This window comes from Lacticaseibacillus yichunensis (genome assembly GCF_003946405.1).
In the GTDB taxonomy this organism is placed as follows: Bacteria; Bacillota; Bacilli; order Lactobacillales; family Lactobacillaceae; genus Lacticaseibacillus; species Lacticaseibacillus yichunensis.
The window spans coordinates 1-57671 of the sequence record NZ_RHOG01000007.1; the positions used below are offsets into that span (position 1 = coordinate 1).

Annotated in this window: 48 protein-coding genes and 1 other RNA gene (1 of these 49 running past the window's edge); 37 read left to right on the plus strand and 12 right to left on the minus strand. The window is 57.6% G+C overall.

Annotated elements, in window-relative coordinates:
- The first annotated feature begins 312 nt into the window (after positions 1-312).
- A complete protein-coding gene (locus EKM95_RS03410) occupies positions 313-1029 on the plus strand; it encodes a tRNA (adenine(22)-N(1))-methyltransferase (protein WP_125696438.1) in 717 nt (238 codons plus the stop codon).
- Positions 1004-1798, plus strand: a complete 795-nt coding sequence (locus tag EKM95_RS03415) for a Nif3-like dinuclear metal center hexameric protein (RefSeq protein ID WP_125696439.1) — start codon at positions 1004-1006, stop codon at positions 1796-1798. Before EKM95_RS03410 ends, EKM95_RS03415 begins: the two co-directional genes overlap by 26 nt.
- Before the next feature lie 71 nt (positions 1799-1869).
- Here the strand turns inward: EKM95_RS03415 and EKM95_RS03420 are convergent, their stop codons facing one another.
- On the minus strand, positions 1870-3282 hold the full coding sequence (locus EKM95_RS03420) for a C69 family dipeptidase (RefSeq protein ID WP_125696440.1): 1413 nt from the start codon (positions 3280-3282) through the stop codon (positions 1870-1872).
- A 192-nt stretch (positions 3283-3474) separates the two neighbouring features.
- Between EKM95_RS03420 and EKM95_RS03425 the strand changes: the two genes are divergently transcribed.
- The 6 genes from EKM95_RS03425 (at position 3475) to EKM95_RS03450 (ending at position 8245) form a co-directional block, all read left to right on the plus strand.
- Entirely contained in the window at positions 3475-4425 is a 951-nt protein-coding gene (locus tag EKM95_RS03425; RefSeq protein ID WP_125696441.1) for a YitT family protein, read from the plus strand.
- 184 nt (positions 4426-4609) lie between these two features.
- A complete protein-coding gene (locus tag EKM95_RS03430) occupies positions 4610-4795 on the plus strand; it encodes a 2-hydroxymuconate tautomerase (protein ID WP_125696442.1) in 186 nt (61 codons plus the stop codon).
- Between the two features lie 18 nt (positions 4796-4813).
- Positions 4814-5170 (plus strand): metal-sulfur cluster assembly factor, encoded by a 357-nt coding sequence (locus EKM95_RS03435; protein WP_125696443.1) that lies wholly within the window; start codon positions 4814-4816, stop codon positions 5168-5170.
- Positions 5171-5216: 46 nt separating this feature from the next.
- Positions 5217-5951 (plus strand): SAM-dependent methyltransferase, encoded by a 735-nt coding sequence (locus EKM95_RS03440; protein WP_125696444.1) that lies wholly within the window; start codon positions 5217-5219, stop codon positions 5949-5951.
- A gap of 10 nt (positions 5952-5961) precedes the next feature.
- Positions 5962-6924, plus strand: coding sequence for a hypothetical protein (locus EKM95_RS03445; protein WP_125696445.1), 963 nt, complete (start codon positions 5962-5964; stop codon positions 6922-6924).
- The gene (locus tag EKM95_RS03450; RefSeq protein ID WP_125696446.1) at positions 6911-8245 is read left to right on the plus strand and encodes an RsmF rRNA methyltransferase first C-terminal domain-containing protein; all 1335 of its coding nucleotides are present in this window, start codon (positions 6911-6913) and stop codon (positions 8243-8245) included. Before EKM95_RS03445 ends, EKM95_RS03450 begins: the two co-directional genes overlap by 14 nt.
- A 102-nt stretch (positions 8246-8347) precedes the next feature.
- On the opposite strand, the gene fni is transcribed toward EKM95_RS03450, so the two are convergent.
- The 3 genes from fni to mvk are packed head-to-tail and all read right to left on the minus strand — an operon-like array spanning position 8348 to position 11293.
- Positions 8348-9376, minus strand: a complete 1029-nt coding sequence (gene fni / locus EKM95_RS03455; RefSeq protein WP_125696447.1) for a type 2 isopentenyl-diphosphate Delta-isomerase — start codon at positions 9374-9376, stop codon at positions 8348-8350.
- Positions 9366-10346 carry a diphosphomevalonate decarboxylase gene (gene mvaD / locus EKM95_RS03460; protein WP_125696448.1) on the minus strand — a complete coding sequence of 327 codons (981 nt, stop codon included), beginning with the start codon at positions 10344-10346 and terminating at the stop codon, positions 9366-9368. Before mvaD ends, fni begins: the two co-directional genes overlap by 11 nt.
- Complete coding sequence (gene mvk / locus EKM95_RS03465; RefSeq protein ID WP_125696449.1) at positions 10343-11293, minus strand: mevalonate kinase; 951 nt, start codon at positions 11291-11293, stop codon at positions 10343-10345. Before mvk ends, mvaD begins: the two co-directional genes overlap by 4 nt.
- 151 nt (positions 11294-11444) lie before the next feature.
- On the opposite strand from mvk, the gene EKM95_RS03470 reads away from it, so the two are divergent.
- The 9 genes from EKM95_RS03470 to EKM95_RS03510 all read left to right on the plus strand — a co-directional run bounded on the left by EKM95_RS03470 (position 11445) and on the right by EKM95_RS03510 (position 27348).
- Positions 11445-15248 (plus strand): PD-(D/E)XK nuclease family protein, encoded by a 3804-nt coding sequence (locus tag EKM95_RS03470; protein ID WP_125696450.1) that lies wholly within the window; start codon positions 11445-11447, stop codon positions 15246-15248.
- Positions 15238-19170: a helicase-exonuclease AddAB subunit AddA gene (addA, locus tag EKM95_RS03475; RefSeq protein WP_125696451.1), complete on the plus strand. Its 3933-nt coding sequence runs from the start codon at positions 15238-15240 to the stop codon at positions 19168-19170. The genes EKM95_RS03470 and addA overlap by 11 nt, the downstream gene beginning before the upstream one ends.
- A gap of 494 nt (positions 19171-19664) precedes the next feature.
- Positions 19665-22496: a helicase C-terminal domain-containing protein gene (locus EKM95_RS03480; protein ID WP_125696452.1), complete on the plus strand. Its 2832-nt coding sequence runs from the start codon at positions 19665-19667 to the stop codon at positions 22494-22496.
- Positions 22465-22956: a cell wall elongation regulator TseB-like domain-containing protein gene (locus tag EKM95_RS03485; RefSeq protein ID WP_125696453.1), complete on the plus strand. Its 492-nt coding sequence runs from the start codon at positions 22465-22467 to the stop codon at positions 22954-22956. Before EKM95_RS03480 ends, EKM95_RS03485 begins: the two co-directional genes overlap by 32 nt.
- Before the next feature lie 27 nt (positions 22957-22983).
- Positions 22984-24165, plus strand: a complete 1182-nt coding sequence (locus EKM95_RS03490) for a pyridoxal phosphate-dependent aminotransferase (RefSeq protein ID WP_125696454.1) — start codon at positions 22984-22986, stop codon at positions 24163-24165.
- Between the two features lie 14 nt (positions 24166-24179).
- A complete protein-coding gene (gene asnS / locus EKM95_RS03495; RefSeq protein ID WP_125696455.1) occupies positions 24180-25478 on the plus strand; it encodes an asparagine--tRNA ligase in 1299 nt (432 codons plus the stop codon).
- 111 nt (positions 25479-25589) lie between these two features.
- Complete coding sequence (locus EKM95_RS03500; RefSeq protein WP_125696456.1) at positions 25590-26210, plus strand: DnaD domain-containing protein; 621 nt, start codon at positions 25590-25592, stop codon at positions 26208-26210.
- 21 nt (positions 26211-26231) lie between these two features.
- The gene (locus EKM95_RS03505) at positions 26232-26888 is read left to right on the plus strand and encodes an endonuclease III domain-containing protein (protein ID WP_125696513.1); all 657 of its coding nucleotides are present in this window, start codon (positions 26232-26234) and stop codon (positions 26886-26888) included.
- Positions 26881-27348, plus strand: coding sequence for a deoxycytidylate deaminase (locus EKM95_RS03510; RefSeq protein WP_125696457.1), 468 nt, complete (start codon positions 26881-26883; stop codon positions 27346-27348). Before EKM95_RS03505 ends, EKM95_RS03510 begins: the two co-directional genes overlap by 8 nt.
- Before the next feature lie 174 nt (positions 27349-27522).
- On the opposite strand, the gene EKM95_RS03515 is transcribed toward EKM95_RS03510, so the two are convergent.
- Together EKM95_RS03515 and recU are read right to left on the minus strand one after the other, a co-directional pair.
- A complete protein-coding gene (locus EKM95_RS03515; protein ID WP_125696458.1) occupies positions 27523-29910 on the minus strand; it encodes a PBP1A family penicillin-binding protein in 2388 nt (795 codons plus the stop codon).
- Positions 29903-30517 carry a Holliday junction resolvase RecU gene (gene recU, locus EKM95_RS03520; protein ID WP_125696459.1) on the minus strand — a complete coding sequence of 205 codons (615 nt, stop codon included), beginning with the start codon at positions 30515-30517 and terminating at the stop codon, positions 29903-29905. Before recU ends, EKM95_RS03515 begins: the two co-directional genes overlap by 8 nt.
- A 92-nt stretch (positions 30518-30609) precedes the next feature.
- Here recU and EKM95_RS03525 point away from each other — a divergent pair, with 92 nt between their 5' ends.
- From EKM95_RS03525 to EKM95_RS03550, 6 genes are all read left to right on the plus strand, one after another.
- Positions 30610-31179, plus strand: coding sequence for a DUF1273 domain-containing protein (locus EKM95_RS03525; RefSeq protein ID WP_125696460.1), 570 nt, complete (start codon positions 30610-30612; stop codon positions 31177-31179).
- Positions 31180-31573: 394 nt separating this feature from the next.
- Positions 31574-31984, plus strand: a complete 411-nt coding sequence (gene gpsB, locus EKM95_RS03530) for a cell division regulator GpsB (protein ID WP_125696461.1) — start codon at positions 31574-31576, stop codon at positions 31982-31984.
- 11 nt (positions 31985-31995) lie between these two features.
- Positions 31996-32358, plus strand: an RNA gene (gene rnpB, locus EKM95_RS03535) — RNase P RNA component class B.
- Between the two features lie 199 nt (positions 32359-32557).
- A complete protein-coding gene (locus tag EKM95_RS03540) occupies positions 32558-33682 on the plus strand; it encodes a THUMP domain-containing class I SAM-dependent RNA methyltransferase (protein ID WP_125696462.1) in 1125 nt (374 codons plus the stop codon).
- A gap of 86 nt (positions 33683-33768) precedes the next feature.
- Positions 33769-34695 (plus strand): NAD(P)-dependent oxidoreductase, encoded by a 927-nt coding sequence (locus EKM95_RS03545; RefSeq protein ID WP_125696463.1) that lies wholly within the window; start codon positions 33769-33771, stop codon positions 34693-34695.
- A 70-nt stretch (positions 34696-34765) separates the two neighbouring features.
- Positions 34766-34993 carry a hypothetical protein gene (locus EKM95_RS03550; protein ID WP_125696464.1) on the plus strand — a complete coding sequence of 76 codons (228 nt, stop codon included), beginning with the start codon at positions 34766-34768 and terminating at the stop codon, positions 34991-34993.
- 717 nt (positions 34994-35710) lie between these two features.
- On the opposite strand, the gene EKM95_RS03555 is transcribed toward EKM95_RS03550, so the two are convergent.
- On the minus strand, positions 35711-36727 hold the full coding sequence (locus tag EKM95_RS03555) for a lipoate--protein ligase (protein ID WP_125696465.1): 1017 nt from the start codon (positions 36725-36727) through the stop codon (positions 35711-35713).
- 590 nt (positions 36728-37317) lie between these two features.
- On the opposite strand from EKM95_RS03555, the gene EKM95_RS03560 reads away from it, so the two are divergent.
- Positions 37318-39222 (plus strand): M13 family metallopeptidase, encoded by a 1905-nt coding sequence (locus EKM95_RS03560; protein WP_125696466.1) that lies wholly within the window; start codon positions 37318-37320, stop codon positions 39220-39222.
- A gap of 142 nt (positions 39223-39364) precedes the next feature.
- Here the strand turns inward: EKM95_RS03560 and nrdF are convergent, their stop codons facing one another.
- The 3 genes from nrdF to nrdH form a co-directional block, all read right to left on the minus strand.
- On the minus strand, positions 39365-40321 hold the full coding sequence (gene nrdF, locus EKM95_RS03565) for a class 1b ribonucleoside-diphosphate reductase subunit beta (RefSeq protein WP_125696467.1): 957 nt from the start codon (positions 40319-40321) through the stop codon (positions 39365-39367).
- A gap of 221 nt (positions 40322-40542) precedes the next feature.
- Positions 40543-42732, minus strand: coding sequence for a class 1b ribonucleoside-diphosphate reductase subunit alpha (gene nrdE / locus EKM95_RS03570; RefSeq protein ID WP_125696468.1), 2190 nt, complete (start codon positions 42730-42732; stop codon positions 40543-40545).
- Between the two features lie 42 nt (positions 42733-42774).
- Entirely contained in the window at positions 42775-43005 is a 231-nt protein-coding gene (gene nrdH, locus EKM95_RS03575; RefSeq protein ID WP_125696469.1) for a glutaredoxin-like protein NrdH, read from the minus strand.
- A 260-nt stretch (positions 43006-43265) separates the two neighbouring features.
- On the opposite strand from nrdH, the gene EKM95_RS03580 reads away from it, so the two are divergent.
- The gene (locus EKM95_RS03580) at positions 43266-43592 is read left to right on the plus strand and encodes a hypothetical protein (protein ID WP_125696470.1); all 327 of its coding nucleotides are present in this window, start codon (positions 43266-43268) and stop codon (positions 43590-43592) included.
- A gap of 118 nt (positions 43593-43710) precedes the next feature.
- On the opposite strand, the gene cls is transcribed toward EKM95_RS03580, so the two are convergent.
- A complete protein-coding gene (cls, locus tag EKM95_RS03585) occupies positions 43711-45168 on the minus strand; it encodes a cardiolipin synthase (RefSeq protein WP_125696471.1) in 1458 nt (485 codons plus the stop codon).
- Between the two features lie 84 nt (positions 45169-45252).
- Between cls and EKM95_RS03590 the strand changes: the two genes are divergently transcribed.
- Both EKM95_RS03590 and EKM95_RS03595 read left to right on the plus strand, forming a co-directional pair.
- Positions 45253-45855 (plus strand): nitroreductase family protein, encoded by a 603-nt coding sequence (locus EKM95_RS03590; protein ID WP_125696472.1) that lies wholly within the window; start codon positions 45253-45255, stop codon positions 45853-45855.
- 210 nt (positions 45856-46065) lie between these two features.
- Entirely contained in the window at positions 46066-46860 is a 795-nt protein-coding gene (locus EKM95_RS03595) for an alpha/beta hydrolase (RefSeq protein ID WP_125696473.1), read from the plus strand.
- Between the two features lie 319 nt (positions 46861-47179).
- Here the strand turns inward: EKM95_RS03595 and EKM95_RS03600 are convergent, their stop codons facing one another.
- Positions 47180-47557, minus strand: a complete 378-nt coding sequence (locus EKM95_RS03600; RefSeq protein WP_125696474.1) for a ribonuclease HI family protein — start codon at positions 47555-47557, stop codon at positions 47180-47182.
- 24 nt (positions 47558-47581) lie between these two features.
- On the opposite strand from EKM95_RS03600, the gene EKM95_RS03605 reads away from it, so the two are divergent.
- From EKM95_RS03605 to carB, 10 genes are all read left to right on the plus strand, one after another.
- Positions 47582-48001, plus strand: coding sequence for an EbsA family protein (locus tag EKM95_RS03605; RefSeq protein WP_125696475.1), 420 nt, complete (start codon positions 47582-47584; stop codon positions 47999-48001).
- Positions 48002-48006: 5 nt separating this feature from the next.
- Positions 48007-49680 (plus strand): formate--tetrahydrofolate ligase, encoded by a 1674-nt coding sequence (locus EKM95_RS03610; protein WP_125696476.1) that lies wholly within the window; start codon positions 48007-48009, stop codon positions 49678-49680.
- Positions 49681-49764: 84 nt separating this feature from the next.
- Positions 49765-50226 (plus strand): signal peptidase II, encoded by a 462-nt coding sequence (lspA, locus tag EKM95_RS03615; RefSeq protein WP_125696477.1) that lies wholly within the window; start codon positions 49765-49767, stop codon positions 50224-50226.
- Positions 50223-51137 (plus strand): RluA family pseudouridine synthase, encoded by a 915-nt coding sequence (locus EKM95_RS03620; RefSeq protein WP_125696478.1) that lies wholly within the window; start codon positions 50223-50225, stop codon positions 51135-51137. The genes lspA and EKM95_RS03620 overlap by 4 nt, the downstream gene beginning before the upstream one ends.
- Before the next feature lie 172 nt (positions 51138-51309).
- The gene (pyrR, locus tag EKM95_RS03625; protein ID WP_318530892.1) at positions 51310-51852 is read left to right on the plus strand and encodes a bifunctional pyr operon transcriptional regulator/uracil phosphoribosyltransferase PyrR; all 543 of its coding nucleotides are present in this window, start codon (positions 51310-51312) and stop codon (positions 51850-51852) included.
- 1 nt (position 51853) lies between these two features.
- A complete protein-coding gene (locus EKM95_RS03630; RefSeq protein ID WP_125696480.1) occupies positions 51854-53161 on the plus strand; it encodes a solute carrier family 23 protein in 1308 nt (435 codons plus the stop codon).
- A complete protein-coding gene (locus tag EKM95_RS03635; RefSeq protein ID WP_125696481.1) occupies positions 53145-54101 on the plus strand; it encodes an aspartate carbamoyltransferase catalytic subunit in 957 nt (318 codons plus the stop codon). The genes EKM95_RS03630 and EKM95_RS03635 overlap by 17 nt, the downstream gene beginning before the upstream one ends.
- Positions 54076-55341 carry a dihydroorotase gene (locus EKM95_RS03640; protein WP_125696482.1) on the plus strand — a complete coding sequence of 422 codons (1266 nt, stop codon included), beginning with the start codon at positions 54076-54078 and terminating at the stop codon, positions 55339-55341. The genes EKM95_RS03635 and EKM95_RS03640 overlap by 26 nt, the downstream gene beginning before the upstream one ends.
- A 120-nt stretch (positions 55342-55461) precedes the next feature.
- A complete protein-coding gene (locus tag EKM95_RS03645; RefSeq protein WP_125696483.1) occupies positions 55462-56553 on the plus strand; it encodes a carbamoyl phosphate synthase small subunit in 1092 nt (363 codons plus the stop codon).
- Positions 56546-57671, plus strand: the start of a protein-coding gene (carB, locus tag EKM95_RS03650; RefSeq protein ID WP_125696484.1) for a carbamoyl-phosphate synthase large subunit. 2054 nt of this gene lie beyond the right edge of the window; 1126 of the gene's 3180 nt are visible here — the first part of the coding sequence; the start codon lies at positions 56546-56548; its stop codon lies beyond the right edge, outside the window. Before EKM95_RS03645 ends, carB begins: the two co-directional genes overlap by 8 nt.

A 57671-nucleotide genomic window follows, 5' to 3' on the forward strand; every position in this document is an offset into this window, starting at 1 on the left:
CTCGACGGCCCTCTGCTTCTCTTTTAGTGAGTACATTTAATATCATACCTGAAGTCCAACTTTTTGTCCGCACGCCCCCGAGAATCAAGAATAATGTGACGGCGTGACACGACCTTCCATGAGCGTCCGGAGCGGGCCACCGTTGCCTTTTTAATATAGAAGGAAAAATCGAAAAATTTAGCGTCTAAGTCGTCGAAAGCCTTGTCCTATCTACGTTTACAGACCGCTCACTGTGACATTTTTCTGTGCAATTGCGGTGGTGCGCTGCCGATTTTTGCTATAATAAAGCCAAACGACCACGAAGGAGCAACTATGAGCAACGTACATTTATCTAAACGGCTTCAAGCAATTGCCGATCTCGTCGACGGACAGCGCATCGCCGATATTGGCACGGACCACGCGTACATTCCCATCGCGTTGGCGCAGGCGGGGCGGATCGATTTCGCGATTGCCAGCGATGTCGGTGAAGGCCCAGTCACGATCGCCGAAGAGAATGTTCGCGAGGCCGGCTTGACCGCAAAGATCGATGTGCGGTTGGCGGATGGGCTGACCGGCATCACCGCAGACGACGCGATCGACACGGTGGTGATCGCCGGGATGGGTGGCCTCCTGATCTCACGTCTTTTGACGGAAGGAAAAAATCATTTGGATGGCACCGAAACATTGTTGCTCGCGCCAAATCGCGATGTGCTCTTATTGCGGCAATATCTGGCGGCTAACGAGTTCGGTATTTTGGATGAAAAATTGGTAGAGGACGCCGGTCATGTGTATCCGGTGATCGTCGCCGGACAAACGAAACCGGAAGTGCCGTATTCACGCGCAGATCTCCTGCTTGGACCGGTATTGCGACGCGACCGAAGCAGTCTTTTCCTCAAAGAGACCGAACTGGCGCGGCAAAAGACGATGCTGGTGATTCAGGCGCTTCAGGAAGCTGCAACGCCTGACACGGCCAAGTTGCAGGAAGAACAGGCGGATCTCGCGATCATCAAGGAGGTGTTGGCAGATGGTGACGGGCAAGACTCTCATTGATCGATTTGAACGATTCGCGCCCCAGTCGTTAGCAGTGCCGGGCGATCCAATCGGCATTCAGATCGGGGATGCGACGCGCCAGGTGCACACGATGCTGGTGACGCTGGATGTGCGGCCGGAAGTGGTCGAAGAGGCGATCAGGGTCAACGCGGACATGATCTTCGCGCATCATCCCGCGGTTTTTCGACCGGCACATAACTTAAATTATGATGACCCACAAAATCGCATGTATGGCGACCTCATGAAACATGATATTTTGGTCTACGCGGCGCACACGAACCTCGATCGCGTTTCCGGCGGGATGAACGACTGGTTGAGCGCGGCGCTAGGCCTCGATGAGGTGCAGCCGTTCATCGAAAGCGGCGAAGAGGCGAACATGGGCCGCATCGGGACACTGCCAGCGCCGGTTTCGCTCGCGGATTTTGTCCAGCAGGTGAAAGACACCTTTGCCGTGCGCGGCCTGCGCGTGATCGCCCGTGACCTCGATCGGCCCGTTCAAAAAGTGGCGGTGCTGGGCGGCGACGGTGGCAAATTTTTCCGCGACGCCAAACTGGCTGGGGCCGATGTTTACGTGACCGGGGACGTGTATTATCACACCGGCCACGACATGTTGGCGGCGGACATGCCGGTGATCGATCCGGGGCACCACATTGAATCGATTATGAAGGATAATGTGCGCGCGCTGTTCATCACATGGGCGCAGGCCGAAGATTGGCCGCTACATGTGCTCGCCTCGCAACTGAACACCGATCCGTTCACATTCATGTGAGGTGAGAAAAAAATACGCCGACTCGCGTTTTTTCATGCGAGTCGGCGTATTTTATATTGTCTGGGAAAAAACTAAAGCGCGTCGTCCGTCTTGAAGTTCAGGGGACTCATGTCGGTCTCTTTTTGGACCAGTTCCATGGTGAACGCTTGCCAAGCCGTTTTCGCGATCTCGGCATTTTCGGCCGTGGCCTTTGTGGCGAGGTCCGCCAGCGCCGCTTTATCCACGCCGCGACTGGCGACGTCGGTCTTGTCAATATTTGCGCGCAGTTTTGCCTGGGTGCTCATCTGCACATTTTCGAGGTCATGGGCAAAAAGGCCAAAGTGGGCGTCAAGCAAGACGCTCGCCAATTTGTATTGCCAATACGCCGAATCCATGGTCGCAGGGAGGCCGCCGCGCTGGTAGTCGGCCGGCGTGGTCGTGGTGCCGGCGAAAAATGGCACAAATTGGCTCTGCGCGGAAACGCCCATTGCGACCCAGTGTAGATCCGCGATCTCAAACGGCAGATTCTGCCGCATCTGAAGCACGTGGCTCTCCTGCGTGCGCGCCAAGCTGATTGGGCGGAAGCGGTGGGCCTGCGCGGAGTGGCGGTCGGCCGGATCGAATTCCGTTTCATTGAAGTGACTCGCAAGCACGGCGAACGCATCCTCGACAAACAGGGGCCGGTCCGGCTGAAGTGCAAACGGCAGATCGGAATCCAGCGGGGTGCTGGTGCGGCTCGGCGTCAGGCGGCGCTGGCCATCCCAGACCCGAGGCGTGTTGTAGATGCGATCGAAGTTGCTGTCGGTGCCAAAAATCTGGCGAAAATTGAAACTGGTTCCAGGCGTCCAAAAATGGTGCTCGGCCGCAAAGTCGAACAGATCTGGCGAGAACAAAAAGTCTGGGCTATCCGGCCGCACCTTTTGAATGGCGAGCTGGTTGGCGACAACCGCATAGCAATCGTCCGGAATGCGCTGGGCGACCCAGCGATGCCCCGTCGCAACTTCCATGTACCAGGCCTCGTCGTGATCCGCAAACAGAATCCCGTTGGCTTCACCGGTGCCGTGCTCGGTCACAATTTTCCCCAGCCGCTCAACGCCTTCCTTGGCTGAATGGATGAATGGCAAAACCACCGTCACCATCGCTTCTTCGATGATGCCGTCGTCGACAAACGGGTCATATCCCAGCACCCGTGCGTTGGCGTACGCACTTTCGGTGGCACTCATGCTGACGCCGGCCGCATTGATCCCGGCCTCTTCGAAGAGCCCGTATTGATCGGTCCATTCGGGGGTGGCGGTGTATTTGAGTGCATGCGCCGGCAGGGTCAGGGAAAACCCGTTTGCCTTTGACTTGAAGAGTGGGGCGTCTGCCGCATCCGTGGCGGGATGGACCACCACGTGTTTTGGCCAGGCCGCGCGTGAATCCTCATTGCGGCCGATCATAACGCTGCCGTCTGCGCTGGCTTCTTTGCCGATCAAAATACTGGTACATGATGTGCGAGTCTGCATGTGACTGCCTCCATTTGTTTACGCACGATGAACACATTGCTATCGTCTGCGGAATTATCTCCTATTATACAAAATATTTACCGGGAAGGGTGGCATTTCCTGCAAGGGCGTGTATTCTGGAAAAGATGACGCGTGCGGGCGCTATTTGGCGCGCAAACGGCTGTCTACATTTTATAAACAACGGTGACGAACATGGCAAAAATCACAGGCTATCATTATCACGACACATTAGAGAAGATCGGGGTCGCGGCGGCCAGCGGCTTGATCACGGCGATCGCGCTGAATTTCTTTTTGACGCCGGCAAAGGTCTTTCAATCCGGTGCCACTGGGATCGCCCAGTTGCTCTCCCTATTTTTGCAAAGCCAAGGCATTGCGCACACAGACCTCACCGGCTGGTTCAATTTACTGTTGAACATCCCGCTGGCGATCTTGGGCTGGAAAACGCTGGGCAAAACTTTTACCGCCTTCAGTTTTTTAAATAGCGTGCTGATCTCGGCACTGGCGATCATCCTGCCGGTTCATGCACTGTCGACCAATCCCTTGATGAATGCGATCTTCGGCGGGGTCCTCACCGGCGCCGGCGTCGGCATCGCGCTGCGTTACGGCTTTTCCACCGGCGGCATGGACATCCTCTCCATGTATCTCTCCAAGCACACGCGGCGAACCGTTGGCGTCTTGATGTTCGTCATCAATTTTGGCATCATCATGGTCGCCGGTTTTGGCATCGGCTGGGAAAGCGCGCTGTACACGATCATTTCGATCTACTGCATGACGCGCGTGGTCGACACGATTCACACCTCTAATCAGAAGGTCACCGCAATGATCGTCACTACCGATCCGGACGGCGTCATTGCCGCAATCACGGAGAAAATGGTGCGCGGCATCACCGCATTGCCGAGTCGCGGCGGCTTTTTGGGCAAGCCAAACACGACGCTGATGATCGTGATCACGCGCTATGAGCTCTACGACCTGACGCAGGCCACGCTCGGCGTGGACAAGGGCGCGTTCATCGACATTCTCAACACGGTCGACGTCGCAGGCGAGTTCCTGACGTCCGACCAGCAGACCACCAAGCGCGCGTTAGGTCTGAAGCCATCCTTCAACAAAGAACAGCACGACGCGGGCCAGCTACCGCACGAGTGACATACAATTCTTTTGTTGAGTAAACGTCCGGGTGGGCTCCGGCCAGAAACTGGCCGGAGCCCACCCGGCAGCACCCCTGCGTGATCCAGTTTGCCTTTTCTATAGAGCTAGGCGTGCCTTTTCTTGCCCCGGCTTTTCTAGTATAATCAAGGCAGTTGATTGAAGATTGAAGGAGGGGACAGCAATGCCACTGGTCCATATTGATTTGATCGAAGGGCGCAGCCGCGACCAGCTGCGGCAAATGTGCCTCGACGTCACCGAGGCGATCGCCAAAAACACTGGCGCGCCCAAAGAACATATCCACATCGTCTTGAACGAAATGGCAAAAGAGCATTACGCAGTCGGCGGGGTCCTCAAAGCCGACGAATGATTGCAAGGAGGCGCGCCCATGGCAGACAAAGTCGAACAACCAGCCAGCAGCCCGGAAGAGCAGGCCTATTTTGACCAAATGCGCAATAAGTTGGTCAAGGCGCTGGAGACCGTGATCGATCCTGAGCTGGGTATCGACCTCATCAATCTGGGGCTGATCTACGGCGTTGACTTGGACGAAAATGGCCACTGCGACGTTGAAATGACGCTCACCACGATGGGCTGCCCGCTGACCGATGTGCTGGATGATGAGATTCACCGTGCGTTGATGGCGGTGCCCGGCATCAAGAGTGTCGACATCCATTTGGTCTGGTACCCGCAGTGGGGGCCGGAGCGGTTGAGCCGATACGCGAAGATGGCGCTGGGTATTCATTAAAGACCGCCGCAAGTGGGCGGTCTTTTTATTTGAAAGGGGGCGGCGAATGACTTACTGGGAAAAATTAACAGCGTTAGCCGCGCCCTATCCAGCTCTGAAGCCGCAACTGGCGGCGATGGCCGCGGTGCGTGACGCGCTGGCCGAACCGGGCCTGCCCAAAAACGCGTTGCCACCACTTGGCCTGACGCCGGATCTGTTTGCCGACTTGCTTGAGGATCACCCGGATGATTATAGCCAGTTGGTCGCGGTGGATCATTTGCTTCGAAATTTTCGCCGAGCCTGCGCGTTTGAGTTTGGCATGTGGGCGTTTGTGCATGAGGATATGTTCGCGCAATGGCAGGCGTTGTTTGGCCCGCTTCGGTATCTGGAATTGGCCGCGGGCAACGGCTATGTGTCGGCGGGGCTGGCGGCGCAGGGCAATCGGGTGATTGCCACGGACTCGTTTGCCTGGAAACAGGCAAGTGAGACGGGCCGGACGCCGCTTTTGCCTGTTGAGGCGTTGCCGGCTGCGGCGGCGTTGCATCGGTACGGTGATCAAGTCGATGCGGTGGTGATGGCCTGGAGCCCCGATCGTGATCCCAATGACGTGCATGTGCTGCAGGTGTTGCGGACCTATTTTCCCCACCTGAAGTTCTTTGTGATCGGTGAGCGCTTTGGGGCTACCGACAGCCGGCTGTTTTGGCAACTGGCGAAATTTGTGCCGGATAAACGGCTGCTGGCGCTGAACCGGGCGCTGGGCCGCTTTGATGCGGTGAATGAACGACTCTATTTGATGCGCTGAAGGAGGGCCTATGAAACGCTTTTTCGTGATCGATCTCTTGTGGGTCGTGATGATCGTTCTTGCCGGCTGGACATGGTCTTGGCATGATCAAAATGAATATGCGGATCGCCTGGCCCATTTTGGCTTGAGCGAGGACGGCCAGGTCTTCAAGACGGATTCAGCCGAAACGCTTCAAGCCGTCGCGGAAAAATTGACGCAAAGCGATGTGCAAAATGTGCAGGTTCAGTTTCAAGATGGCAAGCGTATCTACGTCTGGGGCAATACCAGCAATCTGCCACTTCAAGATGGCCAGTGGTTCACCCAGGCGGATCTGACCTCGGCGCTGCCGGTCGCGGTGGTCGGCCAAAATCAGACCGCAACGCTGGTGCAGGGCAATAATCAGCAATACCTCAAGCAGGCCGGGCGTTTTATTCCGGTAATCGGCACAGTTGGGACCCACGGCAATAATGCGCTCAATGACGTCACGTTTTTCAATGCCAGCGCGACCGATGAGGCGGCCCCGCGACTCAATGCGGTGACGATCATCGCGGATGGTAGTGGGCTGGCAAAGGCAAAGTCAAAATTGCAGGCCATTTTTTCCGCCACCTCCGACCGTGGGTATTCGTATCAGCTGACTTCTGGCAATAGCTGGTGGGCGGATAATGGGCCGACCATTTTGCGCTGTGCCGGCATTGGCGTGCTGGCCTTGATCATTGCCGGCCTGACGATCTGGCTCATGGTGCCATCGTCGCTGTTGGGCATGGACCGGCAGCTGCACGCCCAACTGCGCCGCGGGCTGTGGACGCAGACGGTGACGCACACGCTTTTTGCCACCGTGATCGGCGTGACGATCGACTGGTGGTGGCTCTACTTGACTAACCGCGTCCGCCTGGTGATCTTCGCCGCCGGACTGTGGCTGGGTTATCTCTTGATCGTGCGGGCCGGCGTGTCGCTGCGCTACCGCAAAGGAGGCACGTTTGATGACATTTCCTGATGGCTTTGAGGAAAAATACCGCGCGCTCCTTGGCAATGAGGCGGACGCCTTTTTTGCCAGCTTCGCGCAACCGGCGCAAAGTGGCTTTCGGGTCTCGCCATTGCGGCCGCCGCTTGCGATGAATGAAAATGGGCCGGCGATTCCCTGGAGCCCAACCGGCGAATATGGGAAGGTCGATGGCAATGGCATCGATCATGTCAGTGGCTATGTTTACAGCCAGGAACCCAGCGCGCAATTCGTGGCGGCCGTCTGTGCGGCCACGCCCGGCCAGCGGGTGCTGGACCTCTGCGCGGCACCTGGGGGCAAGACCACCCAGCTCGCCGGTCAGCTTCAAGGAGCGGGCTTGTTGGTCGCAAACGAGATCAATGCCGGCCGGGCCAAGATTCTGGCAAGCAATTTGGAGCGCTTCGGCGTGCAAAATGCGGTGGTGACAAACAACGCGCCAGCTGAATTGGCGGCGCAACTGCCGGAGAGCTTTGACCTGATTTTGGTAGATGCGCCTTGTTCCGGGGAAGGCATGTTTCGCAAGGATCCCGACGCCATGCAATATTGGTCGCCGGACCTGGTGGCGCAGTGCGCGACCCGCCAGCGCGAAATCGTGACCGAGGCAGTGAAAATGCTGCGCCCGGGTGGGACATTGGTTTATTCCACCTGCACCTTTGCGCCGGAAGAGGATGAGCAGCTCGCATTTTGGGCGGCTCAGACCTTGCCGCTGACCCTCCAGCCCATCGTAAAAGTCGGCGGGATTCAAGATGGTCGGGCGGCTTTTGCAGGCGGTGACGAAGCCGTGTTGGCAACGGCGCGGCTGTGGCCCCATGCCCTTGCAGGGGAAGGCCATTTTGTCGCCAAGTTCATCAAAGACGGCGACGCGCCGGCTCAATCTGGCAAGCGACTGGCGGCCAGCAAGTTGACCGCCCCGCAGCAACAGGACTTGCGCGCCGGCCTCACTGCGTTGACGGATGCGACCTGGCCGCAAAGCCGGCTGGTGCTTCGCCGCGATCAATTGTTCGCGATGCCGGAAGCCACGCCGCAATTGGCCGGGCTGCATGTCGTGCGCCCGGGACTTCATCTGGGCACCTTCAAGATCCATCGCTTCGAGCCGAGCCACAGTTTAGCGACGGCCTTGTCGCCCGCGAGTTTTCATCAGGTGATCGAGGTCACCGAGGCGGATTACGCGCGCTATCGCCATGGGGAGACCCTGACGGTGCCAACAAGCGGCCGTGGCTGGGTGCTTTTGACGCATCAAGGCAAGGGTTTTGCGCTGGGCAAGCAGGTCGATCACGTGATCAAAAATGCGTATCCGAAAGGGCTGCGCGTGTAGGTGTGCATGGGCGGTCGGCTGACGCGCCAGTTGTCGCCATTCAAAAAGGCGGGCTAGGACATTTTTGTCCCGGCTCGCCTATTTATTTGCAGTCAATTCGAATCAGATCGTGAGCCCGCGCGCCTCGGCGTAGTGGGTCAAGTCCGGCCCAAGCACGATCGGCACCTGGCGCAAGGCGCAGAGGTCTTTTGCCCCTAGCATCGCCATGAGCAGAGCGAGTTGGTCTTGCCAGGCCTGAAGATGAGCGATGGCGGCGGCTTCGCCTTCCTGGACCAGCCAGTGCAGGACCTGTCCGGCGATGCCGACCGCACTGGCGCCGAGCCGCAGCGCCTTGAGAATATCCAGCGGGGACCGCACGCCCCCGGTTGCCAGGATGGTGAGGCCGTCAACAGCCGTGGCTTCAAGCAGCGATTCGCAGGTGGTCTGGCCGAAGTCTTGCAGATACGCGAAGTCGCGAGCCGGCCGCCGCAGATTCTCAACTTGGGCAAAATTGGTCCCGCCGCGCCCGCCGATGTCGACATACCGGACACCAAGCGCTTGCAGCTTCGCGAGGCCGTCGCGGGTCATGCCAAAGCCGACTTCCTTGGCGATAACGGGCACGGAACTGGCATCCACAATTGCCGCAAGTTGCGCCGCCCAGTGAAAATCGCGTTCGCCCTCGGGCATCACCGTTTCCTGCACGGCATTGAGATGGACTTCCAGCGCGTTGGCCTGCAGCATCGCCACCGCCGCCGCCCCGGCATCGACCCCATGGCTGGTGCCGATGTTCGCCAGCAGAAAGCCGTCTGGGTCATTTTCGCGCAAGGTCGAGAAGGTGGGCGCCAGCGCTGGTTCCGCTAATGCGACGGTTTGAGAGCCGCTGGCCAGCGCCAGGCCGGTCGCGCGCGCGATGCGGCCGAGCTTCGCGTTCAGCTGCCCAGTCTGTGCAGAGCCGCCGGTCATCGCGTTGATGAAAAATGGCCAGCGCCAGCCAAACAGGTCCGGCTTCAGATCGACTTCTGCCACCGCCGTTTCCGGCAGTGGATCATGGCAGAAGCGAACCTGATCGAACCCCGCCGTCGCCGTTTGCTGGAAAGTTTTTTCCGCGAGAAAGACATGTTCGTCCTTGCGGTGTGAGCGTTCAGATTGCATCGCTTGCCTCCTTGAGAATGCGGGCAGCTGGCCCTGGCCCCGTGGTCAACAGGCGGCCGGCAAAGGAATCGGCCAGCGCGGTCACCACTGCGTCGACATAAGGCGCCAGGGTCAAGATCTTGACGTTCGGGCCGGCATCCATCGTCGCATACGCCGGCACGCCGCTTGCCCGCAGCGCTTGCACCTTTTGCCAGGCGACCAGGGTCTCCGGTTCAAAATAAGTGAAGGAGGGCTCACTGGCCATGATCGCGGCGTGCATCTGCATGCTGCTGGCCTCGGTCAAGGCGCCGACTTGGGCAAAATCGTTGGCGGCCAAGGCGCGGACCATTTTTTCCGCAGCCGCTTCATTGTGCTGGACCCAGGCCGGAAAATACGGGCTGGTGGCGATGGTCGCGGTCATCATTTGGCGGGAGCTGATTGCCTTGCGTCCCTGATCGACCAGCACCACGACCATTTTCAGCGGAAGCGTGGTCGCCGGCAGGGGTTCGGCAAAAGAGGTCGTGTCATCGCTGCCGCGGTGCCAGATCGCCAGCCCGCCGAAAATCGAGCGAGAGGCAGACCCAGACCCCCGGCGTGCCAACCGCGACAGGTCCGTCGGCGTCAAGGCCAGGCCGGCTGCGCGGCTGGCGGCCAGGGCCAAGGCGGCAAAGGCCGAGGCGGAACTGGCGAGTCCGGCGGCGGTCGGGACGTGGTTGAGTGAGCGGACATGGGCATGAGCAGTTGTCCCGCTTTGGGCGCGGACGAGATCCAAAAACGCGCTGATCTTGCCGGCTGGTCGCACCTCGCCGTTCAGTGAAAACGTGTCTGCAGCAAGGGTCGGGTCGAATTCGACGGTCGTATCGGTGTACAGGTCAGCCAGGGTCAACGAGACAGAGCTGGTGTAAGGCAAGATCAGTTTCGCATCCCGTTTGCCCCAGTATTTGATCAAGGCGATATTGGTGTGGGCGCGAGCCGTTACGGCGTGGGTCATGACGGATCCTCACTTTCTACAAGGTCGTATTGCCAGGTGGTGGTTGCCCCGGCGGCTTCAAGGGCGCGGCGCAAGTGGACGGCTTGGGCAGGCGCTTTGGTTAAGGCAATCATGCAGCCGCCTTGTCCGCTGCCGGTGAGCTTGGCCCCAAGCGCCCCGGCATTGAGGGCGGCCGCCACCAGTTGATTGAGGGCGGGAGAGCTGACGCCGAGCTGACGCAATGCGTTTTGGCTGATTGTCAGCTGCCGGCCAAGCAGCGGCAAGTCATCCTGGGCAAGCGCAAGCGCCGCCTGGCTGGTCGCCTGACCAATCGCCTCGATCAGTGGCTGATAGTGCGCTGGGTCCTGAGTCAATTTGGCGGCGACACTGGCGACGGCAGTTTTGGTTTGGCCGGGCACGCCGGTATCGGCGATCACCAGGCTCCCTGTTGTAGGAAAATCGATCGGCGTTGGCGCCTGGCCGCGCACAAACCATTGCGGGGCTGTGGCGCTGGCCGTGGCGGCGTCCAGCCCGCTGGGATTGCCGTGGATGATGCGCTCGGAGACGTTGGCCCAGTTGAGCAGGCTGTCGTGGGGCAACGGGGCATCGAAGGCCTGATACACGGCGCGGATAATGGCGACGGCGGTGGCTGCGGACGACCCCATCCCGCGTTCGGGCGGGAGCATACTGCTGATGGCCAGGTCAAACCCTTGCGCCGGCGCCTCAAAAAAGGTCAACAGGCGCCTGATCAGCGTCGCGATACCCGCAAATGGGGTCTGCGCGGCGTCGGCTAAACTGCCTTGATAAAAGATCGAGGCGATCTGCTGGCGGTCGTCCGTTCGTGGGATCAGCGTTGCGGTGACCGTCAGTGAGCGAATCGGCAGGGCGATCGCGGGTTGTTGATAGACCACCGCGTGTTCGCCGATCAATATGATTTTTGCATACGAGATACCTTGGCTTTTTCTCATCAGCTGCTCCTTATTTGTCGCTTTAAATGATACCCCAAAGGCCGCGTAGACTCTAGCAAGTTATGCTACACTTAAACCAAACTCAACCTACTGCGGCGCAATTTATGGACGACCGACGCGGCCGCAGCGAGGCCGAAACGAGGGTGGCAAAATGACGGAACCAAATGCCTTACAATTGATCATTGGCACCGCGGCGGCGGATCATGAACGGGCGATCGCCGATGACGTGGCCAACGTACTGGCGGCGCATCCCCATGCACGGATTTTTTACCTGGTGCCCAATCATGTGAAATATGAGGCGGAGATCGCGCTGCTAAAGCGCTTGCGCGGAAACAACACCGGGGTCTTTGCCTCCGACGCAGTGCAGACGCTGTCGTTTTCGCGCCTGGCGTGGTTTTTTCTCAAGGACAGTCCGGCGTATCGCCAGCCCCGGCTGGATGCCACCGCAAACACGATGATCGTGGCCGACATTTTGGCCAGCCACAAGCAGGCGCTGCAGGTCTATCCAAGTGAGATCAGCAAACCCGGCTTTGTCGCGCAGCTGGCCCAGCAATTGGGTGAGCTGCAAATGGGCCGCATCACCGCCGATGTGCTCACCGCAGTCGAAGCCGGCGTCGACACGCAGCATCAGGCGAAAATTCATGACCTTGCGCTACTGCTCCGCGCCTATGAACAGCAAACGGCGACCTACACGACCAATGCGGGGCTTTTGAATGTATTGATCGCGGATCTGCGCAAGCGCGATCTGTCGCAGACCTATTTTTACCTGGATCACTTTAATGAGCTGGCGGCAAGCGAATTGCAACTGGTGCAGACGCTGATCGCCCGTGCGGCCAAGGTGACCGTGGCGCTGACAATGGCGGATGGCCAGTTGACGGCCGCCCAACAGAGCCTGTTTCGGCCGGCGCTGACGCTGCGCCGGCGCCTAGTCGCGGGGCTGCCAGACGGAATGGGCGTCGCCACCACTGTTGCGCCACTGCGCGATGATCTGAGCGCTGGTATCCTGCAGCTGGATCAGTTCTGGCAGGCACCGGGGCAACGGGCGACCCAGCCGGCCCATGACAACATTCAGGTGGTCAAGGCAACGGATGCCTATCAGGAACTGCGGACAGTCGCGCGCAAGATTCAGCAGGCGGTGCATGGCGGCAAGCGGTACCGGGACTTTTTGATCATCGCGCGGCGGCTGGCCCCATACCGCGATATCATTGCGCCAATCATGCAGGATTATCAGATTCCTTATTTTGCCGACCGTGAGCACCCGATGACAGACCATCCCCTGGTTGCACTGATCGACAGTGTGTGTGACCTCTTTTTGAATGGCTTTCAGTATCAAGATGTGATGCGCTTTTTGCGGACGGAGCTTGTGCGCCCGGGTGACTTGTCTCTGGCGGCCTATCGCGAGGCGGTCGACATCACGGATAATCACCTGCTGCGCACGGGCATCAGCGGCCGGCGCGCCTGGTTTGACGACAAGCCTTGGCGCTATTTCAACCGCCCACCGAAGGACGAAGATGAGGCGGCGGAGCAGGCAGACCCTGAGGCGGAAAAAACGGCGCAGCTGGCGGCCATCCATCAGCATCTTCGCACAGTGCTCACCCCGCTGGCAGACTTGTTGAAGCAGCCTGAGTTGACCGGGCTTCAGCTGGCTCAGGGACTGATGAATTGGCTCGTGGATGTTGGCGTCACCGAGCGGCTGGCGGAATGGGCCGGTGCGGCCGAGGAACGCCTGGATCCAGCGTCGGCTGCGGCGGGGCAGCAGGCCTGGCAGACCTTCACCGGCATCGTGGATGCGTATGCGGCAATCGCCCAGACCTCAGCGGATGTGGCGGCGCTGACGGCAGGCGACGCGCCTGGCGAGACCGGTGATGCGGCTGTCGGCACCTCTGGCAAGGCGACGGCGCTGCTGGCCAGTTTTCAGACGTTGCTTGACGCCGGCTTCAGTGGCGCCAGTTTCACCCAGATTCCGGCGACGCTTGATCAGGTGACGATCTCTGAGACCGCCATGGCCCGGCGCGCCAAATTTGACACGGTGTTCGTGATCGGCGCCACGGATGCGGCCATGCCCGAGGTGCCAAGCGACACCGCGGTGCTCAACGCCGCCGATCGTCAGGCCCTTCAGCAGGGACTGGATGCGCTGCAGGCCAGTGATGCGGAGAATAGCCAGCTCCAGTCCGTCTTTTTGCCCGAGACCGGCGCCAGCAAAGCCCTTGGCGATCCGTTCATCAACTATGTGGCGGAAATGGCGGCGACCCGCAACTTGATCATGTCCTACTCGACCAACGGGGAAGAGGCCAACAACGCCTCGCCATATCTACTGCAGCTGGCGGCCAGCCAAGGCATCGATGTGAAAAAGGGCCTGCCGGTTTGGGGCGAGCTCACGCCAGCCACCGGCGTCGCAGAGGCGGCGGGGACCGCGCGGAGTTTGCTCAGCGACTGGGTCGTGATCGCACGGCAGGCCCCACATGCGATTCCACAGGCATGGGAAACGGCCTACCATGCGATCGCCGCGTGGTTGGCCCAAGCTGGCGCGCGTCAGACGGCAGAGCTGCCTGTGTCATTGCCGGGGCAGCTGCGCGAGGCGATCGCGTATCAAAACGCGGTCCAGAATCTCCGTCCGGAAACGGCGCGGGCCCTTTATTCCACCGAACTGAACGCCTCGATCTCGCAACTTCAGTCGTTTTACAGCAATCCGTATGAATACTTTTTGACGTATGGCTTGCGGCTTCAGGAGCGGCCTGAGTTTGAATTGACGCCGGCGGATTATGGCAGTTTTTATCATGCCGTGATGGATGGTGTGATGAAGGCGTTGGCGGATAAAAAAATGCTGCTGACACTGGACGACGCTGCGCTGAAACAGGCGATCGCCGTGCAGATCACCCAGATCATTCAGGATTTTCCCGTGTATCGTATTTTCACCGATGAGGGCTTCACGAACAGCCGGCACATGGCTTATTTAAAGGCGCACATCGCCGAGATGTTGCTGCGGGAATTTAAGGTGATTCAATTCCAGCTGGCCAGCTCTGGCTTCACCAATTGGAACACGGAGATTCTGTTTGCCCCTCGAGGCCGGCAGCCGCTTCTGCCGCCGGTCACGTTGACCACGGAAAAAGGCCGGCGCGTCGCCGTGCGCGGCAAAATCGACCGACTCGACACGAAAGTTTTTGATGATGGCACCGGGGCGGCCCGTTATTTGGTGCTGGATTACAAGAGTTCGACCCACGATTTCACGCCTTACGAAGCGTATTACGGGCTGAATCTGCAGCTGTTGACGTATCTGGATGCTGTCGAGTCGGCAGTCGCCAAGGGAAAACTGCCAGCGCTGGCTGATAGCCGACCCGGCGGCGCCTTTTACCTGATGTTCGACCAGCCGCTGATCAAATACGCGGATCTTAAGGACCTTGCGCCGCTCAGCGAACAGGCCCAGCGCCAGACGCAATTGCTTGAGGCCGCGGCCCCGCAGACGCAAAAGCAATACCGGTTGAAGGGGTTTGTGGTCCTGCCAGATGAGATCGCGAATCAAGACGAGGCGCTGGCTAGTTACCTCAGCAATTTTGCCGATGATCTCGTGCCTGGCAGTACCTCGCTGGTCGTGCCGCTTTCGCTCAATCAAGACAAGACGATCAAGGGGGCCACGGTCAAGGATGGGTCGCGTGGGGCGAAGATTCACACCTTTTTCACCCAACGCGAGCTCGACCGCTGGATCCAGCACGATCGCAAGCTGATCACCCAGGCCGCCGACAACATCCTGGACGGCGTCATCACGCTGGCGCCGCTGGACATCAATGGCTCCGGCGCCCGGTTTATCGCGCGCAGCCCGTATCAAGCGGTCATGCGCTTTGATGCCGCGACCGGGGCGGACCATTACAACACCCAGCCGGCGAAAAATACGGTGCAGATCCTCGAGTTACTGAAGCAAGAAAGCGCTGGAAAGGACGGCGAAGACGATGGCCAATAATATTTCACCAGAAAAGATTCCCGCGATCTTGCATGGGACCTTCAAACCAGGAGACCCGCAGCACCGTCATGACGTGCTCGTCTCGGCATCGGCTGGCAGTGGGAAAACGTTTGTGCTTGTGCAGCGTATTTTGCGGCAGCTGATCGATGGGGCGGAGCTGGACCGTATGCTGATTGTGACGTTCACCAAGGCCGCTGCCGCGGAAATGCGCACGCGTATCGAAAAGGAGCTAAAGGCCACGCTGCGGGCATCGGATGAAACCGCTCGGGCTGGCAAGGTCGTGCCGGAAACAGAGACGCAGGTCGGCCTGCCGCTGACTGAGGCGCAAAAGAGCCACATCCAGGCGCAAATCGACAAAATGACCAGCAGCTGGATCATGACCATCGACGCCTTTTCACAGCGCGTGGTGCAAAGCTACTATTATGTGATCGGGCTGGACCCGAGTTTTCGTATTCTCAGCGACGAAACGGAAGAGGCGATGCTCAAGCAGCGTGTTTGGGAACAGACTCGCGACCATTTTTATGAGGCAGATGGCGTTGCGGCGCATCCATTCGCGGATCTTGAGGCCAATTTTTACAGCAAAGGCGACGCGGGGCACGATGGGCTGGGCGGCATCGTTGATCAGCTTCTGACGTTTGCGATGAGCACCCAGCAGCCGACCAACTGGCTGGCGCATCTCGCGGATGGCTATCAGCCGGAAAAAGTCGCGGCGCAGTTTCAAAATGAACTGTGGCCTGCGATTCACGAGATCCTGACCGGCGCGGTCGCCAAGCTCAATGTGTTGCGCACGGAACTGGCAGACGCTTTTGCGGACCGTAAGCCGACCGACACGATGAAAGCCGCGGTTGAAGGAATCCAGCGCTTTGCGGGGATGGTCGCGGGGCTGCCGGATCAGCCGGATTACGCGACGGTGTGGACCGCGCTGCATCCGGCCGCTACGTATTTTTCCACTTGGCCCTATGGCACGAAAAAGGATGAGACCCGCAAAGCGTTGCTCGCGGGGCAAAAAGCGCGACGCGACGCGATCGCGGCGGAACTCAAGACCATCACGGATGGCCCGCTTCAATTGGCGCCGGCCGACCGCGATTACGTGGCCGGGCCTGCCGCCGCGCTGATGACCACCCTGGCGGATGTCGCGTTGTGGTACGCCGATGCCTTACTCAAGGAAAAAGAGCGCCAGCATCTCGCCGGGTTTGGCGACATTGAGCAATATGCGCTGCAGATTTTAACGGTCAGTGACACGGTCGCGCAAAATTACCAGGCGCAATTTGACCTCGTCATGATCGACGAATATCAGGACACCAATGGCCTCCAGGAAGCGCTGCTCAGCCGGGTGGCGGCCCAGAAGCCGGGCAATCGCTTCATGGTCGGGGATGTGAAGCAGAGCATTTATGGGTTCCGGTTGGCGGATCCGAGCCTGTTTATGACCAAGTATCAGTCGTATCCCAAACTTGCCGCGGATCAGCCTGCTGACAATGAACTGATCTTGCTGCCGAGCAATTTTCGCTCGACAAATAACGTGCTGACCTTCATCAACATGCTGTTTGCCCAGATCATGGATCAGGAAGTCGGCGAGCTGGATTACGACCAGGACGCTGAGCTGAAATTCGGGAGCAGTGACTCGCTGCCGACCGATCTGGCAGGGGATGCCCAGGCGAAGGCCACGTTGCTGTTGGTCGCCCAGGAGGATTCGGCCGAAGACGACCCGAACGCTTCGACGGCTGCGGGTTCCGAGGATGCCGCGAGCGCCGAGACTGCCGATGCGGATGCGGCGGACGACAACGCCGAAGATGCGGCGGCCATCGCCAAGGATCAGGCGCAGGCTCAGGCGGTGATCGCAAAGATCCTGACGATCGTCCACAACCCGGAATATCAATTGTATGACCGTGTGGATGACCCAGCCGCAGAGCTGACGGCGCAGAATTGGCCACATCGGGAGGTCGACTACAAAGACATCGCTATTTTGGCCTCGACGCGTGGCAACAATATCACCCTGCAAAGCGAATTTGCGAAGGCAGGGGTGCCGATTTTGATTCCGGATGCGAAGAACTACTTTAAGACCACCGAGCTGATGGTGATGCTGTCGCTGTTGCGCATCATCGACAACCCGAAACAGGACATCCCGCTGGCTGCGGTGTTGCGCTCGCCGCTTGTCGCGCTGTCGGCCGATGAAATGGCCACGATTCGCTTGGCAGCCAAGGCGCGCCCGTATTATTACGACGCGCTGGCTGTTTTCCAAGCGGATCCGGCCACGCAGGAGACACCGCTGGGCAAAAAGTTGACTCGGTTCTTTGCGCTACTCGCGGATCTTCGCGATTATGCGCGGGAACATGCGCTGGTCGACCTGATCTGGCACATTTATTCACTGACCGGCTTCCTCGATTACGTCGGGGGTATGCCGGGCGGTAATCAGCGCCAGGTCAATCTCCGCGCACTGGCCAGCCGCGCCGCCGCCTATGAAGCAAATGGCTTCAAGGGCTTGTTCGCGTTTGTCCGGTTCATCGAGCAGATGCAGAAAAAGGACAAGGACCTCGACACCCCGGTCAGCTTAGCAGACGGTGAAGACGCAGTGCGCCTGATGACCATTCATGGGTCAAAAGGGCTGGAATTTCCGATCGTCTTTTTGCTAGATGCCGACCACGGCTTCAACATGCGCGACACCACGGCGCCAATCATCGCGACGAAAAATGCGGTCGGGTTGAAATTCAATGATCCCGCGACCCAGATCACCTTCACGACACCGCAATATGCGCAGGCCGCCGAAGCCAAACGCAAGCAGCTGTTGGCTGAGGAAATGCGCAAGCTCTACGTCGCGTTGACGCGGGCGGGCCAGCGCCTGTTCATCGTCGCGATGGGCAAGAAGGAAAAATTGTTGCCCAAATGGCGGGCTGCGGCAGAGGCCAGTGAGGAGAGCTTGCTGCCAAGCCTGCAACGCGGCACCGCCAAAAACTTCATGGATTGGATCGGCCCGGCCTTGGCGCGCTGTGCGGACAGTGAGGACGGCGCCAAAACGCTGCCGGCTTTGACCCCGTATTTTCCAGCGGCTGGCTTCACCATTGAAGAAGTCGTGCCAAAGCCAAGCCAAGCCGGCACGACCGCCGATGAAAAGCTGGTCGTCGATGAGGCAGCCCCGATGCCAGGGCTCACGGACTGGCTGAATTTCCGCTATCCGTTTGCGCAGATGACGACCACGTCCGGCTTCCGCAGCGTGACGGAGATCAAGCGCGCAGTCGAGGATCCGGACCTGGAAGAAGCCGCGGCTGCCAGCGGCATCCTCACTTTGGAAAATCGTGCGCCGGCTGAGGCCACCGCGCAGGTCGTCAAGCAGTGGACCGCGGACGATTTTCACCTGCCTGCGTTCATGGCGGCGGAAGGCCAGCCCCACGTCTCCGCCACAGATGTCGGGACCGCCACGCACTTGGTCCTTCAGCGCATCGATCTGAACGGGCCGGTGGATGAAAAGGCGATTCGCGCCTTCATCCAGCAACTGGTTCAAGCCGGCCTCCTGACCGCCCCGGTCGCCCAGCGCATTCGTGTTGGCCAACTGGCAGCCTTTTTCCAGACCATCCTGGGCCAACAGCTCCAAGCCGCCGCCCATGTCGAACGCGAAGCCGCCTTTTCCATGCTGCTGCCAGCCAGCCGCATCGCTGGCAGCCAAGTCGAAGACGACCAGGCCGACGTATTGGTGCACGGCATCATCGACGGCTATTTCGAGGAAAATGGCGCACTGACCCTGTTCGACTACAAAACGGACCGCATCGGCGACTCAGTGGCCCCGATTCTGGCACGCTACCGCGGTCAGCTGAACAGCTACGCCGAAGCCCTCAACGCCATGCACCCAACCGGCCCCAAAGTGGCGCACGCCTGGCTGATTCTCCTAAACCAAAACGGCGACGCCCACGACGTCCTGGACACCCACTAAATAATTGCTAAATCAAAAGAGCCGCAAGCCGCGAGCGTAGTTTATCAACTACAATGGAGGCAAGCGGTTCTTTTGCTTACGCGGCGTCTGATGTGGTGAAGGCAGAGGGTAGTGACGAACCATTTTGATGCAGTCCCGTATCTGTGCTGCCAATTCGACTGTGAACAACTCAACGCAGGATGTGAGGGTGGGCTCCGGCCGAAAATGGCTCGCTTCGCATGTCTGGGCGTAAGGCATAAATGTCTAACGCCCAGAGCAAGCCCCCTCGTCGGCGTTGGCGGCAAAGCCGCTTACGCCGAAAGCAAGCTTGGAGACCGCGAACTTTGCGGGCTCAAAGTTGCTTGTCCGCTCTACTACGGTCGCCAGCCAATTTTCGGCCGGAGCCCACCCGGGGGCCAACACCTCCAGGCACCGTTGATTTTCCAGCAAAATTGGCGCAACGGGCGGATACATAGTAAACTGGAACCAACTACAACGGAATTTTGGTGAGTAAAATGGGATCTGACACCATCTATGCGGTGATCGATCTAGAAACAACTGGCACGTCGATCGAAGACGGCGACCGCATCATTCAATTTGGCTGTGCGCTCCTGCAGCACGGCAAGATCATCCAGACTGTCTCGCAGCTGATCAACCCCGAGCGTTCCGTACCCGAGGCGATTCAGCAACTGACCGGCATCCGGCCCGCAGACCTGACCGCGGCGCCGTATTTTGATGACGTCGCCAGCACGATCAGCGGCCTGCTCGAAGGCACCGTGATCGTCGCACACAACATTAATTTCGATTATCCATTCCTCAGCGCTTCTCTGGCCGAGGTGGGGGAGCCCGTGCTGATCCAGCCAGGCATCGACACCGTTGAATTGGCGCAGATTCTCCTGCCAACGCAGGCGAGTTTTCGGCTCAGCGACCTGACCACCGTGCTTGCAATTCGCCATGACAATCCGCACCGCGCAGATAGTGATGCAATCAGCACGGCGAAATTATTGCTGGCGCTGGCCGACCGCTTTCGGGCGTTGCCGACTGTCACCCAGCGGCATTTGGCGCAGCTGGGGAAAAATCTACTGCGCGACACCGGCGACTTTCTGGCTGGCTTGGTGCAGCCGCTGCGTCCGCTGGCTCATGATCAACGCCAGGTCGGCCCGTTTATTTTGCGCCAGTCTGCCCAGCCGGTTGCGACGGGTGTTTCTGCGACCGATTTTCCGTTGACGGATCGCGCGAAAAAAGCGTTGCTCACGCCGACATTGCGGTTTCGCAAGGGGCAGGCGGAGATGATGGATGCCATCTATCAAAATGCTTGCGGCCCGCGCCAGCCGCTGATGATCGAAGCCGGCACGGGCTTGGGCAAGTCACTGGGCTATCTGCTCCCGTATGCGTTTTTGACGGATGCCGCGCAGCAGGTCGTCGTCGCCACATCCACCAATGTGCTGCAGGCGCAGTTGGTGAACGAAACAATTCCGCTTTTGGGCCAGCTGCTGCAGCATCCGGTATCTGCTGTGTTGCTCAAAAGTCCGCGCCATTATCTGGACCTTGCGAAGTTTGATGCGACGCTTGCCGTGCGCGAGCCCAATCGGTTGACGCGGCTACTTCAAATGAAATTGATCGTTTGGCTGACTGAGACCACGACCGGCGATCTGGATGAGCTGCATCTGACAAATTATCGCGCCCCGCTGTTTGCGCAGGTGCGCTCGACAGGCGAGCCGCTGCCGGCCAATGATCCGTATCGCAGTGTTGATTTTTACGGCCAGGTCCAGCACGCCCTGGCGTCTGCGCAGGTGATCGTCACCAACCATGCTTATTTGGCGCGACACAGCGATCTGCTCGCCAGCCACGGCCGGCCATATCTGGTGGTGGATGAGGCGCAACATTTTGCCGATCAAACGGCGGCGGCTTTTTCGCAGAAGATCGATCTGCGCCGGTTGCACCAACTGCTGGGCAGCGTGTTGGCCACGATCGATCATGGCGGCACCCGGCGGGATCTGACGCAGATCTTTGCCGATGACGCGCTGATGCGGTATCAGCTGAGCAGTTTTCAGACACTAGTTCGCGCGGCAAGCGAGTTGGTGGAAGACCTTCAGCAAACCTTGTATCACCATTTCGACCTCGGGCGGAGTCAAACGCCCGGCTTCATTCAGGTGCCGCTTCGTCCGGACCAAGTCTCCTGGTTGCTGGATCACGTTAAGCAACCACTGGGCAAACTGAAAAATCAGCTTGCTGGCATCGTCGCAGGTGGCGCGGCGCTTGGGGCTGGGTTTCAGGCCGAGCCAGACCGGTTTTTGGTCGGTGATGCGCCGGCGTTTCAGGTACTGGATGGGTTGCTGGAACGGCTGAGTGAGCAGGCTGGCGCGATCAATGAACTGGATCCTGCGGCGATGCAGGCCGGAGAAGACGGCGTGGTGTGCCTGACTTTGCTCAATCGCAGTGATGTGTCCAGCCTGCAGATCACCTGGGACCTATTTTTCGCGGGGCATCAGATTCAAGCGCTGCTGAGTCATTTCAGGGCGCCGGTCTTTGTGGGGGCGACGTTGCGCGTCGACCGCAATTTCCAGTATTTGACGGCCCAGCTCGGCTATTCGCAACTTGACGGCTCACAGGAATTTGTTTTCCGCAGTCCGTTTCATTATCACCAGCAGGCACAGTTGTTTGTCGCCGATGATGCGCCGCAGCCCCAGCCGACCGTGCAAAATGAGTTGGCGGATTATTACGCCAAGGCCATCAGCCAGCTCGCGGATGACGACCACCAGACGATCGTGTTGTTCACGTCGCTTGCGATGATCAAAAGCGTGTACATCCGGCTGTTACATCAGCCAGTTGCCAGGCGCAAGGAACTGCTGGCCCAAGGCGTCACAGGCTCCGCGGAAAAGATTGCCAAGCGGTTTGCCATCGCGGATAATAGTTTGCTGCTGGGGGCGGCGAGTTTCTTTGAAGGCATCGATTATCCGGATCGTCGGCTGGAACGCGTGATCTTGACCCACTTGCCATTTGATGCGCCGGATGATCCGGTGGTCAAGGCGCGTGGGGCGCAGCTTCAAGCAGCGGGCCGCTCGCCATTTGAGGCGGACAGCCTGCCGCGCGCGACACTCAGGCTGCGCCAAAGTTTTGGCCGGCTCATTCGTACGGAAACGGATCGCGGTGTTTTCATCGTGTTGGATCCGCGGTTGTTGTCGACTGCCTATGGGGCACGCATGTTGAAGGCACTGCCGGCGGTGCGACCGCTGACATTACCGACCGCCCAGATCGGGGCCTATGCGCGCTCCTGGCTGGAACATCGCCCCATGACAAAAAAGGAGGCATCTCATGCGTCAAGCACGTCGTCCGACCTGGCATAAAACCGCCTGGATCGCGGGCATCATCGTCTTCGTCGCGATCATCTTCGCCATATTCTATCGCGCAACTTCCCCGATACGCCAAGTCCGCAGCGAAGCGGAATCCATTGCCGCCAAGCAGGCAGGCGTTGCCGACCCCACGGCCTTTTACTGGGACCGCCAGCGCGAGTCCTATCTGACGGTCGGCGGCAAGCAAAAAGATGGCCAAGCGGTCTATGTCGTCATTCGGCAAAAAACTGGCAAGGTCACTGTTTTGCCGACCAACACCGGCATCTCGGCGGCGAAGGCCAAGGCACAAGCCACCGCGACTTTTTCACCGAAAAAGATCGTCAACGTGGGGCTGTCAAAAAGAGGAAAGAAATTTGTTTGGGATGTTGGCTACCAGCTGAAGTCTGGTAAACTGGGGTACGTGACCTATGCCTTCAGCGATGGCGAGCAATTGCAATCCATCCGCGGGCTGTAGTCAACAGAGCGTGAAGAAGGCATGCGTGTGCAGGTAGCAAAAAAGATCGCGGCGATCACGCCAAGCGCAACACTGGCTGTTGCGGCGCAGACCAAGGCCATGAAGGCCCAGGGGCAGACCGTTTCTGACTTGTCGATTGGCCAACCGGATTTTGCCACTCCGGCGTTCATCGATGCGGCGGCAAAAGCGGCCATCGATGCAAACCAGGCCAGTTTTTACTTGCCTGCAACGGGCTTGCCGGCCTTGAAGAAGGCAATCGCGACGCATCTTGCCGCGCGCGGTGGGGCGACGTATGACCCAGATCAGATCGTCGTGACGACCGGGGCTAAGTTTGCGCTTTACAGCCTGTTTTCGGTGTTGCTTGAGCCGGGAGACGAGGTGCTGGTGCCGATACCAGCCTGGGTCTCTTACATCGAGCAGATCAAATTGGCAGGCGGGCGGCCGGTTTTGGTGCCGAGCACGACGACGTTCAAGGTGACGCCGGCGCAACTGGAAGCCCAGCGCGGGCCGGCCACCAAGGCAGTGATCATCAACTCGCCGCAAAATCCGACCGGGGCCGTTTATTCGCGGGCCGAGCTTGAGGCGATCGGCGACTGGGCCGTGGCCCATGGGGTGCTGCTGATCGCGGATGACATTTACCGCGACCTGATCTATCACGGCGTGGCGTTCACCTCACTGACTGAGTTGACACCGGCCATTTTCGCCAATACCGTGTTGATCTCGGGGGTCTCGAAGTCTTATGCGATGACCGGCTGGCGCATTGGATTTGCGGCGGGGCCGCGCTCGTTGATCCAGGCGATGGCGACCTTCATCGGCCACACTACCGGCAACGCAACGGCGGTGGCCCAATATGCAGCGCTGGCCGCGTATACAGGCGATGATCGAACCGTTTTTCAAATGCGCGATGCCTTTGAAAAACGGCTGGATCTTGTCTGGCCACGGCTCGGTCAGCTGCCAGGCTTTCACCTAGAGGAGAAACCACAAGGTGCATTTTACCTGTTTCCGCGCGCTATCGAAGCGGCGCAGATGACCGGATCTTCCACGGTGGATGACTTTGCGGCGGCGCTGTTGGCGAAAACAGGGGTGGCAGTGGTGCCGGGCCGCGCGTTTGGTATGCCGGACCACCTGCGCATCAGCTATGCGGCAAGCGAGGCGACGCTCATGGCCGCGCTTGATCGCATGCAAGCATTTATTGAAAAATATAGGTAAGGGGATCAGATCCAATGACAGAAATCATTCGCATCAAAGACGCAAAAGACCATGTTGACGAGGTCGTCCAGATCAATGGCTGGCTGACTGACAAACGGTCTTCTGGCAAGATCGCATTTTTACAGCTGCGTGATGGCTCGGCCTATTTCCAAGGCGTGGTCGTCAAAAGTGCCGTCAGCGAGGAAGTCTTTGAGACCGCCAAAACGCTGCGCCAGGAAACAAGCCTGAGCATCACCGGGACCATTCATGAGGACACGCGCAGCCACTTCGGTTATGAGATCGAAGTACAGGATCTGAAAGTGGTCGGCGATTCCGGCGACTACCCGATCACCCCGAAGGAACACGGCATCGAATTTTTGCTCGATCATCGTCATCTTTGGTTGCGGTCCAGCCGGCAGTTTGCCATCCAGCAGATTCGCAACGAAATGATCCGGACGACGTATGAATTCTTCAACCAGGAAGGCTTCATCAAGATGGACAGCCCGATTCTGACGGGCTCCGCTCCGGAAGGCACCACCGAGTTGTTCCAGACCAAGTATTTTGATGAAAAGGCGTATCTGAGCCAATCCGGCCAGCTGTATGCTGAAGCCGGCGCCATGGCTTATGGCAAGGTCTTCACATTTGGCCCAGTCTTTCGCGCGGAGAAGTCGAAAACACGCCGCCATCTGACCGAATTTTGGATGATCGAGCCCGAAATGGCCTTCACCCATCAGGAAGAGAGCCTGCAGGTCCAAGAGCGCTACATCGCCACGCTGGTCCAAAATGTGATCGACAACTGTGCCTATGAGCTGACGCTGCTGGATCGCGATATCGACCAGTTGCGCAAATACACCCAGCTGCCATATCCGCGCATTCGCTATGACAAGGCGATTGAAATGCTTCAGGCGGCGGATTTTGACGTCAAATGGGGCGATGATTTTGGCTCGCCGGAAGAGACCTATCTGTCCGATCAATTCGAGCAGCCGGTCTTTGTCCTGAACTATCCAAAGGCCATCAAGCCGTTTTACATGTTGCCAGAAGAAGGCCGCGACGATACTTATGTCTGCGCCGACATGCTGGCCCCAGAAGGCTACGGTGAGATCATCGGCGGGTCCGAGCGTGAATGGGACTATGACAAGCTTCAGGCAGCAATCGAAGCGAAGGGCCTGGATATGAATGAATACGGCTGGTATCTGGATCTGCGCAAGTATGGCAGTGTGCCGCATACCGGTTTTGGCCTTGGCCTTGAGCGCGCGATCACGTGGATCTGCCACCTCGATCATTTGCGCGAAGCGATTCCGTTCCCGCGGATGCTCAACCGCCTCAAGCCGTGATCGCATCACGCACGAAAGGGGACTGGGGCGAAGTGTTTTGTCCCACTTCCTACAGCAAAAGCTGGGCGCAGGCTCAGCTTTTTTGTCAAAATAAAGTCAGGAGGACTGGTCATGAACAATGAGTTGAATGCCTACTTGGCAGCCGGTCAGGTATCGCTGTCAAATGCGCTTTTCAGCGGCTTTGCGGCCAGTGATCTGACCCAACATGAGCTGATCGTCTACCTGTTTTTGACGCAATGGGCCAGCCAGCATGATGAGGCGCCGGCACTCGATACGTTTGCGCAAAGCATGAAGCTGGCAAAAAATGAGACGTATAACGTGATTGCCAGCTTGATCAAAAAAGGGGCGGTGCAATTGGTCAGCCGGCAAGATGAAGCAGGCCGTGCCGTCGATCAGTACGACGTGACCCCGCTACTGGCAAAGTTGTTGACCGCGCCGACCGTGCAGCCAGCCAACATCCAGGCCCTCAATGCCGGACAGCAGATCTTCAATGAGATCGAGGTCGAATTCGGCCGGCCGCTGTCGCCGATCGAGCAACAGACGATCGGCGATTGGCTGAACGTGGATCATTACGAGCCGGCCGTGATCAGTTTGGCGCTGCGCGAGGCCGTGCTCAATCAGGCGTATTCGCTGCGCTACATGGATCGCATTTTGATCAACTGGGAGCGCCGCCACCTGACGACGGCCGCGCAGGTCCAAGCAGATTTGAAGCGGCAAAAAAACGGACTCTAACGGAGGCATGCAATGGCAAAAATGACGGTGGCGCAGGCCCGCACATTGATGGGGCTGGTGTTGAAGCTGTATCCAGAGGCGCAACCCACGCTGAATGCCGAGTCGCCATTTCAGATTCTGGTTGCGGTGATGCTCTCGGCCCAAACGACGGATGTGGCGGTCAACGCCTGCACGCCGGCGCTGTTTCGCGCGTATCCGACCCCGGCGGCCATGGCAACCGCCACCCCGGCTGAGCTGGAACCCTACATCGACCGCCTCGGACTGTACCACAACAAGGCCAAGTACCTGCAGGCATTGAGTGCCGCGCTTGTGGCTCAATTTGGCGGCGTGGTGCCGCAGACCTATGCGGAATTGACCCAATTGCCAGGGGTCGGGCGGAAAACAGCGACCGTGGTGCGCACCGATGCATTCGGCGTGCCGGGCATCGCCGTCGATACCCATGTCAGCCGCATCATCAAAGGCTTTGGGCTGGTGCCTCAGCGCGCCACACCCACGCAGATTCAGGCCTATTTGGAACATTTGATGCCACCTGACACCTGGATCAATTTGCATCGGGCGCTGATCAGACTCGGCCGCGAGTGGCTGTCCGCGCGCCGTCCTGAGTTGCCACCGGGTGCGGATTGGCAAGCGTTTGCCGGTTATTATCGACCGCTACAAAGGAGACCAACCAATGAGTGATGAGATCGTTCCTTCTGCACGTCACGCGGCCCGCGAAAGTTGGGCGCAGTACTTCATGAAATTGGCGACCACCGTGGCTGCCCGGTCCACTTGTGAACGGGCAACGGTCGGCGCTGTTTTGGTCCAGGACCATCGCATTATCGCGACCGGCTACAACGGCAGCATCTCGGGTGACCCGCACTGCGATGAGGCCGGTCATTTGATGCGCGACGGGCACTGCATTCGCACGCTGCACGCGGAAATGAATGCGATCTTGCAGTGCGCCTTGAACGGGGTATCCACCCGCGGGGCAAGTGTCTATGTCACGTATTATCCTTGCCTGAATTGCACCAAGGCGCTGATTCAATCCGGCGTGAAGGCGATCTATTACGCGCATGACTACAACAACGACCCATACGCCGTGGCGCTGCTCAACAGCCACGCCATCAAGGTCGTCAAGGTGGCATTGCCGGAAGACTGATCGCGGGTTGGTTGGGCTTCTCTGGTAGACGACGAGAACGGGAGGTCGGCGTCAGTGCCGGCCTTTTTGCGTGACATTGAAAACGTGGGCGGGCGGACGCAAAAAGATCCGGCAAGCATTGCATATCGTGCTTGCCGGATCTTTTGATTGGCGCAAAACTATTTTGACGCGAGGTCAGTCGCCGGGTGGGGTGCCTTCGTCGGTGTTTTGGCCCTCGTTGTTCCCACTGCTACTGCTCGAACTGGTACTGGAACTGCTGCTTTCCGTCTCTGTGCCACCGCCTTCGTCTGTTCCTGGTGCGGTCTCGTTGTCAGTCCCAGAGGAACTCGATGAGGAACTATCCTCCGTTTCGGAATCGGACGTTTCATCGGGCTTTTCGCTACTGCTCGAGGAACTGGACTTTTCAGAAGACGACGAGGAAGCGGAAGAGGAGCTGCTGCTTTCCTTTTCGGTCTTGACCGTGGTCTGGGTGGTTGGGCCGTAGCCGCGCACATACAGCTCGCGGGTCGTGTTGGCCGTGTTACCGGTGACGGCGGTGCCGGGGTTGGAGCCGCGCAAAATATGTTCGACCAGGACCGAATCGGGCTTTGTCCAATCCTCATTTTTGAGGTTCTGGGCCTCAATGTCGTAAGTCATCAAAGCTTTATAGATCTGCTGGGAAATGGTCTGTTGGGAATAATTTAACCCGGCTTCCGTTGCCTTATCGTAACCGGTCCAAACGGAGATCACACGCTGGCGGGTGTAGCCCGTGAACCAGGCGTCTTTGGCGATGCCGGTCTGGTTGAGGGCGGGATTTGCGGCCAGTTCGGCTTCGCTGTAATCCGTGGTCCCGGTCTTACCGGCCTGATAAAGTCCGCTGATCGCCGCGGAGGTCGCGGTGCCACTACCACTGAACACGCCCTTGAGCATGTCTGTGATCATGTAGGCAGTGCTGGATTTCATGGCGCGATTACCATTGGCGGTAAAATCAACCGTGGTCCCATCCGGCTTCACGACTTTGCGGATATAAGTCGGCTCGTAATACGTCCCGCCGTTGGCAAAAGCCCCATATGCGGCGGCCTCTTCCTCTGTTGTGACCGAGGCGCCGATCGCGCTTGAGCCATACTGCTCGTCTTTTGGCAGATCGATGCCGAGGCCCTTGAGGAAGTTGACGGCTTTGGACATGCCGACTTCTTCCAGCGTGCGCACGGCCGGGACGTTACGGGACTGGACCAGCGCCGCACGCATTGACATCATGCCAAGATAGGTGCGGTCCCAGTCATACAGCTGGGTGCTGGTGCCAGGGTAGATGTACTTGCTGTCATCGAGCTGCTGGTAGGTGGAATAATTCAGATATTCGATTGCGGGGCCGTACGCCATCAGCGGCTTCATGGTCGACCCGTTGCTTCGGGTGTTGCGGGTCGCGCGGTTGAAGCCGAGCCGGACATCCCCAGTTTTGCGGCCGCCGATCTGGGCGATCACATTCCCGGTGTTTGGATCCGTCATGGTGACGGCCACCTGCATCTTATTATCCGGGAAGGTGACGTAATCGTCTGAATTGACGATCTCATACAACCGCTTTTGCGCCTTCATATTTAAATTGGTGTAGATTTTCAGGCCATCCGTGTAAGGGTTGGCGTTCATCTTTTTCTTCACTTCGGCGATGACTTCCGTTAAATAGGAATCAATCACCTTGTCAGTTTCTGTTTCATTTTTCGCGGCGGTCTGCTTGACCAGACCATCTGTGATCGGCGTGGCCGTGGCCGCTGCTGCTTGGGCCTTGGTGATCTTCTTGTCGCGCAGCATCGCCGCAAGCACGGCATCGCGGCGGGTCTTTGCGGCTTCCGGATGCTCATAGGGGTCATAGCCGACCGGCGACTGCGGCATTCCGGCGATCAGCGCGGTCTGCGCCAGTGTCAGCTGCTTGAGGTCCTTCCCGTAATAGTATTTGGCGCCGGTGGCCATTCCGTACTGACCATTGTCCATGTAGACTTTATTGATGTAGAATTCCAGAATTTGTTCCTTGGAGTAGGTCCGCTCGACTTGCATCGCAAGCCAGGCTTCCTGGGCCTTGCGCCGGAATGTCTGATCCGAGGCCTTGGTGGAAAAGACGGACAGTTTGACCAGCTGTTGGGTGAGGGTCGAGCCCCCTTCAAGCCCGGAGCCATTGCCCGTGAGCTTGCCGACCACGTTGTTCAGCGCCGCGCCACCGATACGAATCGGGTCGATGCCGAATTTTTCCTGGTAAAAACGCCGGTCTTCGATCGACACCACGGCCTGTTTCAACTGAGTCGGAATATTATTGGCACTGACGTAGACGGTATTTTTTGTGCCCAGGGTCGCGAATTCTTTATTGTCGGCGGCGTAAAGAATGGCGCTACTGCCGTCGATCAAGTCGGCCTTGGTCAGTGTTGGGGCGTCTTTTGCATAATAAGCAAAAAGTCCGACGCCTGCTGCCACCGCGGCCAAAAACAAAATGACCAGCCACTTCAAGACGGACAGGAACCGGTTGCGTTTTTTCTTCGGCTTGGTTGGCCGCTGGCGCCGTTTGGCCATGCGTGATGGCGCAGATTGATTAGCCATGTTGGTGGGACCTCTTTTCAATAAGTTGATCGACAGCGCCTAAATACGGAATCAGCGGCTGCAGGGCAGGGTGGATCTCAAACCCGTTGGCCTCGATCTCCGTCAGCGGAATCGACTTGCGCCCGTCATCTTGCGCCGCCCGCCAGTATTCCAGCAAGGCGGAGGCTGGATAAACGAACAGGCGCTTGAGCGTGACAAAGCGAATCAGGGCAAAGCAGATGCCGTCTTGCGCGAGGCATGCCTTGAAATGCGCGACTTGATGCGGGTGAAAATTCTTGAGCGGAAAACTTTGCTTGTTCTTCGTTTCCTTGGCATCAAAATCGAGATAATACCCTTGATAAACGCCATTATAATCTGTGGTCGACGGGGTCTTGAAATAAGCCTCGCGAATCACAGCTTGGCTGCGCTGGGGGTAATCGACTTTGACGATCTGAATCGGCGTCGGCTTTTTGTGGACCACCGCCAGCCCCGCCTGCAAGTAATAGGCGTTGCTGTCGTTGAGTTCCTCTTCAAGCGTCATGCCGCGGCCGCCGTATGTGGTCGCGGCCTGGCGCGTGGTTTGCACGCCGCCTTGGTATGGCTTACCATTAGGGTAATGGATGGGCATAAGATCACACTCCTACCGCTATTATAGCAATTACACGCGCCTGCGCCTAATCAGGCCATTGCGCTAATTTTTCGAAAAGGAGGGCCTGTAAATTGGGCAAACGCCTATGGGTCACAGGTTATCGCAGCTGGGAACTCAATGTGTATGGGCCCCAGGACCCAAAACTTGCGGTGCTTAAATATATGTTAAAAAGCCATTTGCAGACCTTCCTGGATGACGGCGGCGAATGGGTCATCACAGGCGGTGAAATGGGCATCGAGCAATGGGGCGCCAGCGTCGCATTGGCGATGAAACCGCAGTGGCCTTCACTCAAGGTGGCCGTGATGGTGCCTTTTGCGGATTTTGGTAATCGCTGGAATGAGGATAATCAGGCGACGCTGGCGACTCTGCGCCAACAGGTGGATTTTTCCGCCTCGACCTCAAGTGGGCCATATAAGCAACCGGCGCAATTGTCCGGCTACACCCGCTTCATGGTTCAGCACACCGATCAGGCGCTGATTGTGTATGATCCGGAGTTTGAGGGCAAGTCCAAGTTTGCCTATGAGGCGGCTGTCGCGGAAGGCAAAAGGCGGGACTATCCGATCGACTTGGTGACCATGCCGGATCTGGAAGAGGATGCGCGAAATTACGGGGAGCAGCAAGCCGCGCAGCAGGATGAATAGGTAGGACGAGAAGCAGAAGGGTCAAGACCTAGCTGTCCACCCCTAAAACGCTCGGCTACGCACCCTCAAGTTGGGCTTCGCGGGGCAGTGGTGGCACATCTAGTCGTCCCAGCCACTCGATGGCCGAGTGCGCCATCAAGTGTCTAGGCCGCACTAGCTGTCCACCCCTGAGCGCCCCGCTACGCACCCTCAAGTTGGGCTTCGGCCCGCATGGCGGGGATATCTAACTGTCTCGTCCACTCGTTGGCCAAGTGCGCCACCAAGCACCCGAGCCAAGTTAGCTACCCCGCCATCCCGCGGGCCTACGCACCCTGACAAACTTGTCATTCTCAACGGGCAAATTATATGTTACAATCAATCTATCCTGTGCTTTAGATCAACGAGGTGTTTCCTTATGGATAGCAATACAAACAACAACGCGACCGGTTTTTCCATCCTCTATAGTCCCAAGGATATTCTGGATAAGCACTTTAAAAACAAGGTTCGCGGTTATGATCAAGATGAGGTCGATGAGTATCTCGACGGCATCATCAAGGACTATGAGAGTTTCACCGCCGAGATCGACCGGTTGAATGAGGAGAACGCGCGTCTGTTCAGTCGCGTTGATGAGCTGACCAAACAGCTCAACGTCTCTAAGAGTGTTGCGGCCCAAACGCCGCAGCAGCCGACAGCGAACGTGACGAACTACGATATTTTGAAGCGCTTGAGCAACCTTGAGCGCCACGTGTTCGGCAGTAAGCTTTCTGATGGCGGCCAAAGCAATAACGCCGATAGCAACAATGGCGGCGGGATCGACCAATATTAAACCAATTTGTAAATCTCGAGTGATCGCGGTCTGCATCTGCAGGCTGAGGAAAGTCCATGCCCGCACAAGCTGAAATGCTTGTAGTGTTCGTGCCAGGCCCAATAAGCCTGGGCACCCAGTAATGGGTGACGGCAGTCGATGGCGCTAAGGGCAACTATGTGCCGATCGACTCTAAGGTGCCACAGTGACGATACGTAGCTGGAAACGGCTGCGGTGGAACGGGTAAACCCCGCGAGCGAGTAACCCAAACTTTTGGTAGGGGCGCTATGCCATGGGAATCAAACCAACGGCAAAGCAGCGGTAACGCTGAGATAGATGATCACTGAAGGGACGTCTGCCTGAAGGCGTTCTGGAACAAAACATGGCTTATAGAGATTTACAAACAGGCACAGCTCGGGGCGACCCGGGCTGTTTTTTTGAACAAGAACCCGGCAACGCATGAGCGGCGCCGGATAAAAATGTTTTCCAAGCGTCGGTGATCCAGCGAGCCCGATTTCGCGGAACCGCGTCAGAGGTTTTCAGTTTCAGCAGTTGTCTCTTCCACTTTTCGCGTTTATACAAAGGAGCACTCCCATGCAATTTCATCTTCTCGCCACCATGGCGGCTGGGCTCGAGAGCCTGACCACCAAAGAGTTGCAAGACCTCGGCTACAAGACCCGCACCGAAAATGGCAAAGTCTACTTCGACGGCGATGAATCGGCGATCGCCACGGCCAACATCTGGCTGCGGACCGCGGATCGCATCAAGATCGTGGTCGGCCAGTTCCAGGCGCTTTCCTTTGACGACCTGTTTGAAGGCGTCAAGGCCTTGCCATGGGATCAATATTTGCCGATGGACGCTGCCTTTCCTGTGGCCGGCCGAGCGGTGCGCTCCAAGTTGCACTCCGAGCCCGATGCGCAGGCAATCACGAAAAAAGCGATCGTTGAAAAGTTAGCAGGCGTGTACCATCGCCGCGGTCGTTTACCAGAAACAGGGGATCTGTACCCACTTGAGGTGTCGATCTTAAATGACGTTGCGACCCTGACCATCGATACGACGGGCGACAGTTTGTTCAAGCGCGGCTACCGAATCGCCAAAGGGGATGCGCCGTTGAAGGAAAACTTCGCGGCCGCGTTGGTCATGTTGACGAATTGGCATCCCGACATGCCATTTTATGATCCGACCACGGGCTCGGGCACCATTCCGATCGAAGCCGCGCTGATCGGCCACAACATCGCGCCGGGCTTGCAGCGGCATTTTACCTTTGAGCATTTCTTCTTCATGCAGCCGCAAGTTCTGGCGGACGCCAAAGACGCCGCGATGGATCAGGCGGATTTTGACCGCGAGCTCGACATACTCGGCGCTGACCTGGACCAAAATATGATCGAGACCGCCCGCGTCAATGCCAAGCAGGCCGGCCTGCTGCACAGCATTCAGTTCAAGCAGCTAGCGGTCAAGGACTTCCGCACCGACAAGCCCCGCGGCGTGATCGTCTCCAACCCGCCATACGGGAAGCGGCTGAATGACTTGGCCGCCGCGCGTCGCCTGTACAAGGAAATGGGTGACGTTTACCGCCCAATGACCGGCTGGAGCAAGTATATTCTGACCGCCGATCTGGAATTTGAAAAGTCATTCGGGCAACGGGCCACCAAGCGGCGCAAACTCTATAACGGGGCCATGCGCACGGATTATTTTCAGTATTGGGCCACAACTCGATAAAGACTACCAGCGTTCCGCATTCGAGGCGGAACGCTTTTTTTTTAACCCAACACAGGGCTATAATGGGCAAAAAAGGGAGGGCCGCTATGAAAACCCTAACATTGTTCGCATTGCCAGAAGGTGGGCGCCAGACGCTGGAAAAGGCTGGGGTCACCGTGCTCGATGAGGCGCAGTATGACCCGAGCCAGGCCGGGTCTATCGACGCGATTCTCGGCTGGAACGACACCGGGCGCGCGCTGGTCGAAGGGCCAAACCAGGTGCAATTCATTCAGACCATGTCCGCCGGGGTCGACTATTTGCCGTTGAAGGCGCTGGCGGCGCAACACATTCTGGTGGCCAACACCGCCGGCATTCACGCGGTGCCGATCGCCGAAAGTGTCACAGGGATGATGTTGGCATTTGCTCGCGGCCTGTATCCGCTGGCAGCGCAGTGGGAGACAACTGCCCGCGACAGGATGTGGACCGCCGCAGGGAAAACTGCCGTCGTGTTTGGCACCGGGCACATCGGGCAAGCCATCGCCCAGCATTTGGATGCGCTTGGCATGACGGTCAATGGGGTCAGTCGGCATGGCGAGGCTAAGCCCGGATTCGCCCAGGTCGCAACGACTGAAAGTGGGCGCGCCCTTTGCCAAAACGCGCAGGTGATCGTCAACGTGATGCCGCTGACCCCGGCGACGCATCATTATTTTGATCATTCCTTTTTCGCTCATCTGACCAGCCACCCCCTGTTCATCAATGTGGGACGCGGGCCTTCTGTGGATACGGCGGCGTTGATCGAGGCGCTTGAGAACCACTGGGTGAGTGGGGCGGCGCTTGACGTTTTTGAACAAGAGCCGCTGCCGGCGGATTCGGGCTTGTGGACCCGGCCGGACGTGCTGGTCACACCGCATTTGTCCGGAACGGTTGAACAATTGCGCCAGCAAGTCTTCAATATTTTTTGGCCAAATCTTCAACAGCTGATGGCGACGGGGACTTTAAGGAAGAATCAAGTGGATCTGGCTGCGGGGTATTGATGCATTTTTGTCCCGGAACGGTTATACTAAAAATGTAATCGGTTTCAGCAAACAAAAGGAGGTCCTGCTCATGGCGCAACGCACCACTGAGATCATCAGCTTACTGGAGGATGCTTTACTGACAAAAAGGCCGGTCAAGATACACACGATCGACCGCAAGCAATTGCATGGGATCATTTCCGGCATCACCCCAGGGCTGGTCAAACCCTATCAGGAGCGAAGCACGGTCACCGTTGCCACCGACAAAGGCGACAAGCGTGTGCAGGAATATGCCATCACCAAGATCGCTTGGGCGTGACATCAAAACTAAATAGCAAGAAGGCGCAGGACGAGATCAACGTCCTGCGTTTTCTTTTGGGGAGCCGCATAAATGTTAAGTTTTTCGTAAGCGTTCACAATGTCGGCATAGCGGCGTTTCGTCGCAAACTGAAACCGTTGACAAAAAGTAAGCATCTGACTATACTGATCTCGTTAACTCGATTGCAGGTGTGGGCCTTGCTAACCCGCTGATCTCCTGTCCAATTCCTTCGGTGGTCCTGCCGGCCGAGTCCGGTTGCCGAACGATCGTAGCTTTCCCTTGAGTCTCATGGGGCCTGTCTCACCGGCGCTGGCGCGTGTTCGGCGATTCGGGTATAAGCGTTAACAACGGATGCCATTTTCATCTGGTGTTCAAAATGGGTCGGATGGATCACCGTGTGCCATCACAGCGGGTAGCACACGGTACATAGGGCGCGGCACCGACTCCCGCGCAGACAGCGGCACGTTCGTAACTGAAAATTTCAAAAATGGGGCCTCTCGAGGCCTCTTTAGTGTGTCTTGAGGCGCCAACTGACGAAATTTTGCCGGTTGGCGTTTTTTTGCGATGAAAAATTTTTTGCCAAAAGCTTCGTAGCGACCAAAATATTGAGGCAAATGAATTGGATCTGGTGTCTAATTGCTGCCAACTGGAAGATCCAGACAAGCAAAAAGGGCCAGGACAAATTGGCTTATCCTGGCCCCGGTTCGCGTGACTCGGTTATGTCCTGGTCAACAAGGCGATCAGATCTTCCTTTGGCACACCGGTAAAGAAGGCGTTTGTATCGACATCCTTGAGCGCTTCAGTGAGGTGCGCTGTGTCGTAAACGGTGCCGATCAAGGCCTGGGCCAGCTCATCCGCATTTTTCGCGCCAAAGAAATCGCCGAAGAAATGGAGATCAGTGATCTTGCCTTCGTTGGTGGTCAGGCGCGCGTCGATGGTGCCCATGTCAAAGTGCTGGCGCTTCTGCTGGGTGTAGGCAGGGGACTGGCCATAGACCCAATCCCAATTGCTGTAGACCTCGTTGTAGATCTGATCGACCGCGGCCTGGTCTTCCGGCGTGATCTGAACTTCGCGGTCCTTGATCGCGTCCAGCGAGTCCACGTCAAACAGGCGCTTCAGGAGGATGTCGCGGAATTCCGGCACGGTGAGATCCTGGTACTGTGGATCCAGGTATGGACGCAGGTTGGTCACGCGGCTGCGCACGCTTTGAATGCCCTTGCTGGCGATCTTGTCGGCTGGCACGTTAAGCACCTTGGGCACAACGCTCATGTCGACATCAAGCATCAGGGTGCCATGGGAAAAAGTCTTCCCGTTTCGCGTATACATCGCGTTGCCGGAAAACTTTTTGCCATCGACCAAAATATCGTTGCGGCCGGAGACTTCTGCCGTGGTGGCGCCCATGCTGTGGAGCGCATCGACGATCGGCTGCGTGAAGCTCTTGAAATCGCCGAAATCACTGGCGTTTGCATCGACCACAAAGGAAAAGCAGAGGTTGCCAAGGTCATGATAGACCGCGCCACCGCCGGAAAGCCGGCGGGTCACAACAATATCATGCGCGTCGATGTAGTCTTGATTGAGTTCCTCTGCGGTATTTTGGTTGCGGCCGACAATGACACTAGGGCCTTCATAGTAAAAAAGAAGCAGCGGGGCATCAAACGAGCGATTGTTCATCAGGTACTGCTCAGTAGCCAAGTTCATCCGAATATCATGGGATTTCATCACGACATAGTACATGGTTTTTGCCTCCTAGGTGAGATGGGAACAATTTTATTGTAAGCGTTTCATACGGGTTTGGCTAGTCTGGAGGAGCCGCAATTCCGCCCACCATGGCGTGGCCCGCCGCACCCTTTTTGAGTTGGGCTCTGGGCCGCATGGTGGAAGTATCTAGGCGACTCATGCACTCGATGGCAAAGTGCGCCATCAAGCACATAAGCCGACCTAGCTATTCCACCATAAACGCGGCCCGTCGCACCCTTTTATAGTTAGGCTCCGCCGAGCAGGGGTGGGACATGTAGTCGGCCTTGTCACTCGGTGGCAAGGTGCGCCACCAAGCGCCCAGGCCGAACTACCTGCCTACCCCTAAACGCTCGGCTTCGCACCCTTTTATAGTTGGGCTCCGCCGAGCAGGTCTGAGGCGTCTAGCAGTCTTGGGCGCTTGAGGCGAAGCGCGCCTCAAGCGCCCAAGCCAAGCTAGTCGCTCAGACCTAAACGCTCGGCTCCGCACCCTCGCACCCTTTTATAACGACACTATGAATAAGAACGCGTTTGGATTAGAATAATAGGGTAGTTAAATTCCGGTGAGAACCGGCAGGAGGAGTGATCATATGGCGGACACAACACCGCGCGTACAAGATGACCTTTATGAAGCCGTGAACGGCGAATGGGCGAAGACAGCCGAGATACCGGCAGACAAGCCGTCGACAGGGGGGTTCCAGGACCTGGCAGACGAAGTGGAAAAGAAATTGCTGGCGGATTTTGACACCGTCGCCGCTGATAGCAGCAAGGCCCCAGATGCCTTTTTTGCCCAGGCCGTAACTCTGTATCAGATCGCCAAGGACTATGACAAGCGCGATGCGGAAGGGATTCAGCCCGCATTGGACCGCTTGGCTGAATTGCAGGCCGTGACCGATTTTGCCAGCTTCAACGACAAAGCGGCACAGCTTGAAGCGGATCTATTCCCGCTGCCATTCAACACTGGCGTTGACCCGGATATGAAGAACACCAAGATCAACCGCGTTGAATTGGTCGGCCCGGGCACCATTTTGCCTGACACGACTTACTATGCGGCAGATAACGAGCAGGGCAAAAAGCTGCTGGCCGTTTGGCGCGACATGGCGGAAAAAGTCATCGCGCTGACCGATCTCGATGAGGCCGAGCAAAAGGCGACCATCGAAGACGCCTTGGCGTTTGATGCGGCAATCGCGACGCACGTCAAGAGTTCTGAAGAATGGGCCGACTATCCAAAGGGCTACAACCCGCAGTCCCTGGAAGAAGTCGATGCGCAGTTTGGTGACTTCGACTTTGCGGGCTATGCCAAGGCCGCGTTCCCGGTGGTGCCAGACACGATCATCGTGGGCGATCCGCGTTTCTTGAAGGAATTCACCCAGTTGTTTGATGCCGCGCATTTCACGCAGTACAAGCACTGGGCTTACATCAATGAGCTGTTGTCGCTGACCGGCTACCTCAGTGAGGACCTGCGTCAACTCGGCGGGACATTTGGCCGCACGCTTTCCGGCTTGCCAGAAGCCCCAAGCCAGGTCAAGGCTGCGTATCGCTTGGCCAACCGCTTCTATTCCGAACCGATCGGCATCTATTACGGCCGGACCTATTTTGGCGAAGCCGCAAAAGCCGATGTCACCAAGCTGGTCAAAGAGATGATTGCGACGTACAAGCGCCGTCTGAGCAATTCCAGCTGGCTGTCGCAATCGACCAAGGAAAAGGCCGTGGTGAAGCTCGACACGATGGTCCTCAAGATGGGCTATCCAGACAAGGCCAATGAAGTCTACGACCGCCTGCATGTTGATGCGGACGCAAACTTGCTGACCAACGTGATCGCGTTGAGCCAAGCGCGCCACGCCTTCAATGTCGAACAACTCACGAAGCCAGTTGATCGCAACACCTGGAACATGCCCGGTCATTTGGTGAACGCGTCCTATGACCCGTCCCGCAATGACATCACGTTCCCGGCGGCGATCTTGCAGGCGCCGTTCTATTCACTCGAGCAATCCGCAAGCCAGAACCTCGGCGGCATCGGCGCGGTCATCGCGCATGAGATCTCACATGGCTTTGACAACAACGGCGCGCAGTTTGACGAGTTCGGCAACATGGTCAACTGGTGGCAGCCGGCCGATTATGACCACTTCAAGGAACTGACCCAGCAAATGATCGATGAGTTTGAGGGTCAAGAAACGGAAGCGGGCAAGGTCAACGGCAAGCTCGTTGTGTCCGAAAATATTGCGGATGCTGGTGGCCTCGCTGCGGCGCTTGAAACGGCGCAAAATCTGCCAGACACCGATCTGCATGCCTTCTTCCTCAACTGGGGGGAGATCTGGCGGCAAAAGGCGCGCATTCCGTACCAGCAGCTCTTGCTGTCGGTCGACGTGCACGCCCCGGCCAAATTGCGGGCCAACATTCAGCCGCGTAACTTGGATGAATGGTACACCACGTTTGACGTCAAGCCAGGCGACGGCATGTACATCGCCCCGGAAAAACGCGTCCACATCTGGTAATTGAATCTGGTCATTGCGTGAAGAAGCCTGACTCGGGCAACCTGAGTCAGGCTTCTTTTGCGCAAAAAAGGGGACCGCCGTAGCAAGCCACATCTCTGTGTGTGTTGCGCGTCGGTCCCACTATTTTTAGATCCGGAGATCCTTAATCAAACTTGTAATCGTCGTCGCTCATCGCTTCGACCTCGCCCAAGCGATAGCCGTTGCCGACCTGCGAGAAGAAATCGTGGTTGGCAGTCGACGTCGAGATCCCGTTCATCACGATTGGATTCACATCCGCCGCGGTGTCTGGGAAAAGTGGGTCCTGGCCGAGGTTCATCAGCGCCTTATTCGCATTGTAGCGCAGGAACGTCAACACTTCCTCCGTCCAATCCGTCTTGGCGTACAGGTCATTGGTGTAGCCTTCCTCGTTGCTATAAAGATCGTAGACCAGATCGTACATCCAGTCCTTGAGCTTGTCCTGCTCGTCTTGCGGCAGTTCGTTGAACCCGAGTTGGAACTTATAGCCGATATACGTTCCATGAACGCTTTCATCGCGAATGATCAATTTGATGATCTCAGCGACGTTGGTCAATTTGTTGTTGCCGAGGTAATAAAGTGGGGTGAAGAACCCAGAGTAAAACAGGAACGTCTCAAGAAAGACGGACGCGATCTTTTTTTCCAGCGGGCTGCCGGTCTGATAAATATCGTTGATGCGGTTGGCCTTGTATTGCAGATGCTCGTTGGAGTTGGTCCAGTCAAAGATCTCATCGATCTCGCTGGGCGTGTTCAGCGTGGAAAAAATGGTGGAGTATGACTTCGCGTGGACGCTTTCCATGAACTGAATGTTGTTGAGCACCGCGCGTTCCTGTTGGGTGCGGATGTTGTCCATCAAGCTGCGCATCCCGTCTTGGCTCTGCAGGGTGTCCAGCAGGGTGAGGCCGCCGAAGACATGGCCGACCACCCACTGTTCGTCCTTGGTCAGGCTGCGCCAGTCATCCAAGTCGTTGGAAACGGGAATTCGCGTATCCAGCCAAAATTGTTCCGTCAATTTTTCCCAGGTTGCCTTGTCGATCTGGTCTTCGATCGCGTTCCAGTTGATCGCGATATAATTCTCTGCCATGTTCGGACTCCTTTTTCTATGTATGGCGCCGCCTTGCAAATGAGAGGTGGCGCCGCGGCTAGTCGCAGTTTCAATCTAGCTCACCAATGTGACTGCAGTGTCGTGGGCCAAATGTCAGGGTCCGAGCCGCTCAGGTCGTATCACCTGGTCCAAAAGGCGGACCTGGCGCTTGGCACCCTTACCTGTCGGACCCAAAAACGACATTTGGCCCACTTCTGCTTTTAGATCGAGCAGGATTCGCAAGCGTTTGAGCCGATCTCCTCTTGGTCATCCGTGTACGTGCGGATGTAGTAGATCGACTTGATGCCCTTGTGATGCGCATAGTTGCGCAAAATGTTGAGATCGCGCGTGGTCATCTTGGTGGTCCGCCCGTCTTTCCACGGGTACAGGCCAGCCGGAATGGTCGAACGCATGAAGAAGGTGAGGGACATGCTTTGGTCAACATGCTGCTGCGCGGCCGCATAGACGTCGATCTCTTTGCGCATGTCGATGTCATAGGCGCTTTGGTAATATTTCATATTATCATTGGCGAGACCCGGCGCCGGATAGTAGATCGTGCCGATCTTCTTTTCCTGGCGATCTTCGATGCGGTTGACGATCGGCTGAAGCGACGCAGAGGTGTCGTTGATGTAGCTGATCGAGCCGTTCGGGGCAACGGCCAGCCGGTTTTGATGATACAGGCCAGTCGCCATCACATCATCGCGAAGCGCCGCCCAGTCTGCCTGCGTCGGAATGTGGATGTCTTTGAACAGCCCTTGGACCTTGGCTGTTTTTGGTGCCCACGCCTCATCGATATATTTATCAAAATAGGAGCCGTCCGCATATTTGCTGGCTTCAAAATTATGAAAGACTTGGCCGCGTTCCTGGGCGATCTTGTTGGAGGCCTTCAAGGTGTAGTAATTCAATAGAAGGAAATAAATATTCGTGAAGTCCAGCGCTTCTTCATCCCCATAATACATGTGGTTCAGCGCAAAATAGGTATGCAACCCCATGGCCCCAAGTCCGATGGAATGGGCGAGCTCATTGCCATGCTGGACGGACGGCACGACATCGATGTTGGAGTGATCGGTGACATAGGTGAGGGCGCGGACCATCGCCTCGACGCTTTGGCCGAAGTCTGGGCTGGTCATCAGGTTCGGAATGTTGGTGGACCCCAGGTTGCAGGAAACGTCGCTGCCTAAGACATCGTATTCCTGCTTGTTGTTGATGGCAGACGGCACCTGGACCTGCATGATCTCCGAGCACAGATTGCTCATGATGATCTTGCCGGCGATCGGGCTGGCATTGTTGGCCGTGTCGATGTTCACGACGTAAGGATAGCCGGATTCCTGCTGGAGCTTTGAGATCTCGTTTTCCAGGTCGCGCGCGCGAATCTTGGTCTTCTTGATCGCGGGATTGGCGACCATGTTGTCGTATTCCTTCGTGATGTCGACATACGAGAACGGCTCGCCGTATTCCCGCTCAACGCTTTGCGGGGAAAATAGATACATGTCGGCGTCTGCCTTGATCAACTCATAGAACTTGTCTGGGACGATCACCCCGAGGCTCAAGGTCTTCACCCGGTATTTTTCGTCGGCGTTTTCCTTTTTCGCCCCTAGGAAGCTGATGATGTCTGGGTGGAACACGTTCAGGTAAACGACGCCGGCACCTTGGCGTTGGCCGAGCTGGTTGGAATAGGAAAAACTGTCTTCCAGCAGCTTCATCACAGGCAACACGCCACTGGCGGCGCCGTCGATGCCCTTGATTGGGGCGCCGGCTTCACGCAGGTTGGACAAGGTGAGGCCAACGCCGCCGCCGATCCGGGACAATTCAAGGGCTGAGTTGATTGCCCGGCCGATCGAGTTCATGTCGTCGGTGATCTGAAGCAGAAAACAGGAGACCAGCTCCCCGCGGCGTGCGCGGCCCGCATTCAAGAAGGATGGGGTGGCAGCCTGGTAGCGCTGGTGAATCATTTCATCGCCAAGTGCAAGGGCCAGGTCCTCGTTGCCATCCGCAAAATACAGCGCGTTGGCAAAAACGCGGTCGGTAAAGTCTTCCAGGTAATACGCATTGTCATCTGTTTTCAGCGCGTACTGGGCGTAAAACTTGTAGGCGGCCATGAAGGACTTGAAATGAAAATCCTGGGCATGCAAATGATCGTTGAGCTTATTCATGAACGTCAGCGAATACTTGTCCAACATCGCCTTTTCATAGTAATCATGAGTGGTCAGATAATCCAGCCGGTCCTTGAGCGACGGGAACTGGACCGTGTTTGGCTGGACATTTTCCTTGAGAAAGGCGGCCAGCGCCTCTTTGTCCTTGTTCAACGGAATCTGGCCATTGACCGGGATGTTGATCTCGTTGTTCAGCGCGTAATAGGTGACATCCTCAGGCTTGAGGGTCTTGAGAGATGGTTTTGCAGATACTGTCATGCGTGCGCCTCCTTGAATTTGGGTCGAAAAAAGCCGGCTGTATTAGCCAGCCAGCTGCTTCAGTGCCTCAGGACGGAACCCGTAAAACGAAGCGAGACCGTCCGCTTCAAGAACAGGCACAGCCTGGAATCCCTTGTCCTTCAGATAGGAGATGTATTGCGGCTCGTCGTTGATATTGTGTTCAGTGAAGGGGATGTTGTGCGTCCGCAGGTAGTTTTTGGTCATGCGGCACTGCGGGCAACCGTTTTTCGTAAATAAGGTGATATTCTTCATGGCGATCAGTCCTTTGTTTTTCGTATGGCCTAAGCATACACACGATTTTGTGGGGTGTCAATCAAAAAGCACTACATCATGTAGTTACTTTGCGTAACCCCCACAACATAGTGCTTTTCCCGATTGCTGTACAATTAGTATACCAGAGCTTGTCCATCATTTTGTCCAACATCGGCAAAAAGATCTTCAGAGTTTGGCACTGGCCGGCGCAAACGCCTATACTAATGGCGTAGCCGAAGCTGTAAAGGAGCTGAGAAAAAATGGCACGCGATAAGAAAATGGACGACGCGGTGATCATTGATATGAACGATGGGCTGATCGGCAACGCAGCCAATCACGACATCAAGACCGATGATCTGGCGAAGCGACTGGCAAAGGCAGCCACGCCGAGTCTGACTGGCCTGGATGAGCTGTTGAACGATGGCGGGGCCGCCCGCCGGGACTATCAGGCGATCGCCACTGGGTATCTGGTCGACCGCTACCAGCTGGAAGGCGAGGAACTGACCGCGGCGCGCGATGAGCTGGTGGTCGCCGCCGTCAAATATCTGGCGGCGCATCCCAAGCAATTTGATCAGTGGCAACGGTAGCGGTGCGCCTTAGCTGCCCGGACCCGGGCAGTCGGCCGACGACAGAAGTTAATGCAAAATGGCTCAGCTGACAACTCGTGTCGGCTGAGCCATTTTGCGTCTTGTTGCCAAGTTTCGCTTAGAGTATCGGCGAGAGCAGGCGGGAAAAATCCTGCTTGAATCGCAACCAGCGTCCCTGTTGGGCGATGATCGCAGGCGTGAGTTCCAGGCTTTCCTTCAAGTCGGCTTCAAAGATCGTCTGCAGCTCTTTGGCAAGTCCTTCGTCGTATAAAAAGGCGTTGACCTCAAAATTCAACTTGAAGCTGCGAATGTCAAAATTCGCCGAACCCACACTGGCATAGCGGCCATCGACCACCATCGTCTTGGCATGCAGGAAACCATTTTGATAATGGTAGATCTTGACGCCTGATTCAACCAGGAGCCGGGCGTAATACTGACTCGCGCGGAAAATAAAGGGGTGGTCAGGCATGTCCGGGATCATCACCCGCACATCCACGCCGGCCAGCGCCGCGGAGATCAGCGCATCCAGCATCGTGTCATCCGGAATGAGATAAGGCGTTTGGAGCCACACCGAATGCCGGGCCGCCGAGATCATTTTGGCATAGCCGAACTTGATCTGCTGGGCCATCGTGTCCGGGCCGCTGGCGACGATCTGCATCGGCAGGTGGCCGCGATCGGCGAGACGCTCGGGCTGGACGTTCTCGACTTGATACGGCACCATTTGATCATCCGGCACAGTGGCGTTCCAGTCCATTAGAAATTGAACTTTCAGCGCCAGCGCGGTGGCGCCGATGATGCGCAGGTGGGTATCGCGCCAATAACCAAACTTCTTGTCGCGGCCGACGTACTGGTCGCCGACGTTGAACCCGCCGATGAAGCCGATCTTGTCATCGATCACCACGATCTTGCGGTGCAGGCGATAATTCAAGCGAAAATCCAAAAACAAATGACGCGAGGAAAAAAAGGTCTCCGCCTTGCCACCCGCATCGGCGAGGGGCTGCCACCAGCGCGCCGAGGCGCCGAGGCTACCCCAGGCATCATAGAGGACCTTCACATCGACGCCTTCCTTGGCCTTAGCGACCAGGTGGCGCTGGAGCTCGTTGCCCAGCTCATCATTATAAATGGTGTAATACTCGACGAAGACGTGATCTTTGGCCGCATCGATATCGGCGAACAGCTGGGCGAATTTTTCCTTGCCATCAGTGAAAATATGGACCTCGTCATTGGCCAACACAGGGGCCTGGTCGGTATTGAGCAGGAGGGTCGCCAATTCCTGGGCGCCAGGCGCGGTCGAATTTTCCGGCAACAGGCGGCCGTGGGCATTCTCCCGTTTTTGCAGGGCGACAAAGGCGTGGACCCCTTTGCGGTACTCGGCGCGGATCTGTTCGAGTTTTTTGCTTGAAAGGCCGCGGCCGGCAAACAGGTAAATGCCAAACCCGATGACCGGCAAAAAGATCAACACAAGTAGCCACGCCCAGGTGGTCGGAATATCGCGGACCTCGCGCAGTACGGTGAAAATCGCGCCGATGGTGTTCAAGATGAGCAGGCCGATAATGACCCAACCGACGATCGACATAAGACGCCTCCTGAAAAAAGCCTTTACTTACTAATTATTAGTTGGTACGATGAAAGTACATTGATGATAAAGGTGGTTATCTTGTTGAATAATGATCTGTTGAACCTGTTGAAGCAGCGCCGCTCGATCTACGCGCTGGGCAAAAACGTCAAACAGTCCAAGGAAGAATTGGTGGACTTGCTGGAAACAGTGATCGAAGAGACCCCAACGGCCTTCAATTCCCAAACGACCCGCGCCGTCTTCCTGTTTGGGGACAAGCACGACCAGTTGTGGGACATCGTGGTCAAACGGCTGAAGTCCGAAGTCCCAACGGAAGCGGCTTATGCCAAGACCCAAGAGAAGATCGCCAGCTTCAAGGCGGCTTACGGCACCATTTTGTACTTCACCGATACCGCAGTGGTCCATCAGCTTGAACACGATTTCACGTTGTATGCTGATAATTTTGCCACTTGGGCGGAGCAAGCACAAGGTTCGGCGCAACTCAACGCCTGGGTGACGATGGCCAACAACGGTATCGGCGCGTCCCTTCAGCATTACAATCCGATCATCGACGAATTGGTCGCGGATGCGTTCGACATTCCTGCCAACTGGACCCTGCGTGCGCAGATGCCATTTGGCTCGATCGAAGCGCCGGCCGGCAGCAAGGACTACATGGCCCGCGAAGATCGCTTCAAGGTCCTGGATTAACACATATTAGATAGAAAAGAAATGTCGGTGCAGCGATGCGCTGGCATTTTTTTGTTGGCGAGGGCCGGTGCGGGACGCGTCGTGCGGTGACTGTGATCGCAAGGCCAACTTCTTTTTACCAAAGTTGACCATTTGCCGCCTCGCTTTGAGCATATTATTTGGGCGTGGTGAGACAAGGGACTATGCTTAAATCAAAAGGAGTGTGATCACATGACAAGCCGAATTTTGATCAATGCAGTGTATGAGCCGATTCATGAGCTTAAGGTGGATGTCTATTTGCCAACAACACCGGTGAAGGCTGGCATCATCGACATTCACGGCGGTGGGTGGTTTCGCGGCGATAAGCAAAAAGACGCGGATTGGGCGACGCGGCTGAACGATCTGGGCTATCTCGTGTTCGTGCCAAATTATCGCTATGCGCCCGCGGTCCATTACTCAACGCCGCTGACCGATGTCGAGACGCTGGTTGAATGGATCGGGGATCAATATGCGCTGCCAACCACGCAGCTGGCCGCAGTCGGCGGTTCGGCCGGGGGCAACATGGCCGTCGAGCTCGCGCTAAAATACGGGATGCCAGCCGTTTCCTTATCTGGCATCTTGGATATCGAGCAGTGGCTGGCGACACACAAAGACGTGGTGGCCAAGCAAGGCGACACGAGTCTGTTCAACGTCACGGCCAGCGCGTCAATCAACCAAAGTGGCAGCGATGATCAGTTCTACAAATGGTTCGTGACGAATTATTTTGCCGAGCAATCTGTCGCCAATTACCACGCCGCCACCCCGAGCACCCGGGTGACGGCCGAAACGGGCCCGCTGTATCTCGCGAACTCGCTAGCCGAATTTGTGCCGAGCAGTGGGGTCCTGCAGATGGCCGCCGCACTCACCGCCAATCAGGTGCCTTTTACGATGCGCCTGCTAGCAGGTCGCCGCCATGCAAAAGGGTATCTGGCCGATGTCGACGCGGATGTGGTCGCCTTCTTGCAGCGAAATCTGCCACCAGCGTAATGGTCGGGGAAGCCGTCTTCTGGGCGGTTTTTTTGGTTACTTCGCTCAGACCTAAACGTTCGGCTTCACCCCCTATAGTCGGGTTCCGCCGAGCAGGTCTGGGTCAGATAGTCGTCCCAGTCGTTCGATGGCAAAATACGCCATCAACCGCCCAGGCCGAACTATCTGCTCAGACCTAAACGCTCGGCTTCACACCCTACAGTCGGGTTCCGGTCCGCATGGTGGGGACATCTAGGCAACTCAAGCATTTGACGGCAAAGGACGCCATCAATTGCTTGAGCCGGCCTAGCTGCCCCACCATCCCGCGTACCGCCACACCCTATGCTTCGCGCAGTCCCTGTTGCGCTAACCCATGCGCGCTGTTTTCTTTATCCGGCACCCACTGGGCAAAAACGGTGAAGGGGGCCATCGCGTCGAGCAGGCGGGCGATTTCCGCCCCGTAATGTTTTGCGTAAGCTTTGTTGATGGCGTCGATGACGATCTTTGAATCGCTATAATAGGAAACAAGACCACTGAGCCCGGCGGCGGTGAGGGCAGAAAAACCCGCGATTGCCGCCTCAAACTCGGCCTGGTGGTTCGACATTTCGGGCAGTGCGCGGTGTTGCTGGCGCTGGTTGCCATCTGTCAGGATCAAAATGCCGATTCCGCTCGGTCCGGGGTTGCCCTTTGTCGCTGCATCTGTGTATAGTTTAATCATTCTATCTCCTAAGGAAGTGTGCGTGTGGCTGAAACAAGACGCCGGTTTTTCGTCCAGCCCGGTTGGGTCGATTTTATCATTTTTTGGGGGCTGATCACCGCCGGACTTTGTCTTTCCGTGATCTTGCAAATGGAGCTCGTCGGTTATGGCTGGCCCTCCCCAGTTTTCATCGGCTTGTTGGTCCTGGTGATTGCCTTGGCGCTGGTCCAGATCTTGCGCACCCGCCTGGTGATCGAGCCTGGGCGCGTGGTGATCGACCACCTGCTGCCGAGCAGTCGCACCATCATTGCGCCGACTGACGCCACGCTGACCGTCCGCGGCCACCAACTGACGCTTGTCGCCAAGTCCTGTGGCACGGTGCGGTTGGTCTATCTGAAAGATCCGGCGCCGCTTGCCGCTGCCTTAGAAGCTGTCGGGGTCACTGTCAAAATGGAAAAGGGGTAACCAGGTTGTCAGATATTGAGATCGCACAACAAAATGAAGCAGAAGAAATGCAGCCGATCGTGAAAGTCGCCGCAACGGTTGGTTTGTCCGAGGATGATCTAGAGCTATACGGCAAGGCGAAGGCCAAGCTCAGCCTGCCGACACTCAAACGCCTGCAGAATCATCCGCAGGGCAAATTGGTGTTGGTCACGTCGATCAACCCAACGCCTGCCGGTGAAGGCAAATCCACGGTCACCATCGGCCTTGGGGATGCGCTTCGCCTGCGCGGGCAAAATGCGGTGATCGCGCTGCGCGAACCCTCGCTTGGCCCAGTGATGGGGATGAAAGGTGGGGCGACCGGGGGCGGTTATGCCCAAGTTGTGCCGATGGAAGACATCAACCTGCATTTCACCGGGGACATGCACGCGCTGACCACCGCCGTCGATACGCTGGCGGCCCTGATCGACAACCATCTCCAGCAAGGCAACGCCCTCAACCTGGATCCGCGGCGCATCACTTGGCGGCGGGTCCTAGACATCAATGACCGTTCGCTGCGCCATGTGGTTCTCGGTTTGGGCGGCGCCACCTCTGGCACCCCGCGTGAAAGCGAATTTGATATCACCGTTGCCAGCGAGCTGATGGCTGTTTTGTGCCTCGCCAGCGACCTGGCAGATCTCAAAGCACGCATCGCTAAGATTGTGATCGGCTACACCTATGACCGCCAGCCCGTCACGGTCGGCGATCTGCAGGTCACCGGGGCGATCGCGATGCTGCTAAAAGACGCGATCAAGCCGAACCTCGTGCAGACGCTGGCCCACACGCCGACGCTCATTCATGGCGGCCCATTTGCCAACATTGCACATGGCTGTAATTCCGTCATCGCCACCCGGGCGGCCCTGGCGCTGGGCGACATCGCCATCACCGAGGCGGGATTTGGCGCGGATCTCGGCGGTGAAAAATTCATGGACATCAAGACCCCGGTATTGGGCAAACACCCAGACGCCGTGGTGATCGTCGCGACCGTGCGCGCGCTGAAATACAATGGCGGCGTGAAGCTGGCCGACCTGACCGCGGAAAATCGGGCGGCGCTGGCCACCGGGTTTGCCAACCTGAAGCGCCACATCGCAAATATGAAACGTTACGGCGTGCCAGTGGTGGTCGCGATCAATGCCTTCACCTCCGACACCGAGGCGGAGCTGTCAGACCTCAAACAACTGTGCGAAGCGAGCGGGGCAACGGCCGTCGAAGCCGATGTTTGGGCACGCGGCGGGGAAGGCGGCCTCGCGCTGGCCGATGCCGTCACCGCGGCCCTGAACCAGCCGGCTGACTTCACCCCATTATATGACCCAGCGGCTTCGGTCAAGGATAAGATCGCAACGATCGTGACCCAGATCTATGGGGGCGGCGAGGTCGTGTACGACCACAAGGCAGACCTTGCACTGCGCACCATTGCCAAAAACGGCTGGGCGAACTTGCCGATCTGCATGGCCAAGACCCAGTATTCACTGTCTGATGATCCCAAGAAACTCGGCGCGCCCACCGGTTTTGCGATTCACGTGCGCGACATCGTGCCACGGCTGGGCGCCGGCTTTTTGGTCGTGATGACAGGGGATGTCCTGACAATGCCGGGCTTGCCGAAGCATCCCGCGGCCCTGGATATGGATGTGTCCGCAGACGGCGTGATCTCGGGACTGTTTTAACGAAGTGGGTCAAATGCTGGGTTTGGGTTCGCCAGCTAAGCGCCAGGTCCGTATTTGACCCACTTCGACTTTTGGAGGAAAATTGTGCTCATTTATCTTATCTTAGCGGTGGTCCTGATCGCCGCCGACCAGCTCATCAAAGCCTGGGTGGTCGCCCACATCGCACTCGGCGCGACTCAGCCATTTATTCCAGGCATCTTGAGTCTGACTCACATTCACAACAACGGCGCCGCGTTTTCCATTTTGGAAGGCAAACAGTGGTTCTTTTACATCATCACCGTGGTGGCCCTAGTGGTCGTGGCGGCGCTGTGGCGTGATTCAAAAGGCGCACCTTGGTATCGCCTGGGGCTGACCTTGATCTTTGCCGGGGCGATCGGTAACTTCATCGATCGCGTCCGGCTCAAATATGTGGTCGACATGTTCCAATTCGACTTCATGAATTTTGCCATCTCAAACTTTGCGGATTGGTGCCTGACCGTGGGCGTGGTGATCGTCGTGATCTACCTCCTGTTTTTTGACAAGGGGGACTCGAAACGGAAACGCTGACGTTCACCATCCAGGCAGAAAGCGGGCGGCTCGATAAGGTGATCGCCGACCATGAGCCGGATATCACGCGCTCTCAGGCGCAAAAGTGGCTGGAGGCTGGCCACGTGCTGGTGAACGGCCAGGCGCAAGCGCCGAAATACAAGGTGCATGCCGGCGATGTGGTGGCCATCACGCCGCCTGAGCCGACGCCGCTTGAAGCCGTGCCGCAAGACATTCCGCTGGACATTGTCTACGAGGACGACCAGGTGATCGTCCTCAACAAGCCCCAGGGCATGGTGGTCCATCCAGCCCCGGGGCATCCCGATGGCACCTTGGTCAACGGCCTGCTTTTTCACGTGGATCTGTCCGCCATCAATGACGTGATTCGCCCGGGTATCGTGCACCGTATCGACAAAGATACCAGTGGCTTGTTGATGGTGGCCAAGACCCCGCTGGCCCAGCAGAGCCTGTCCGCCCAACTCAAGGCGAAGACCACCGACCGAGAATATCTGGCGATCGTGCATGGCACCTTCAAGGAAACGGAAGGGCGCATCGATAAGCCGCTGGGCCGCGACCCCAAGGACCGTAAACGCCAGGCGGTGGTCGCAAATGGGCGGCATGCTGTCACGCATTTTCACGTGCTCGAGCAATTCGCGCATTACGCGCTGGTGCGCTGCCGCCTGGAAACAGGCCGCACCCACCAGATCCGTGTCCACATGGCGTCGATCGGGCACCCGCTGGCCGGCGACCCATTATACGGGCCGAAACGCACACTGCCGGGCAACGGCCAGTTCCTGCATGCCGCGACGTTGGGCTTCACCCAGCCCGCGACAGGCGAGCGTCTCGAATTTTCCGTCGAACCGCCTGCGCTTTTTCAAAAAACCTTGGCGGATCTTGAAGCGGGGATTGACAAGACTCGACTGGTCCGCTAAAATTCAGATTAATGTATAGCACCTTTAACTAAGTCCAGAGAGGCTTGGAAGGTCCGCGCGCCTGCGCCCGTAGTGCAGGCAAGTTCGATGCCCGAAGACTATCTTCGCGCAACGCCTTCTGTCCAACTGGATGGAGGGCGTTTTTTTGTGGGGTGCTGAAAGGATGAGGAAAATGGCAAAACAAGTTGTTGATGGAGTCACCATGCAGCGCGCGCTGACGCGTATCACCTACGAGATCATCGAGCAAAACAAGGATCTAGATCAGCTCGTGATCATCGGCATCAAGACCCGCGGCATTTATCTGGCGCAGCGCATCGCGGCGCGCCTTAAGCAGCTCGAAGGCCTGGATGTGCCGGTCGGCGAGCTCGACATTCGGCTTTATCGCGATGACGTGCACAAGGCGGATCACCGCATGCAGCCCGATGTCACCGGGTCAAACATTCCGGAAAGCATCAACGACAAGCATGTGATCTTAGTGGATGACGTCATTTTCACCGGGCGCACCGTTCGCGCCGCCTTGGATGCTTTGATGGATCTCGGCCGCCCGAAGAAGATCAGCCTGGCAGTCCTTGTGGATCGCGGTCATCGTGAGCTTCCAATTCGCCCGGATTTTGTCGGCAAAAACATTCCGACCTCGCATCACGAGGAGATCAACGTTTCAGTCAAAGAGATCGACGGCCAAGATGGCATCAGCATCGGCCGCCTGGAGGATTAAAATGGCTTATCACAATGATGACGCAGTTCTGGACATCCACGACCGCCCGGGCTTCGGCCAGTGGGTGGGGCTTTCCATTCAGCATCTGTTCGCCATGTTCGGCTCGACTGTCCTAGTGCCAATCTTGGTCGGCCTGGACCCAAGCATCGCGCTGTTTTCAAGCGGTGTCGGCACGCTGATCTACATTCTGATCACCCGCGGGAAGATCCCGGCCTACATGGGCTCGAGCTTTTCCTTCATCGTGGTCATGACGTCCTTGATGAAAACAGCGGGTTACCCGGCCATCGCACAGGGGACCGTCGCAGTCGGCCTGGTTTATCTGATCGTCGCCTTGATCGTCAACTTCGCTGGCTCGGCCTGGATCGATAAGGCGCTGCCGCCGATCGTTGTCGGCCCGATCGTGATGGTCATCGGCCTGTCGCTGGCCGGTACCGCGGCCACAGATGCGACCATGCGCGCCGTCTCTGCGACCAAGTCCGTTTACGACATCAAATACTTCATCGTCGCGATGGTCACCTTGGCTGCAACGATCATCTACAACATGTATTTGAAAAAATTCATCAGCCTCCTGCCAATTTTGCTGGGACTGATCACGGGTTACATCGTTGCCATTTTTGCCGGCATCGTGGACTTCACCCCGGTGGTCAAGGCCGCCTGGTTCTCGCTGCCAAACTTCCAGATTCCATTCCTCACGTACCAACCGAAATTATACTTAGGCGCGATCTTGTCCATGGCGCCGATCGCGTTTGTCACCATGACCGAACATATGGGCCACATCATGGTCCTCAATGAAATGACGCACCGCAACTTCTTCAAGGATCCCGGCCTGAACCACACCCTGGCAGGGGACGGTACCGCCTCGATCATCGCCGGCTTTGTCGGTGGCCCGCCAGTCACGTCTTACGGTGAAAACATCGGCGTGATGGCCATGACCAAGGTCCACTCCGTTTACGTCCTGGGTGGCGCCGCGTTCTTCGCCATTCTGTTCGCCTTCATCGGCAAGCTTTCCGCCTTGATCCACACCATTCCAAGTCCCGTTATCGGCGGCATTTCCTTCCTTCTGTTTGGGGTCATTGCCTCAAACGGCTTGAAGGTCCTGATCGATAACAAAGTGGACTTCAATAAGAAGCGCAACCTGATGATTGGCTCGACGATCTTAGTCATCGGCATCGGCAATGCCCAGCTCCAAGTGGCCGGCATGACCTTTTCCGGCCTGGCGATCGCCACAGTCATCGGCATCTTGATGAACTTCATTCTGCCGCAAAACGCAGCCAACGAGGAGGCGCCGGTCGATGCCAAACACAATTGAGCACTTTGTGGCCGCCGATCAGGTGACACCTGAACTGGCGGGGCAACTGATCGACCGGGCGGAAGCCTTTAAGAACGGCGCGATCGCCAACATCGAGCTGCCGACCTATGCCGCCAACCTGTTTTTCGAAGCGTCGACGCGCACGCACACGTCCTTTGAAATGGCGGAGCGCAAACTCGGCATGACCGTTCTGCCATTTGATCCCGCGCACAGCTCGGTGACAAAGGGCGAAACGCTGGGCGACACCCTGCGGACGCTGGCCGCGATCGGCGTGCAGGTGGCGGTGATTCGCCATCCTGCCGACGATTACTACAAACCGCTGATTGAAGAGGGCCTGCCGCTGCATTTGATCAATGCCGGCGATGGCGCCGGCCAGCATCCCAGCCAAATGATGTTGGACCTGATGACCATTCACGAAGCATTCGGCCACTTCAAGGGCCTGAAAGTCGGCATCGTCGGCGACCTGGCGCATTCGCGGGTCGCGCGCAGTGACATGCAGATCTTGACGAAGCTCGGCGCCAGCGTCGCGTTTTCCGGGCCAAAAGCCTGGTATACTGACGACTTCAAGGCATATGGTCCATATGTCCCGCTCAAGGACCTGGCCCCAGCCGTGGATGTGTTGATGTTGCTGCGGGTGCAGCTTGAGCGCCTGTCCGATGCGGAAAAAGCGGAGTTCTCAGCCGCCACGTATCACGCGCGCTTCGGGGTCACCCAAAGCATTTACGACAGCATGCAGCCCCGCGCGATCATCATGCATCCAGCCCCAGTCAACCGCGATGTTGAGCTGGCCAGCAATTTGGTGCAAGCCAGTCGCTCCCGTATTTTTGACCAGATGCAAAACGGGGTCTTCATGCGCATGGCGATGCTCGAGCTGGTCTGCCACAGTCCGTTGACCGATAAAGGAGACTTCCCACATGCAAACGCTGATTCAAAACGCTGACCTGCTCGGCGAAGGCACCCTGCTCGATATTCTCATTGAAAATGGCGAGATTGTCGCGCTGGGCCGCGGCCTCGCGCATCAAGACGGGGCGACCATTCTCGACGCCAATCGGCAAACGCTGCTGCCCGGGTTGATCGATGTGCACGTGCATTACCGCGAACCGGGCTTTGAGCAAAAAGAGACGATCGCCACCGGGGCGGCCGCGGCCGCACATGGCGGCTTCACGACGACCTTGGCGATGCCAAACCTCGACCCGGTGCCGGATACTGTCGACCACCTGATGCCGTTGCTGGCGAAAAATGCCAGCGACGCCAAGATCCATGTGCGCCAATTTGCCTCGCTCACCCAAGGCCGAAGCGGCGACACGCTGGTGGATTTCCAGGCGCTTCATGACGCCGGCGCGATCGGCTTTTCCGATGATGGGTCGGGCATTCAAAACGCGTTGACGATGTATCAGGCGATGCAGGCGGCCGCCAAAGTGGACGCCCCAATCGCCGCGCACATCGAAGACGCCAGCCTCATGCAAGGCGGGGTGATGAACGCCGGTCGCATCGCCGATGAACTGGGCCTCAAGGGCATCATCAACCAAAGTGAAAGCAGCCAGCTGGCCCGCGACCTTGATCTGGCCGCCGCCACTGGGGTCCACTATCATGCCTGCCACATTTCCACGCGCCAAAGCGTCGAGTTGATCCGCGCCGCGAAAAAACAGGGCGTCAACGTCACCGCCGAAGTCTCACCGCATCATTTGCTGCTGGATGAGACTGACATTCACAAAGACGACCCCATGCTAAAAATGAATCCGCCACTTCGCAGTCGCGCCGATCATCTGGCCCTCATCGAAGGGCTTGCGGATGGGACGCTCGATCTGATTGCCACGGATCACGCGCCGCACACCGCCGCGGATAAGGCCGGCTCAATGGCGACCGCCGCGTTTGGCATCGTCGGCAGCGAGACCGCCTTTGCGACGCTGTACACGCAGTTTGTGGCCAGCAAGATGTTCACCTTGGCCCAGCTCATCAACTGGATGAGCACGAATCCGGCCACATTGTTCAACCTGCCAGGCGGGCGCATCGCAGTTGGCGCCCCGGCGGATCTGACCCTGGTCGACTTGACCACACCGTACACGATCGACGCCGCCGACTTTTTATCCAAGGGCAAAAACAGTCCGTTCATCGGGCGCGAGGTGCGGGGGAAGGTGCGCCTGACACTCGCCGGGGGTCAGATCGCGTATCAGGCGTAGGGCCTGCTCGACGCAAACCAGCGCCAGAATCGTAGCCAGTCCACATCCGTATCCTACCCAGATCCGTATCCAAGATCCGCACTCATTTTTCCAGCATGACCAATCAGAGGAGGGAACCAGTTGAAACGCTATTTGATCCTAGAAGACGGCAGTGTTTTTCCAGGCGAGGGATTCGGTGCAAAAACCGTGACCACCGGTGAGATCGTCTTCAACACCGGCATGAGCGGCTATCAAGAGACCATCACTGACCAAAGTTACAACGGCCAGATCATCACCTTTACCTATCCACTGATCGGCAATTGCGGCATCAACCGCGACGATTACGAAAGTATCAACCCCACAGCAAAAGGGGTGGTGGTCCGTGAAGTGGCCCGCGTCACCGGCAACTGGCGCGCGCAAATGAGCCTGGATGAATTTCTGCGGCGCAAGCACATCCCCGGCATTGCCGGCATCGACACCCGGGCGCTGACCAAGCGGCTGCGGGAGGCCGGCACCATGAAGGCCAGCATTGTGGACGCCGCCGACGCCCATGCCTTTGACCAACTCAAGGCGCTGGTCCTGCCGAAAAATCAGGTGCTGCAAGTGGCCACGACCCATGCGTTTCCCGCGCCTGGCAGTGGCCGCAATGTCGCGGTGATCGACTTTGGGCTGAAGCACAGTATTTTGCGCGAGCTCGCCAAACGCGACTGCAACTTGACGGTCCTGCCGCCAACCACCACCGCCGAAGAATTGCTCGACCTGGATCCGGATGGCGTGATGCTGACCAACGGCCCTGGCGACCCTAAGGATGTGCCGGAAGCGCTGACCATGATTCGCGGCATCGAGGGGAAAATTCCGCTGTTTGGCATTTGCCTCGGCCATCAATTATTCGCGCTGGCCAATGGCGCCAACACTTTTAAGATGAAATACGGGCACCGCGGCTTCAACCATCCGGTGCGCGAGATCGCGACCGGCCGCATCGACTTCACCAGCCAAAATCATGGCTATGCCGTCGACCCGCAGTCGATCGACCCCGATCAATTGATCGTCACCCATGAAGAGATCAACGACCACACCGTCGAGGGCCTGCGCCACCGGCTGTACCCGGCCTTTTCCGTCCAGTTCCATCCGGATGCGGCGCCGGGTCCCCATGACGCCGACCATCTCTTCGACGAGTTTATGGAAATGATGGATGCTTTCAAGCTGCGAGGAAAGGAAGTTCACAATGCCTAAGCGTCAAGATATTCACAAGATCCTGGTCATCGGGTCCGGCCCGATCATCATCGGCCAGGCCGCCGAATTCGATTACTCCGGCACCCAGGCCTGCCTGGCGCTCAAGGAAGAGGGCTACGAGGTCGTGCTCGTCAACTCCAATCCCGCGACCATCATGACCGACAAAGAGATCGCCGATCAAGTCTACATCGAGCCGCTCACCGTCGAATTCGTCTCGCAGATTTTGCGCAAGGAATTGCCGGATGCGATCTTGCCGACGATTGGCGGGCAGATCGGCCTCAACTTGGCGATGGCACTGGCGAACTCTGGCATCCTCGAGCAGCTGCACATCGAACTGCTGGGCACCAAGCTCACCGCGATCGATCAAGCCGAGGACCGCGAGCTGTTTAAAAATCTGATGCAATCACTCAACGAACCGATTCCGGAATCCACCATCGCGCATAATTTTGACGACGCCAAGGCTTTCGCGGAAAAAATCGGTTACCCGGTCATCATTCGGCCAGCCTTCACCATGGGCGGCACAGGTGGCGGCATTGCGAAAAACGAGACCGACCTCGCCACCATCACCGAAAACGGCCTGAACCTCAGCCCCGTCAACCAGGTGCTGGTCGAGCGCTCGATCGCCGGATACAAAGAGATCGAATTTGAAGTGATGCGCGACGCCGCAGACAACGCGATCGTCGTCTGCAACATGGAAAACTTCGATCCAGTCGGCGTCCACACCGGCGACTCGGTGGTGTTTGCCCCGGTTCAGACCCTGACGGACAAGGAAGTGCAAATGCTGCGGGACGCTTCGCTGAAGATCATTCGTGCCTTGAAGATCGAAGGCGGCTGCAACGTGCAGCTGGCGCTTGACCCGAATTCCTTCAAGTACTACATCATCGAAGTCAACCCGCGGGTGTCTCGCTCCTCTGCGCTGGCCTCTAAGGCGACCGGTTATCCGATTGCGAAAATGGCGGCGAAGATCGCAGTCGGCCTGACACTTGATGAGATCAAAAACCCGATCACCGATGCGACCTTTGCCGAATTTGAGCCGATGCTGGATTACGTCGTCTGCAAGATTCCGCGCTTCCCATTTGATAAATTCGAACACGGCGACCGCCGCCTCGGCACGCAGA

Bases quoted from the DNA above. Each gene is read 5' to 3' on its own strand.
- EKM95_RS03410 (WP_125696438.1), top strand. From the start codon at position 313: ATGAGCAACGTACATTTATCTAAACGGCTTCAAGCAATTGCCGATCTC.
- EKM95_RS03415 (WP_125696439.1), top strand. From the start codon at position 1,004: ATGGTGACGGGCAAGACTCTCATTGATCGATTTGAACGATTCGCGCCC.
- EKM95_RS03420 (WP_125696440.1), bottom strand. From the start codon at position 3,282: ATGCAGACTCGCACATCATGTACCAGTATTTTGATCGGCAAAGAAGCC.
- EKM95_RS03425 (WP_125696441.1), top strand. From the start codon at position 3,475: ATGGCAAAAATCACAGGCTATCATTATCACGACACATTAGAGAAGATC.
- EKM95_RS03430 (WP_125696442.1), top strand. From the start codon at position 4,610: ATGCCACTGGTCCATATTGATTTGATCGAAGGGCGCAGCCGCGACCAG.
- EKM95_RS03435 (WP_125696443.1), top strand. From the start codon at position 4,814: ATGGCAGACAAAGTCGAACAACCAGCCAGCAGCCCGGAAGAGCAGGCC.
- EKM95_RS03440 (WP_125696444.1), top strand. From the start codon at position 5,217: ATGACTTACTGGGAAAAATTAACAGCGTTAGCCGCGCCCTATCCAGCT.
- EKM95_RS03445 (WP_125696445.1), top strand. From the start codon at position 5,962: ATGAAACGCTTTTTCGTGATCGATCTCTTGTGGGTCGTGATGATCGTT.
- EKM95_RS03450 (WP_125696446.1), top strand. From the start codon at position 6,911: ATGACATTTCCTGATGGCTTTGAGGAAAAATACCGCGCGCTCCTTGGC.
- fni (WP_125696447.1), bottom strand. From the start codon at position 9,376: ATGCAATCTGAACGCTCACACCGCAAGGACGAACATGTCTTTCTCGCG.
- mvaD (WP_125696448.1), bottom strand. From the start codon at position 10,346: ATGACCCACGCCGTAACGGCTCGCGCCCACACCAATATCGCCTTGATC.
- mvk (WP_125696449.1), bottom strand. From the start codon at position 11,293: ATGAGAAAAAGCCAAGGTATCTCGTATGCAAAAATCATATTGATCGGC.
- EKM95_RS03470 (WP_125696450.1), top strand. From the start codon at position 11,445: ATGACGGAACCAAATGCCTTACAATTGATCATTGGCACCGCGGCGGCG.
- addA (WP_125696451.1), top strand. From the start codon at position 15,238: ATGGCCAATAATATTTCACCAGAAAAGATTCCCGCGATCTTGCATGGG.
- EKM95_RS03480 (WP_125696452.1), top strand. From the start codon at position 19,665: ATGGGATCTGACACCATCTATGCGGTGATCGATCTAGAAACAACTGGC.
- EKM95_RS03485 (WP_125696453.1), top strand. From the start codon at position 22,465: ATGCGTCAAGCACGTCGTCCGACCTGGCATAAAACCGCCTGGATCGCG.
- asnS (WP_125696455.1), top strand. From the start codon at position 24,180: ATGACAGAAATCATTCGCATCAAAGACGCAAAAGACCATGTTGACGAG.
- EKM95_RS03500 (WP_125696456.1), top strand. From the start codon at position 25,590: ATGAACAATGAGTTGAATGCCTACTTGGCAGCCGGTCAGGTATCGCTG.
- EKM95_RS03505 (WP_125696513.1), top strand. From the start codon at position 26,232: ATGACGGTGGCGCAGGCCCGCACATTGATGGGGCTGGTGTTGAAGCTG.
- EKM95_RS03510 (WP_125696457.1), top strand. From the start codon at position 26,881: ATGAGTGATGAGATCGTTCCTTCTGCACGTCACGCGGCCCGCGAAAGT.
- EKM95_RS03515 (WP_125696458.1), bottom strand. From the start codon at position 29,910: ATGGCTAATCAATCTGCGCCATCACGCATGGCCAAACGGCGCCAGCGG.
- recU (WP_125696459.1), bottom strand. From the start codon at position 30,517: ATGCCCATCCATTACCCTAATGGTAAGCCATACCAAGGCGGCGTGCAA.
- gpsB (WP_125696461.1), top strand. From the start codon at position 31,574: ATGGATAGCAATACAAACAACAACGCGACCGGTTTTTCCATCCTCTAT.
- EKM95_RS03540 (WP_125696462.1), top strand. From the start codon at position 32,558: ATGCAATTTCATCTTCTCGCCACCATGGCGGCTGGGCTCGAGAGCCTG.
- EKM95_RS03545 (WP_125696463.1), top strand. From the start codon at position 33,769: ATGAAAACCCTAACATTGTTCGCATTGCCAGAAGGTGGGCGCCAGACG.
- EKM95_RS03550 (WP_125696464.1), top strand. From the start codon at position 34,766: ATGGCGCAACGCACCACTGAGATCATCAGCTTACTGGAGGATGCTTTA.
- EKM95_RS03555 (WP_125696465.1), bottom strand. From the start codon at position 36,727: ATGTACTATGTCGTGATGAAATCCCATGATATTCGGATGAACTTGGCT.
- EKM95_RS03560 (WP_125696466.1), top strand. From the start codon at position 37,318: ATGGCGGACACAACACCGCGCGTACAAGATGACCTTTATGAAGCCGTG.
- nrdF (WP_125696467.1), bottom strand. From the start codon at position 40,321: ATGGCAGAGAATTATATCGCGATCAACTGGAACGCGATCGAAGACCAG.
- nrdE (WP_125696468.1), bottom strand. From the start codon at position 42,732: ATGACAGTATCTGCAAAACCATCTCTCAAGACCCTCAAGCCTGAGGAT.
- nrdH (WP_125696469.1), bottom strand. From the start codon at position 43,005: ATGAAGAATATCACCTTATTTACGAAAAACGGTTGCCCGCAGTGCCGC.
- EKM95_RS03580 (WP_125696470.1), top strand. From the start codon at position 43,266: ATGGCACGCGATAAGAAAATGGACGACGCGGTGATCATTGATATGAAC.
- cls (WP_125696471.1), bottom strand. From the start codon at position 45,168: ATGTCGATCGTCGGTTGGGTCATTATCGGCCTGCTCATCTTGAACACC.
- EKM95_RS03595 (WP_125696473.1), top strand. From the start codon at position 46,066: ATGACAAGCCGAATTTTGATCAATGCAGTGTATGAGCCGATTCATGAG.
- EKM95_RS03600 (WP_125696474.1), bottom strand. From the start codon at position 47,557: ATGATTAAACTATACACAGATGCAGCGACAAAGGGCAACCCCGGACCG.
- pyrR (WP_318530892.1), top strand. From the start codon at position 51,310: ATGGCAAAACAAGTTGTTGATGGAGTCACCATGCAGCGCGCGCTGACG.
- EKM95_RS03630 (WP_125696480.1), top strand. From the start codon at position 51,854: ATGGCTTATCACAATGATGACGCAGTTCTGGACATCCACGACCGCCCG.
- EKM95_RS03635 (WP_125696481.1), top strand. From the start codon at position 53,145: ATGCCAAACACAATTGAGCACTTTGTGGCCGCCGATCAGGTGACACCT.
- EKM95_RS03640 (WP_125696482.1), top strand. From the start codon at position 54,076: ATGCAAACGCTGATTCAAAACGCTGACCTGCTCGGCGAAGGCACCCTG.